The 56446-nt window shown below is 71.1% G+C and carries 46 protein-coding genes, 1 other RNA gene and 3 pseudogenes (2 of these 50 running past the window's edge); 23 read left to right on the top strand and 27 right to left on the bottom strand.

Annotated elements, in window-relative coordinates; translation table 11 throughout:
• Nucleotides 1-562, bottom strand: a pseudogene (locus tag ACIBAE_RS19615) (thioredoxin domain-containing protein); it reaches 1521 nt to the left of the window's first position.
• 339 nt (nucleotides 563-901) lie between these two features.
• On the opposite strand from ACIBAE_RS19615, the gene ACIBAE_RS19620 reads away from it, so the two are divergent.
• Both ACIBAE_RS19620 and ACIBAE_RS19625 read left to right on the top strand, forming a co-directional pair.
• Complete coding sequence (locus tag ACIBAE_RS19620) at nucleotides 902-1174, top strand: hypothetical protein (RefSeq protein WP_399286822.1); 273 nt, start codon at nucleotides 902-904, stop codon at nucleotides 1172-1174.
• A complete protein-coding gene (locus tag ACIBAE_RS19625) occupies nucleotides 1171-1578 on the top strand; it encodes a PIN domain-containing protein (RefSeq protein ID WP_399286824.1) in 408 nt (135 codons plus the stop codon). Before ACIBAE_RS19620 ends, ACIBAE_RS19625 begins: the two co-directional genes overlap by 4 nt.
• 33 nt (nucleotides 1579-1611) lie before the next feature.
• On the opposite strand, the pseudogene ACIBAE_RS19630 reads toward ACIBAE_RS19625, so the two are convergent.
• A pseudogene (locus ACIBAE_RS19630) lies at nucleotides 1612-1689 on the bottom strand (DUF255 domain-containing protein); the annotation flags it as partial.
• Between ACIBAE_RS19630 and ACIBAE_RS19635 the strand changes: the two are divergent.
• Together ACIBAE_RS19635 and ACIBAE_RS19640 are read left to right on the top strand one after the other, a co-directional pair.
• Nucleotides 1686-1808: pseudogene (locus ACIBAE_RS19635) on the top strand (Uma2 family endonuclease); the annotation flags it as partial. The pseudogenes ACIBAE_RS19630 and ACIBAE_RS19635 overlap by 4 nt on opposite strands.
• 284 nt (nucleotides 1809-2092) lie before the next feature.
• Nucleotides 2093-2596 (top strand): hypothetical protein, encoded by a 504-nt coding sequence (locus tag ACIBAE_RS19640; protein WP_399286827.1) that lies wholly within the window; start codon nucleotides 2093-2095, stop codon nucleotides 2594-2596.
• A 62-nt stretch (nucleotides 2597-2658) separates the two neighbouring features.
• Here the strand turns inward: ACIBAE_RS19640 and ACIBAE_RS19645 are convergent, their stop codons facing one another.
• From ACIBAE_RS19645 to mca, 3 genes are all read right to left on the bottom strand, one after another.
• Nucleotides 2659-4332 (bottom strand): phosphodiester glycosidase family protein, encoded by a 1674-nt coding sequence (locus ACIBAE_RS19645; protein WP_399286830.1) that lies wholly within the window; start codon nucleotides 4330-4332, stop codon nucleotides 2659-2661.
• A gap of 415 nt (nucleotides 4333-4747) precedes the next feature.
• A complete protein-coding gene (locus tag ACIBAE_RS19650; protein ID WP_399286833.1) occupies nucleotides 4748-4990 on the bottom strand; it encodes a hypothetical protein in 243 nt (80 codons plus the stop codon).
• Nucleotides 4983-5864: a mycothiol conjugate amidase Mca gene (gene mca, locus ACIBAE_RS19655; protein ID WP_399286836.1), complete on the bottom strand. Its 882-nt coding sequence runs from the start codon at nucleotides 5862-5864 to the stop codon at nucleotides 4983-4985. Before mca ends, ACIBAE_RS19650 begins: the two co-directional genes overlap by 8 nt.
• 97 nt (nucleotides 5865-5961) lie before the next feature.
• On the opposite strand from mca, the gene ACIBAE_RS19660 reads away from it, so the two are divergent.
• Both ACIBAE_RS19660 and greA read left to right on the top strand, forming a co-directional pair.
• Nucleotides 5962-6363: a DUF4307 domain-containing protein gene (locus ACIBAE_RS19660; RefSeq protein ID WP_399286839.1), complete on the top strand. Its 402-nt coding sequence runs from the start codon at nucleotides 5962-5964 to the stop codon at nucleotides 6361-6363.
• Between the two features lie 188 nt (nucleotides 6364-6551).
• Nucleotides 6552-7049: a transcription elongation factor GreA gene (greA, locus tag ACIBAE_RS19665; RefSeq protein ID WP_399286842.1), complete on the top strand. Its 498-nt coding sequence runs from the start codon at nucleotides 6552-6554 to the stop codon at nucleotides 7047-7049.
• A 126-nt stretch (nucleotides 7050-7175) separates the two neighbouring features.
• Here the strand turns inward: greA and ACIBAE_RS19670 are convergent, their stop codons facing one another.
• From ACIBAE_RS19670 to ilvA, 3 genes are all read right to left on the bottom strand, one after another.
• Entirely contained in the window at nucleotides 7176-8027 is an 852-nt protein-coding gene (locus ACIBAE_RS19670; RefSeq protein ID WP_399286845.1) for an ABC transporter permease, read from the bottom strand.
• The gene (locus ACIBAE_RS19675; protein WP_399286847.1) at nucleotides 8024-9145 is read right to left on the bottom strand and encodes an ATP-binding cassette domain-containing protein; all 1122 of its coding nucleotides are present in this window, start codon (nucleotides 9143-9145) and stop codon (nucleotides 8024-8026) included. The genes ACIBAE_RS19670 and ACIBAE_RS19675 overlap by 4 nt, the downstream gene beginning before the upstream one ends.
• A gap of 231 nt (nucleotides 9146-9376) precedes the next feature.
• Nucleotides 9377-10606: a threonine ammonia-lyase gene (gene ilvA, locus ACIBAE_RS19680; RefSeq protein WP_399286850.1), complete on the bottom strand. Its 1230-nt coding sequence runs from the start codon at nucleotides 10604-10606 to the stop codon at nucleotides 9377-9379.
• 161 nt (nucleotides 10607-10767) lie between these two features.
• On the opposite strand from ilvA, the gene ACIBAE_RS19685 reads away from it, so the two are divergent.
• The 3 genes from ACIBAE_RS19685 to ACIBAE_RS19695 all read left to right on the top strand — a co-directional run bounded on the left by ACIBAE_RS19685 (nucleotide 10768) and on the right by ACIBAE_RS19695 (nucleotide 12136).
• Nucleotides 10768-11376, top strand: coding sequence for a MarR family winged helix-turn-helix transcriptional regulator (locus ACIBAE_RS19685; RefSeq protein WP_399286853.1), 609 nt, complete (start codon nucleotides 10768-10770; stop codon nucleotides 11374-11376).
• An 86-nt stretch (nucleotides 11377-11462) separates the two neighbouring features.
• Nucleotides 11463-11888, top strand: coding sequence for an RNA polymerase subunit sigma-70 (locus tag ACIBAE_RS19690; RefSeq protein WP_399286856.1), 426 nt, complete (start codon nucleotides 11463-11465; stop codon nucleotides 11886-11888).
• The gene (locus ACIBAE_RS19695) at nucleotides 11885-12136 is read left to right on the top strand and encodes a hypothetical protein (protein ID WP_399286859.1); all 252 of its coding nucleotides are present in this window, start codon (nucleotides 11885-11887) and stop codon (nucleotides 12134-12136) included. The genes ACIBAE_RS19690 and ACIBAE_RS19695 overlap by 4 nt, the downstream gene beginning before the upstream one ends.
• A gap of 97 nt (nucleotides 12137-12233) precedes the next feature.
• Here the strand turns inward: ACIBAE_RS19695 and ACIBAE_RS19700 are convergent, their stop codons facing one another.
• Nucleotides 12234-13394: a cystathionine gamma-synthase gene (locus ACIBAE_RS19700; protein WP_399286861.1), complete on the bottom strand. Its 1161-nt coding sequence runs from the start codon at nucleotides 13392-13394 to the stop codon at nucleotides 12234-12236.
• A gap of 92 nt (nucleotides 13395-13486) precedes the next feature.
• On the opposite strand from ACIBAE_RS19700, the gene ACIBAE_RS19705 reads away from it, so the two are divergent.
• From ACIBAE_RS19705 to msrA, 3 genes are all read left to right on the top strand, one after another.
• Nucleotides 13487-14590 carry a hypothetical protein gene (locus ACIBAE_RS19705; RefSeq protein WP_399286864.1) on the top strand — a complete coding sequence of 368 codons (1104 nt, stop codon included), beginning with the start codon at nucleotides 13487-13489 and terminating at the stop codon, nucleotides 14588-14590.
• A 332-nt stretch (nucleotides 14591-14922) separates the two neighbouring features.
• Complete coding sequence (locus ACIBAE_RS19710) at nucleotides 14923-15969, top strand: hypothetical protein (RefSeq protein ID WP_399286867.1); 1047 nt, start codon at nucleotides 14923-14925, stop codon at nucleotides 15967-15969.
• Between the two features lie 76 nt (nucleotides 15970-16045).
• A complete protein-coding gene (gene msrA, locus ACIBAE_RS19715; protein ID WP_399286870.1) occupies nucleotides 16046-16711 on the top strand; it encodes a peptide-methionine (S)-S-oxide reductase MsrA in 666 nt (221 codons plus the stop codon).
• Between the two features lie 153 nt (nucleotides 16712-16864).
• Here msrA and ACIBAE_RS19720 read toward each other — a convergent pair whose 3' ends face one another.
• The 4 genes from ACIBAE_RS19720 to ACIBAE_RS19735 form a co-directional block, all read right to left on the bottom strand.
• Nucleotides 16865-18139, bottom strand: a complete 1275-nt coding sequence (locus ACIBAE_RS19720; RefSeq protein WP_399286873.1) for an acyltransferase — start codon at nucleotides 18137-18139, stop codon at nucleotides 16865-16867.
• Nucleotides 18140-18186: 47 nt separating this feature from the next.
• Nucleotides 18187-20310, bottom strand: a complete 2124-nt coding sequence (locus tag ACIBAE_RS19725; RefSeq protein ID WP_399286990.1) for a bifunctional polysaccharide deacetylase/glycosyltransferase family 2 protein — start codon at nucleotides 20308-20310, stop codon at nucleotides 18187-18189.
• Nucleotides 20311-20376: 66 nt separating this feature from the next.
• The gene (locus ACIBAE_RS19730; RefSeq protein WP_399286876.1) at nucleotides 20377-21090 is read right to left on the bottom strand and encodes a hypothetical protein; all 714 of its coding nucleotides are present in this window, start codon (nucleotides 21088-21090) and stop codon (nucleotides 20377-20379) included.
• A gap of 214 nt (nucleotides 21091-21304) precedes the next feature.
• Nucleotides 21305-22249 carry a LysR family transcriptional regulator gene (locus ACIBAE_RS19735; RefSeq protein WP_399286879.1) on the bottom strand — a complete coding sequence of 315 codons (945 nt, stop codon included), beginning with the start codon at nucleotides 22247-22249 and terminating at the stop codon, nucleotides 21305-21307.
• A gap of 83 nt (nucleotides 22250-22332) precedes the next feature.
• Between ACIBAE_RS19735 and ACIBAE_RS19740 the strand changes: the two genes are divergently transcribed.
• Entirely contained in the window at nucleotides 22333-22605 is a 273-nt protein-coding gene (locus ACIBAE_RS19740) for a hypothetical protein (RefSeq protein ID WP_399286881.1), read from the top strand.
• Nucleotides 22606-22632: 27 nt separating this feature from the next.
• Here ACIBAE_RS19740 and ssrA read toward each other — a convergent pair.
• The 5 genes from ssrA to ftsE form a co-directional block, all read right to left on the bottom strand.
• Nucleotides 22633-23019: a transfer-messenger RNA gene (ssrA, locus tag ACIBAE_RS19745) on the bottom strand.
• 136 nt (nucleotides 23020-23155) lie between these two features.
• Nucleotides 23156-23635 (bottom strand): SsrA-binding protein SmpB, encoded by a 480-nt coding sequence (gene smpB / locus ACIBAE_RS19750; RefSeq protein WP_399286884.1) that lies wholly within the window; start codon nucleotides 23633-23635, stop codon nucleotides 23156-23158.
• Between the two features lie 34 nt (nucleotides 23636-23669).
• The gene (locus ACIBAE_RS19755; protein WP_399286887.1) at nucleotides 23670-24893 is read right to left on the bottom strand and encodes a S41 family peptidase; all 1224 of its coding nucleotides are present in this window, start codon (nucleotides 24891-24893) and stop codon (nucleotides 23670-23672) included.
• Nucleotides 24894-24960: 67 nt separating this feature from the next.
• The gene (ftsX, locus tag ACIBAE_RS19760; RefSeq protein WP_399286889.1) at nucleotides 24961-25878 is read right to left on the bottom strand and encodes a permease-like cell division protein FtsX; all 918 of its coding nucleotides are present in this window, start codon (nucleotides 25876-25878) and stop codon (nucleotides 24961-24963) included.
• A 74-nt stretch (nucleotides 25879-25952) separates the two neighbouring features.
• The gene (gene ftsE, locus ACIBAE_RS19765) at nucleotides 25953-26642 is read right to left on the bottom strand and encodes a cell division ATP-binding protein FtsE (RefSeq protein WP_399286892.1); all 690 of its coding nucleotides are present in this window, start codon (nucleotides 26640-26642) and stop codon (nucleotides 25953-25955) included.
• Nucleotides 26643-26912: 270 nt separating this feature from the next.
• Here ftsE and ACIBAE_RS19770 point away from each other — a divergent pair, with 270 nt between their 5' ends.
• Nucleotides 26913-27104, top strand: a complete 192-nt coding sequence (locus ACIBAE_RS19770) for a hypothetical protein (protein WP_399286895.1) — start codon at nucleotides 26913-26915, stop codon at nucleotides 27102-27104.
• Nucleotides 27105-27263: 159 nt separating this feature from the next.
• On the opposite strand, the gene ACIBAE_RS19775 is transcribed toward ACIBAE_RS19770, so the two are convergent.
• The 4 genes from ACIBAE_RS19775 to ACIBAE_RS19790 all read right to left on the bottom strand — a co-directional run bounded on the left by ACIBAE_RS19775 (nucleotide 27264) and on the right by ACIBAE_RS19790 (nucleotide 32452).
• Nucleotides 27264-27833: a hypothetical protein gene (locus ACIBAE_RS19775; protein WP_399286898.1), complete on the bottom strand. Its 570-nt coding sequence runs from the start codon at nucleotides 27831-27833 to the stop codon at nucleotides 27264-27266.
• Nucleotides 27834-28103: 270 nt separating this feature from the next.
• Nucleotides 28104-29210, bottom strand: coding sequence for a peptide chain release factor 2 (gene prfB / locus ACIBAE_RS19780; protein ID WP_399286900.1), 1107 nt, complete (start codon nucleotides 29208-29210; stop codon nucleotides 28104-28106).
• A gap of 134 nt (nucleotides 29211-29344) precedes the next feature.
• A complete protein-coding gene (locus ACIBAE_RS19785; RefSeq protein WP_399286903.1) occupies nucleotides 29345-30583 on the bottom strand; it encodes a protein kinase in 1239 nt (412 codons plus the stop codon).
• A gap of 210 nt (nucleotides 30584-30793) precedes the next feature.
• Nucleotides 30794-32452 (bottom strand): serine/threonine-protein kinase, encoded by a 1659-nt coding sequence (locus tag ACIBAE_RS19790; protein ID WP_399286906.1) that lies wholly within the window; start codon nucleotides 32450-32452, stop codon nucleotides 30794-30796.
• Between the two features lie 560 nt (nucleotides 32453-33012).
• Here ACIBAE_RS19790 and ACIBAE_RS19795 point away from each other — a divergent pair.
• From ACIBAE_RS19795 to ACIBAE_RS19815, 5 genes are all read left to right on the top strand, one after another.
• Nucleotides 33013-36348, top strand: coding sequence for an FtsK/SpoIIIE domain-containing protein (locus ACIBAE_RS19795; protein ID WP_399286909.1), 3336 nt, complete (start codon nucleotides 33013-33015; stop codon nucleotides 36346-36348).
• Between the two features lie 194 nt (nucleotides 36349-36542).
• Entirely contained in the window at nucleotides 36543-37940 is a 1398-nt protein-coding gene (locus ACIBAE_RS19800; protein WP_399286912.1) for an ABC transporter substrate-binding protein, read from the top strand.
• A gap of 4 nt (nucleotides 37941-37944) precedes the next feature.
• Nucleotides 37945-39294, top strand: a complete 1350-nt coding sequence (locus ACIBAE_RS19805; RefSeq protein ID WP_399286914.1) for a carbohydrate ABC transporter permease — start codon at nucleotides 37945-37947, stop codon at nucleotides 39292-39294.
• Nucleotides 39291-40172 carry a carbohydrate ABC transporter permease gene (locus ACIBAE_RS19810; RefSeq protein WP_399286917.1) on the top strand — a complete coding sequence of 294 codons (882 nt, stop codon included), beginning with the start codon at nucleotides 39291-39293 and terminating at the stop codon, nucleotides 40170-40172. The genes ACIBAE_RS19805 and ACIBAE_RS19810 overlap by 4 nt, the downstream gene beginning before the upstream one ends.
• A gap of 185 nt (nucleotides 40173-40357) precedes the next feature.
• Entirely contained in the window at nucleotides 40358-42688 is a 2331-nt protein-coding gene (locus tag ACIBAE_RS19815; RefSeq protein WP_399286920.1) for a CDP-glycerol glycerophosphotransferase family protein, read from the top strand.
• Nucleotides 42689-42789: 101 nt separating this feature from the next.
• On the opposite strand, the gene ACIBAE_RS19820 is transcribed toward ACIBAE_RS19815, so the two are convergent.
• Nucleotides 42790-43401, bottom strand: coding sequence for a TetR/AcrR family transcriptional regulator (locus ACIBAE_RS19820; RefSeq protein WP_399286923.1), 612 nt, complete (start codon nucleotides 43399-43401; stop codon nucleotides 42790-42792).
• A 121-nt stretch (nucleotides 43402-43522) separates the two neighbouring features.
• Between ACIBAE_RS19820 and ACIBAE_RS19825 the strand changes: the two genes are divergently transcribed.
• Together ACIBAE_RS19825 and ACIBAE_RS19830 are read left to right on the top strand one after the other, a co-directional pair.
• Nucleotides 43523-44491 carry an ABC transporter permease gene (locus ACIBAE_RS19825; protein WP_399286926.1) on the top strand — a complete coding sequence of 323 codons (969 nt, stop codon included), beginning with the start codon at nucleotides 43523-43525 and terminating at the stop codon, nucleotides 44489-44491.
• A 115-nt stretch (nucleotides 44492-44606) separates the two neighbouring features.
• Complete coding sequence (locus ACIBAE_RS19830) at nucleotides 44607-45350, top strand: ABC transporter ATP-binding protein (RefSeq protein ID WP_399286993.1); 744 nt, start codon at nucleotides 44607-44609, stop codon at nucleotides 45348-45350.
• Nucleotides 45351-45449: 99 nt separating this feature from the next.
• Here the strand turns inward: ACIBAE_RS19830 and ACIBAE_RS19835 are convergent, their stop codons facing one another.
• On the bottom strand, nucleotides 45450-50441 hold the full coding sequence (locus ACIBAE_RS19835; protein ID WP_399286928.1) for an NAD-glutamate dehydrogenase: 4992 nt from the start codon (nucleotides 50439-50441) through the stop codon (nucleotides 45450-45452).
• 418 nt (nucleotides 50442-50859) lie between these two features.
• On the opposite strand from ACIBAE_RS19835, the gene ACIBAE_RS19840 reads away from it, so the two are divergent.
• Nucleotides 50860-51426, top strand: a complete 567-nt coding sequence (locus ACIBAE_RS19840; protein ID WP_399286931.1) for a DJ-1/PfpI family protein — start codon at nucleotides 50860-50862, stop codon at nucleotides 51424-51426.
• A gap of 238 nt (nucleotides 51427-51664) precedes the next feature.
• Here ACIBAE_RS19840 and ACIBAE_RS19845 read toward each other — a convergent pair whose 3' ends face one another.
• Both ACIBAE_RS19845 and ACIBAE_RS19850 read right to left on the bottom strand, forming a co-directional pair.
• Nucleotides 51665-52336: an HAD family hydrolase gene (locus tag ACIBAE_RS19845; protein ID WP_399286934.1), complete on the bottom strand. Its 672-nt coding sequence runs from the start codon at nucleotides 52334-52336 to the stop codon at nucleotides 51665-51667.
• Between the two features lie 94 nt (nucleotides 52337-52430).
• Nucleotides 52431-52937: a DUF6912 family protein gene (locus tag ACIBAE_RS19850; protein ID WP_399286937.1), complete on the bottom strand. Its 507-nt coding sequence runs from the start codon at nucleotides 52935-52937 to the stop codon at nucleotides 52431-52433.
• Nucleotides 52938-53440: 503 nt separating this feature from the next.
• Here ACIBAE_RS19850 and ACIBAE_RS19855 point away from each other — a divergent pair.
• Entirely contained in the window at nucleotides 53441-53851 is a 411-nt protein-coding gene (locus tag ACIBAE_RS19855) for an Rv3235 family protein (protein WP_399286995.1), read from the top strand.
• A 103-nt stretch (nucleotides 53852-53954) separates the two neighbouring features.
• On the opposite strand, the gene secA is transcribed toward ACIBAE_RS19855, so the two are convergent.
• Nucleotides 53955-56446: the 3' portion of a preprotein translocase subunit SecA gene (gene secA / locus ACIBAE_RS19860; protein WP_399286939.1), read on the bottom strand. Its footprint extends 337 nt past the window's final position; only the last 2492 of its 2829 coding nucleotides appear in the window; its start codon lies off the right edge, out of view; the stop codon is at nucleotides 53955-53957.

Here is a 56446-nt window from a genome sequence, read left to right on the forward strand (position 1 = left end):
CTGCGCCAGCTCCTCCTCGCCCGGCACCCCGTCCCCGCCGTGCGCGAGCGACCGCCCGGCCAGCTCCCGCACGATCCGCCCGGCCACCTCCGCGACCTCCTCGCGCCGCTCGGTCCAGGCGGAGCTGACACCCTCCAGGACCTGCGGGAAGGAAGCCATGCCGTGCCGGGGCGCGGGCGGGAAGTACGTCCCGAAGTAGAAGGGCTCCCCCTCGGCCGTCAGGAACACGGTCATGGGCCAGCCGCCCTGCCCGGTCGCGGCCTGCACGGCCTCCATGTAGACGGCGTCGACATCCGGCCGCTCCTCGCGGTCGACCTTGATGTTGACGAAGTGGCGATTCATGTACTTGGCGGTGGTGAGGTCCTCGAAGCTCTCATCGGCCATGACATGACACCAGTGATCAGCGGGCTAAGTGGCACGACGAATATCCCACCGAGAGAAGGATGGGTACGTCGCGCCGCTTGGCCTCTTGCATCGCCTCCTCTCCCCATGGCCACCAATCCACCGGATTGGAGGCGTGCTGGAGGAGATAGGGCGACTGGGAATCTGCCAGTCGGTTCATACCTGCATCGTCGCACGCTCTGGGTCGGCCGGCCCGGAGCGGCTGACCGCGACACCAGATGCGTCGGCAGAGGGGCAAGGGGCTCCTTCTCGATCTAGGCTCACCGGGGCGCCCAGCGCCCCAAGCGCTCCCGCACCTCCCGATGCCCACCGGCCGCATGCACGCTCCAGGGCAGAGCGTCCGACTCGCTCGCTCATGCTTGGCAGCCGCCTGGGAGCGATTCACTATCGTCCGCGGCCATCGCTCTCTCGCCTCCAAGCCTGGAGACGGCCGTCGACCAGCTCACGGGGAAGCGGCGAAGCCCTCTCCGCTTAATAGAGCTTGTCCTACACTCTGAGCATGAAGCCGCCCCGAGCCGGGACCACCGAGAACATCTCCGTGTCCATGCCCGCCGAGCTGGTCAGCGAGCTTCGCTCTCGAACCGGCCGCAGGGGACTGTCCAGCTACGTCACCGAGGCTGTCAGGCATCAGCTCGCCATGGACGGGCTCGCCGAGATCGTGACGGCCCACGAGGAAGTGCACGGCGCGCTCACTGAGCAGGAGATCGAAGCCGCCCGTCGTGAGCTGTTCGGAGAAGAGAACGCCCGCGATGTGGCACGAGGCGCTGCGTGAAGGAGCAGTCGGCCCGCTCGCTGGTGCTCGACTTCGAGGCGCTCTCCCTGCTGCTGCGCGACGACCGTACGATGTCGGCTCGCATCGAGGCATCCCGGCAGGCTGGAGTCCCTGTCCTCGTGTCTGCGCTGACCATTGTCGAAGCTGTGCACGGGAAGACCGATCTCGCGCGCTTGAAGTGGGTGCTCTCGCGGCTACGGGTAGAACCGGTCAGCCAGGAGGATTCCTCGACCGCAGTAGCGCTGCTTCAGGACGCCGGCGGGCTGCACGGGCACAAGTACGCGATCGACGCCCTCGTTGCAGCGCTCGCGCTCCGCGTCCCGGCCCCCGTAATCGTGCTGACCTCCGACCGCGACGACTGGTCGAAGCTCTGCGGGAGCCGCGTGATCATCAGAGAGGTATGAACACCGCCGACTCATCGGTTTGCGAGTTCACTGACACCAGTGGCACGCCGAGTATCCGACCGACAGCAGGACGGGTACGTCGCGCCGCCGCGCCTCCTCGAAAGCCTCCGGTCATCTACACCTACGTTCTCGACCCCGCCACCAAGGCCTACCGGGACGGCGAGATGTTCACCGGCGTGATCAGGGCTACCGCGCCCTTCTCCGTCACCGTGGACCTGGGAGCCACCTGACGACCGACCTGCGCTTGGGCAGCATCATCAACAGCCGGCACAGACCGGCGGAGATCGGTCGCGCACACACGGCAAGCGAGGCCGACGACGCCTCGCCGCGGAACTCGACGTGCGGCACACGAACACGTCGGCGTCGGGAATCGGCGAAATCCCCACGAACGCGGTGGGTTGGCGCTACCGGGAGACCGCTTCCTGACCGTGCGCGGCGACTTCCGGCGGCCGGACCGGAAAGCCGGCCGCTCCACCCGCACAGCAGAGCACAGCACAGCACAGAAGGAACCGACATGCGCTACACCCCTTTTCCCGGCTCGCGGGTCAGGAGATCGATCGCCGTCGCGGCGATATCCCTGACCGCGCTGGTCGGCTGCGCCACGTCCGGGCCCCCACGGGACAACCATCCGACCGGCGGTGCGGCGGCCACCTCACGCGGCACATCGAGCGCGGCCGCCCCGTCGGGCGAGCCCGTTGCTGTGCCGACCACCGTGCCGGTGCCGCCGAAGGAATCGGCGCGGCAGAAGGATCTGCTCGTCGTCAAGGACCGGACGGGATCGGCGGTCGCGGGACGGGCGGCGGTTCACCGTGGCACCGTCCGGATCGATGTGAACTGCGTGCAGTCCGGTCAGGACGACCTCGCGATCTCCTTCGGGCCGCTGGGGGAGATGACGGTCCCGTGCGACGCGGCGACCCCGGTCAGGAACGAGATGCGCTTCGACGGCGACCACGAGCTGACCCTTACCGTCACCGCCGCGTCCGACGCGCTGTGGAGCATGCGGGTCCACGAGGAGTAGGACGGGCCCGCGCCGAGGTGGACCGGATCCACGCGGATCCGGTCCACCCCCGGCGGGCCGGGTCACCCCCGGCGGGCCGGGAGGATCTGGAGCGTGTCGCCCACCGCGCGCTCGCCCGTGGCGTCCGAGGTGATGTTGACGAGCTTGCCGCCCACCACCATCGCGCTGGAGCCGCCACCGTCGAGGTTGAGGGCCTGCTTCGCCCCCAGGGAGCGCATGAAGCGGGCGCCCTCGACCAGGGTGAAGCCCTCGCTGACGCCCGGCTGCCGGCCGTCGACGGTGACCAGGATCAGCCGTCCCCGGTTGTCGATGCCGGCCATGGTGCGGGGCTGGCGCACGTTGGACCAGGCGTAGCCGAAGGACAGGTCCTGCGGGTCGAGCGTGCCCTCGGCCTTGGCGTCGACGTGGACGCGGCCGTCCTTCACCAGCGTCGGCGCGGCGCTGACGATGCTGTCGTGGGCGCCGAGCCTGACCTGCCGGCCGGCGCTGTCGCGGATGACTTCCCGCACGGCGATCCGCTCGCCCTTGCGGCTGTGGCCCGCGAGCCAGTCGGCCGCGGCACCGGTGCCCTGGAGCACCGAGCCGCCGGCCGGGACCGTACCGCCCCGGGGACCGGCGGAGACCACGCGGTCCCCGGAGTCCAGCACCACCTGGGTGCCGGCCCCTTCGGGCAGCCCGGCGCGGAACTTCGGGGTGAACTTCACCAGGTCGTGGGGCACGGCGCAGGTGAGGTCGTGGCGGGGCAGTTCGGTGGGGGTGGCGCCGGGGCGGCCGCAGTTGCGCACCTTGCCGGGCAGCCGGTTGATGCCCTGCACCGCGTACGTGGACGATCCCGCCCGCGCGGTGACCGTGGTGGACAGGTCGGCGATACGGGGGTGCTTTCCGCCGTCCGCGAGGATCAGCGCGGCGCGCGTACCGACGGCCATCGACTCCAGCTTGCCGTCGTAGGCGGCGATCCCGGCGACCGTGCCCTGCACCCCGTCCGCGTCGGAGGTGATGAAGAAGCCGCCGTTCACGGCGACCAGGGACCCTGTTCCGGCCGCGACCGACGAGGTCGTCTCGCGGTCCGCGACGTCGGCGCCGTGGGTGCTCTCGACCGTTCCCCGGAACGCCGCCGGGTCGATGACCGCCACATGGACGCTCTGCCGGTCGGCGGCCTGCTGACCGTCGTAGCCGGTCCACTCCACCACCGGGCGCAGCCCGGCCGCCGTGACCGCCTGGCTGGTGCCCTGCGCGTCGGCCTGTGCGGCGTACGAACCCACCCGGACCCGCCATCCCATGGTGCCCTGCGGCGTGTCCGCGTACTTCTCCCAGCGGACCTGCTCCACACGCGGCAGGAGCCCGGCCGCGCGCAGCTGCCGCGCGGTGTCGTCGGCCCATCTCCGGTCGCCCAGCGGGGCCCAGGTCGCGGCGCCGGTCAGCCGGTTGACGGCGGGTGCCTGGACGGTGATCGTCCAGAAGGGCGTGGCGCTCGCGTTCCGGATGACACCGGTACGCACCTGCACGCCGGGGGCCACACGGTCCGTCGTCCACCGCACCTGCTCGGCAGCGGAACCGACGGCAGGAGCGGCGGCAGCGGCGGTGGTCGTGGCCGGTGCGGCGGCCTGCGCCACGCCGGCGACCGTCCAGGGGTTGACGACCGCGAGCGCGACGGCGGTGCCCAGCGCCACCCGCATCCGGATGCCGCGGCGAGTCCGGCCGGCTTCGCGGCGCTGTGTGCCGCCTTCGTTGTGCATGGTGTCCCCCACTGGGTCGGCGATGTGCGGACCTCAGTCCAGCCGCGCCCCGGAGCCGGGACGGTAACTGCGGGGAACGGCGCGTGGAAGGCGCGGTGAAGGGGATGTCCGGGAGACGGCGGGCGGCGGACGCCCCAGCGCTCACGCGCCCCGGGCATGACGATGTCCCCGCATCCGAAATCTCGGAGGGGGATACCTGCGGGAAGACCGGCGGCCGGCCTCATCTCGTACGGTCCGGTGGATCCGCCGCGCACCGGGCGACGAGGGCGGGGCTCTCACACCGCGCCCGCACCGGACGGAGGGGGCGGGACTCTCCCACCATGCCCCAGGGCCCCATGAAGCCCTGGGGGGCGTCATGGGGCCCTGTGACCGGTGTGCCGGGCGCGGGAGTGCTACGCGCCGCTCGGGCGGAGCGCTACTCGCCGCTCGGGGTGCCCGTCGGCGTCGGGATCGTGGCCGCCCGCTTCCCGTCAGGGGCGGCTTCGAAGTCGACCTTGCCCATGTGGCGGTTCATGGACTTCATCAGCAGCCACACCGCGACCGCCATCACCGCGAACACGACGAACCCGAGAACACCGGGCGTCACCTTGTTCTCGTCCAGTTCCTTGGCGAGGGGAACCAAGTGCGTCATTGCCTGAGTCGCATACATATCAGGCATTGTCGCGGATGCCCGCGAAGAGGTCGCTCTCGGGGATGGACGTATCGACGAGGGACTTCGCCAGCTCGTACTCCTCCGTCGGCCAGACCTCCCGCTGGAGGTCCAGCGGCACCCGGAACCAGCCGCCGTCCGGGTCGATCTGCGTGGCGTGCGCGAGTAGCGCCTTGTCGCGGATCTCGAAGAAGTCCGCGCACGGTACGTGCGTGGTCAGGGTCCGTTCGGCGCGGACGAACTCCTTCCAGCGCTCCAGCCAGTCGCCGTACGGGGACTCCAGGCCGCGCGCGAGCAGCGCCTCGTGGAGGGCGACCGTACGCGGCCGGTTGAAGCCCTGGTTGTAGTAGAGCTTCTCCGGCTGCCAGACCGGGCCGAACTCCTCCTCCGGGTACTTCTCCTTGTCCGTCGCACCCTCGAACGCCACGACGGAGATCTTGTGCGTCATGATGTGGTCGGGGTGCGGGTACCCGCCGTTCTCGTCGTACGTGGTGATGACCTGGGGCCGGAACGAGCGGATCGACCGGACCAGCCGGCCCGCCGCGTCGTCGACATCCTCCAGCGCGAAGCAGCCCTCGGGCAGCGGCGGCAGCGGGTCCCCCTCGGGGAGCCCGGAGTCGACGTAACCGAGCCACTCCTGCTTGATGCCGAGGATCTCGCGGGCCTCGTCCATCTCCTTCTTGCGGACCTCGTGGATGTACTCCTCGATGTAGGCGTCACCCTGGAGCCTGGGGTTGAGGATGGAGCCGCGCTCGCCTCCTGTGCAGGTCACGACCAGCACGTCCACCCCCTCGGACACGTACTTGGCCATGGTGGCCGCACCCTTGCTCGACTCGTCGTCGGGGTGGGCGTGCACGGCCATCAGTCGCAGCTGCTCAGTCAAGACTCGGTCCTCAGTGATTCGGCGCATCCGGCGGCTTCTATAGTGACGGATATCGGGGGGCGGAAATTCCGGCTGTCCGACCCCGAGAGGAACGATCATGGCCGTGGTGCGCGAGGAGCTTCCCCCGGGCCGCTACGGCCGCTCGGCGGATCAGCGTGCGGACCACAAGCTGAAGATCATGGGGGCGGTGCTCGGTCTCGCGGCGGTCGCGCTGATCGGCTGGTTCGGCTACCACTACGTGGCGGGCCAGGGCGTCTCCGGCGAGATCATCAAGTTCAAGCGGATCTCCGCCACCGAGGTCGAGGTGCATCTTGAGGTCCGCAAGGACCGGGACGCCACCGGCACCTGCACGCTCCGTTCCCTCGCGGAGAGCGGCAACGAGGTCGGCCGCAAGGACGTCCGCTTCACGCCGGGCGAGACGCGGATCGACCAGATCGTCACGGTGCGTACGACGGAGAGCGCGACGAGCACCGAGCTGCTGGGCTGCGCATCGGACTGATCGCCCGTCCCACCAGCTGTTCGGCTCACCCGAGCTATCGGCCCTGACCTGCGTTGATGTAATTCTGACGGCATTCGTCCTCCCCCTTGGGCCGCGAAATTGTTAGGCTCGTGGTTTCGCCCACCCGAGAAGGCACAATGCTCTGGGTAGGGCGATGCTTTGTCATCCGGTACCTACGAGGAGCACCTGTGACCCAGACCAGCGAGAACGTCACCTGGCTCACCCAGGAGGCGTACAACCAGCTGAAGGCCGAGCTGGAATACCTGTCTGGTCCCGCCCGCACGGAGATCTCCATGAAGATCGCGGCGGCCCGTGAGGAGGGCGACCTGCGGGAGAACGGCGGCTATCACGCGGCCAAGGAGGAGCAGGGCAAGCAGGAGCTCCGGGTGCGCCAGCTCACCCAGCTGCTGCAGAACGCCAAGGTGGGCGAGGCCCCGGCGGACGATGGTGTCGTCGAGCCGGGCATGGTCGTGACGATCGCCTTCGACGGCGACCCGGACGACACGCTCGACTTCCTGCTGGGCTCCCGCGAGTACGCCAGCTCGGACATCGAGACGTACTCCCCGCAGTCCCCGCTCGGCTCGGGCGTGAACGGCAAGAAGGTCGGCGAGGACGCGGAGTACGAGCTGCCGAACGGCAAGAAGGCCGCGGTGAAGATCCTCGCGGCCAAGCCGTACTCGGGCTGACCCGGCCCCGGCACCGACGGAGAACACGAGCGGGGCCGTACCGCGCCGGGGTTGGCGCGGTACGGCCCCGCTTCTGTCGGCCGGCAGGCGCCGGGCGCGAGTGGCCGGGTGCGAGTGGCCGGGTGCTCAGGCCGTCGCCGAGCGGTACTTGCGGACCGCGAGGGTCCGGAAGACCACCACGATCACGAGCGACCAGATCAACGACGCCCACACCGGGTGCTGCATGGGCCAGGCGTCGGACTGCGAGACGCCCGGGTTGCCGAACAGCACGCGGCATGCCTGCACGGTGGCGCTGAACGGATTCCAGTTCGCGATGTCCCGCAGCCACGGCGTCATCCCGCTGGTGTCCACGAAGGCGTTGGAGATGAACGTCACCGGGAAGAGCCAGATCAGGCCGCCCGAGGTGGCGGCCTCCGGGGTGCGGACGGTGAGACCGATCAGCGCGCCGATCCAGGAGAAGGCGTAGCCGAGCAGGAGCAGCAGCCCGAACGCCCCGATCGCCTTGGGCACGCCCTCGTGGATACGCCAGCCGACGAGTACGGCGACGATCGCGAGCACCACGACGGTGAGCGCGGTCTGGACGAGGTCCGCGAGCGTACGGCCGGTGAGGACGGCCCCGCGCGCCATGGGCAGCGAGCGGAACCGGTCGATGAGGCCCTTGTGCATGTCGTCGGCGATTCCGGCGCCCGCGCCCGCCGTGGCGAAGGTGACGGTCTGGGCGAAGATGCCGGCCATCAGGAAGTTGCGGTAGACGTCGGCGCTGGTGCTGTTGCCGACCTTCAGGGAACCGCCGAAGACATAGCTGAACAGCACCACGAACATGATCGGCTGGATGAGCCCGAAGAGCACCACCTCGGGGATCCGGGTCATGCGGATGAGGTTGCGCCTGGCGACGACCAGGGAGTCGCCGATCGACTGGAGGACGCCGCCGCGCGGGCGCGGGGCCGTACTCCGTGCGGTATCCGTGGTGATGGTCACTCCCCGGCCTCCTTCACGTGCTGCCCGGCCTCGTCGGCGCCGCTCGCCTGGTTCGCTCCGCCCGCCTTGTCCGTACTGTCCGACCCGGCCGTATCCGCCTTGCCCGCCTTGTCGGCCTTGTCGGCCCTGGTGGCTCCGGCGCCCCGCCCGTTCCCGTCGGCCGGCTCGTCCTCGTCGTCGGCGGCATGGCCGGTGAGGGAGATGAACACGTCGTCGAGGGTCGGCCGGCGCAGCCCGATGTCGTCGATCTCGACCCCCCGGGTGTCCAGTTCCCTGATGACCTCGGCGAGCAGTTTCGCGCCGCCGGTGACCGGGACGGTCAGCTTGCGGGTGTGCTCGGCGACGGTCACCTCGGCACCCCTGCCGAACCCGGCCAGCACCGCGCGGGTGGGGAGGATCTGGTCGCGTTCGTGGACGACGACCTCGACGCGTTCCCCGCCGATCTGCGCCTTGAGCTGGTCGGCGGTGCCCCGGGCGATGACCTTGCCGTGGTCCACCACGGCGATGTCGTGTGCCAGGTGGTCGGCCTCCTCCAGGTACTGGGTGGTGAGCAGCAGGGTCGTGCCGCCGGCCACCAGTTCCTGGATGATCCCCCACAGCTGCTGGCGGTTGCGCGGGTCGAGGCCCGTCGTCGGTTCGTCCATGAACATCACCGGCGGGGAGACGACGAGCGCGGCGGCCAGGTCGAGCCGGCGGCGCATACCGCCCGAGTAGGTCTTGGCGGTACGGTCCGCGGCGTCGGAGAGGTGGAAGCGCTCCAGCAGTTCCCCGGCCCGCTTCTTCGCGTCGCGCCCGCTCATCTGGTAGAGCTGTCCGACCATACGGAGGTTCTCGCGGCCGGTCAGGTACTCGTCGACGGCGGCGAACTGGCCGGACAGGCCGATGGAGCGGCGGACCTCGTTGGGGTGCTTGACGACGTCGAGGCCCGCGACGACCGCTCGTCCGCTGTCGGGCTGGAGCAGGGTGGTCAGCACCCGTACGGCCGTGGTCTTGCCGGCGCCGTTCGGCCCGAGGAGCCCGAGGACCGTGCCTTCGGGGACATCGAGGTCGACGCCGTCCAGTGCCCGTACATCACCGAAGGTCTTCACCAGACCTTCCGCGTAGATGGCGCCCGGCATGTGGGTTCTCCCAGCGTGGCGGTTGAGGCGTGCGCACTGCTTACGCAGAGCCTAGGTTTGCCTGTCCGCCCGCGCCCGGCGACACGAAAGCCCGGTCGTGGCGGGTGGCCAGGACCGGAAAGATATCGCGATACATCGCGACTCACAAGAGGGTGTGCGGGGGCGTGCGGGGGCACGTACGGGTGAGGAAGCGCGACCGCGAGCCGCCTCGGCCGGGAAGCGCGAGCCGCCTCAGCCGAGAATCCGGTACCCCGCCTCCCGCAGCGCCGCCTCCACCTCCGCGCAGTGCTCCGGGCCCTTCGTCTCCAGATGCACTTCCACATCCACCTCGGTCAGCCCGAGCCGTGGATCGGTCCGTACGTGGCTCACGTCGAGCACGTTCGCGTCGGCCACCGACAGCACCCCGAGCATCTCCGCGAGCGCCCCCGGCCGGTCCGTCACCAGCAGCCGCAGACTCAGGAAGCGCCCGGCCGCCGCCATGCCGTGGGTCAGTACGCGCTGCATCAGCACCGGGTCCACATTGCCGCCGGACAGCACCGCGACGACCGGTCCCCGGAACGCCCCGGGATCGCTCAGCAGCGCGGCCACCGGGCTCGCCCCCGCCGGCTCCACCACCAGCTTCGCCCGCTCCAGGCAGAGCAGCAGCGCGCTGGACAGCTCGTCCTCGGAGACCGTCCGCACCTCGTCGACCAGCTCCTGGATCAGCTGGAACGGTATGTCGCCGGGGCGGCCCACCTTGATCCCGTCGGCCATCGTCTGCGGCGCACCGACCACCACCGGCCGGCCCGCCCTGAGCGAGGGCGGATACGCGGCGGCCCCCTCCGCCTGCACCCCGATCACCTTGACGTCGGGCCGTACCGCCTTCACCGCGAGGGCGATGCCCGCGATCAGCCCGCCGCCGCCCACACCGACGAGGATCGTCCGTACCTCCGGGCACTGCTCCAGGATCTCCAGCCCGACCGTGCCCTGCCCGGCGATGACGTCCGGGTGGTCGAAGGGGTGGATGAAGACCGCGCCCGTGTCCCGCGCGTACTCCTGCGCGGCGGCCAGCGTCTCGTCCACGACCTGTCCGTGCAGCCGCACCTCGGCGCCGTACTCACGGGTCGCCGCGACCTTCGGCAGCGGCGCTCCGATCGGCATGAACACCGTCGACCGGACACCGAGCAGGGCGGAGGCGAGCGCGACCCCCTGCGCGTGGTTGCCGGCGCTCGCCGCGACGACGCCCGCGGCACGCTCCTCCGGGGAGAGACCGGCGATCCGTACATACGCGCCACGCAGCTTGAACGAACCGGTCCGCTGGAGGTTCTCGCACTTGAACAGCACCGGGGCACCGATCAACCGCGTCAGATATCTGCTGCCCTCCATCGCGGTCGTCCTGGCCACCCCGGACAGCATCTTCTGCGCCCCGAGGACGTCGTCGAGGATCAGGGAACGCGCGTGGCCCGCCGTACCGAAGCTCATACCTGCCAGTCTCGCAGCTCACCGGCCGGGTGCTCAGGGCGGTCCCCGCCGCCGGGAACCGCCCTGAGCACGGCGGGTTCGCGCAGCGCAGGTACGGTCCGGGGCCCGGCCGCGTACTCTGTCCCCCACCAACCGACCACCGCACGAGAGAGCCCCCAGCCATGCCCCCCATTCAGGACATGACTTCCGCCGCGTCGGCCCCGGCGGAGAAGGCCTCCGATCTTTCGGACGAAGCCGCCCGCCTCGATGCCCTCCAGCACCAGGTGGCCGTTTTCGCCCGGCGGGCCGAGCAGACGCGGCTCGGCGGTCTCGGCAAGGTCCGCAACTCCATGGACCGTGCCGCCTATCTGCTGCTCAACCGGCTCCACCAGGAAGGCCCGATGGGCGTCAAGGCCCTGGCCGCCGGAATGGGTATCGACTCCTCCACCGTCACCCGGCAGGTCGCGCCGCTCGTCGACAGCGGCCTGGTCAGGCGCGCCTCGCACCCGGAGGACGGCCGCGCGGTGGTGCTCCAGCTGTCGGCGCGCGGGCAGAGCCGGCTCGAAGAGGTCCGGTCGTCACGGCGCGAGCTGATGGCGCAGGTCACGGACGGCTGGACGGAACAGGAGCGGGACGCCTTCGCCACCCTGCTGACGCGGTTCAACGGTGCCCTCTCGGCGCGGCAGGCCGGCCAGCTGTCCGCCGAGGCGGACGGCGAGACGGACGCGGGCGCGGCAGACGCGGGCGGGTCCGCGAGCGGGACGGACGCGGGCGGGCGGACGCACTCCTGACCGGCGGGCGGGCGGACACGGACACCCTCTTGACCCGGGCCCCCTGACGGGCCTCATATGAGGTCGTGCGACAGCGACGGAGGGTCATGGACCTCCGGCGTGCCCGGGAATTCGAGGCATTCGTGGCGGGCGCGGCCGGCCGGCTTCTGCATACGGCCGCACTGCTCACGGGCGAACCGGCCGGCGCCGCCCCCCGCGCCCGGCGCCTGCTGACCGCCGCGCTGGCCCGTACGTACGCGGACTGGGACAGCCTGCGCGACGACGATCCGTACGACCACACCCGCCGGGAACTGGCCCAGCGCTGCGCCCGGGGTGCCTGGCACCGCCGCCACCCGGCGGGCGGCGTACTCTCCCGGCTCGGCCCCCGCGAGCGGGTCGTGCTGGTGCTGCGGCTGCACGAGGGCGTCTCCGAGGAACAGCTGGCGGCGCTGACCGGCCTCACGGTCGAACGCGTCGGCGCGGTCTGCGCGCGGGCGGTCCTGACCCTGACCGTCCGGGAGGCCGGCCGGTGAGCGGCGCCGAACGCAGGGAGGCCGAGGTCCGGCGGATGCTGGACCTGCCGCATCCCGCCGTACCCGCCGACCTCGTGCTGCGGGCCGCCGAACGCGGCGGCCGGCTGCTGCGCCGCCGCCGTCTCGCACGCGCCCTGCTCTGGACCCTGCTGGCCGCCGCCGTGATCGCGTTCGCCGTCTGGGCGTCGGTCGCGCACCCGTGGGCGATCCCGCCGAGGGAGACGACACCGCCGCCGGAGATCTGGTAGCCCGGGGCACCGGTTCTCCAGCGGCGGGGCGGCTTCACCTGAGCGCCCGGGCCTGATCCAGGGCGTTCCGGGCCCGCGAAGATCCGCCGGACAGGGCCTAACCCAGCGCCTGCTTCAGGTCCGCCAGCAGGTCGTCCACCGACTCGATGCCGACGGAGAGCCTGACCAGGTCGGACGGCACCTCCAGCTCAGAGCCCGCCACCGAGGCGTGGGTCATCCGGCCGGGGTGCTCGATCAGGGACTCGACACCGCCCAGGGACTCGCCGAGCGTGAACACCTTCGCGCGGTCGCAGACCGCGACCGCCGCCTCCTCGCCGTCCGCGACCTGGAAGGAGATCATCCCGCCGAACGACTTCATCTGCTTGGCGGCGACCTCGTGGCCCGGGTGCTCGGGCAGGCCCGGGTAGAGGACCTTGGAGACCCGGGGGTGCCTGGTCAGCATCTCCACGATCCGGGTCGCGTTCTCGCTGTGCCGGTCCATGCGGACGGCGAGGGTCTTGATGCCGCGCAGCACCAGCCACGCGTCGAACGGCCCGGCGACCGCGCCCATCGCGTTCTGGTGATAGGCCAGTTGTTCCGCCAGCTCGGCGTCGTCGACGATCAGCGCACCACCGACGACGTCCGAATGCCCGCCCATGTACTTCGTCATCGAATGGACGACGACGTCCGCGCCCAACGCCAGCGGCTGCTGCAGATAGGGGCTGGCGAACGTGTTGTCGACGACGAGCTTCACGCCGGCCGCGCGGGCGATCCCGGCGAGGGCCGCGATGTCGGTGATGTTGAGGAGCGGGTTCGACGGGGTCTCGACCCAGATCGCCTTCGTACGGGGCGTGAGCGCGGCCCGCACCGCCGCCGGGTCCGAGGTGTCCGCGACGGACCACTCCACACCCCAGCGGGAGACGACCTTCGCGAAGAGCCGGAAGGTGCCGCCGTACGCGTCGTTGGGGATGACGACATGGTCGCCCGGCGCCAGCAGCGTACGCAGCAGGCAGTCCTCGGCCGCGAGCCCGGAGGCGAAGGCCAGGCCGCGCCGGCCGCCTTCCAGGGCCGCGAGATTCTCCTCCAGCGCGGTACGGGTGGGGTTGGCACTGCGGCTGTACTCGTAGCCGCCGCGCAGTCCGCCCACGCCGTCCTGCTTGTAGGTGGAGACCTGATAGATCGGGGGTACGACCGCGCCGGTGAGGGGATCCGCGGTGTTTCCCGCGTGAATGGCGACGGTCTCGAAGCGGTGCTGCTCGCTCGTGTGCTGGTGGCTCATGACGCCGAGGGTAGCGCCGGACGGGCGGCGCACGCCCGGACAGGCCCGGTGCCGGCGGGAACGGGGCTCCGCGCGTCCTGGACAATGGGGCCATGCAGATTCTCTGGTTCCTGATCACGGCGGCCATGCCGGCCGCGGTCATCAGCCTGTACGTCCTGCGCCGCCGTGGTGCGCTGCGCCTGGTCGCGCCCGGCTCGCCGGACGCCGCCGACCCCGCCGCGTACGGCTTCGTACGGCAGGAGCAGCTGGACATCCGGCTGCCGGGACCCGACGAGGATCTGCTCGACGTGCTTGATGTCGTCCGGCGGACCCAGGACTGGCGGGCCGCCTCGCAGCTGCTCGCCGGCACCGCCAAGGAGGGCGAGGTGCGCTGGCAGCGGGTACAGGCGTTCGCCGGGGCGGCCGCGCTGGAGCTCCAGCAGCGGCCCGGCGCCGGCGGGGCCTGGCTGCGGACGTGGCGGTCCCAGGCGCCGAAGGACGCGGGCGGCGCGGCGGTGCACGCGGAGTTCCTGGTGCAGCAGGCGTGGCGGTCCTCGGCCGTGGGGAACGACGACTTCCGGATCATCCTGGAGGAGGCCCGGACGGTGGGCGGCGAGGCGGCCCTGCTGGCGCCCGGTGACCCGGTGCCGTACATCACCGAGCTGGCCGTGGCGCGCGGTCTCGGCTACTCCCCCGAGCGGTTCGACCAGCTGTGGGCGAAGGTGATCGACCGCGCCCCCGCGCACATGGGAGCGCATCTGGCCGCGCTGCACTACTGGTGCGAGAAGTGGCACGGCTCCCGCGAGGAGGCCGACCGTTTCGCGACGACGGCGGCCGCGCGCGCCCCGCAGGGGTCACTGCTGGCGGCGCTGCCGCTGTTCGCGGTGTACGAGCATCTGCCCGAGGTCAATCTGGTGCAGAGCTTCTACCGGGGCGCGGTGGTCACCAAGGCGGTGCAGGGCGCGCTCTTCGCGGTGCACGCCGCCCGCCCGGACGACCCGATGCTCTCCCACGTACGGCATCTGCTGATCCTCTTCCTCGTACGGTCGGAGCGGTGGGCGGAGGCGGTGCGTCAGCTGCTGCTGGTGGACGGTCATGTCGGCGCCCTGCCCTGGACGTTGAACGGGGATCCGGCGGCGGAGTACGCGGTGTACCGGGCGCTGGCGGTGGCCGGGTACGAGGCGAACGGCGGCAGCCCGGCGACGCTCTCGCACTGAGGACCGCGCGGACACAGCCCACCGGTGTCTCAGCGCCCGGAACCGGCGTTGCCGCACTGACGTGCGGTAAGGCATACTCCGCATCCCCCCACACCACTTCGGCACCGCTTCGCCATGCCCATTCCCGTGGGGGGAATCTGCCTGATGAGCGCACCTCCGCGAGCGCCACGCGCCGTCGTCCCGCCGCGAGGAGCAGGCGACGGCCCGAGGCGACATGCCGCACGCCGGCCGCGCCGCACAAGGCCGCGCCCCGGAACGCCGCGCCACGCGAGGACACCGCTCCGCGCCGTCACCCCCCGCTGCCGCCGCCGCACGACCCCGAGGGGAACACCATGGCCACCTACCTCCCGCTGATCGCCGTCGGGATGTTCGCCTACTACTGGTACGACCGCCGCCGCGCCGACCCGTCCGGCGGCGAGCTGTCCGCCCGCTCCACCGAACTGGGCTTCCTCCCGCTGAGCCAGCTCAACACCCAGCGCGCGGCGCCACCCGCACCCGAGCTGATGCGCGCCCTCCTGGCGGTCAGGTCCGGCGACTGGGGGCCCGCCGCCGTCCTCCTCTCCACCACCGGCGAGAACTGGGAACTGCGGACCTTCTACGTCTTCAACCTCGGCGTCGAGGCGGCCGGGGACGACAGCTGGCTCCTCGCCTGGGAGACGGCCCGCCCGGACGACCCGGACGCGGCGGTCGTCCGGGCCCGGAGCACCGTGCTCCGCGCCGGGGAAGTGCCGGGCGCGGCGCGCGGAACGCACCCGGCCGGCGACCGTTCCGGCCCCTCCCACCAGCTGCTGTCCCGCTCGCGCACGGAGATCACCTACGCCGCCGGGCTCAATCCGGCCGACCCCACCCCGTACATCACCGAGCTGGCGACGGCCCGCGGGCTGCGCTACCCGCACGACGAGATGCAACGGCTGTGGGCGGAGGTGACGGCGCGCGCCCCGCACCACTACGAGGCCCATTTCCTGGCCGTCCAGTACTGGTGCGCCAAGGGGCAGGGGTCCGACGGACTGGCCCGCGACTTCGCGGCCCGCGCGGCGGCGGACGGACCGCCCGGCAGCCTGCTGTCCGCGTTCCCGCTGATCGCCTGGTACGAGGCGCACTCCGGCGGGTCCCCGCGGGCGTCGGCGTTCCGCGGCCATGAACTGATCGCGCGGGTCGACGCCGCGCTCGTGGACGCGGCGGCGGCCCCCTGCGACCACCCGCGCCTCGCGGAGCTGCGCCACCTGCTCGCGTACTTCCTGTTCAAACAGGGCAGGTACGAAGCGGCGCTGGAGCAGTTCCGGCTGGTGGACGGATATGTGGACGCGCTGCCGTGGCGCTACCACGACAAGGGGTTCTACGTGGCGGCGCGCGAGGCGACGGTGCGCAGGACGGGCTGAGCCGGAGGCCGCGGCGGAATGCCTCATGCCGTGGACGCGTTCTTGTTGCAGGACGTCACAGCCGAGGAGACCTGAAATGTTCCTGACCCGCCGCACCCCCGAGCTCCCCACCCCCGAGCAGGCCCTGCGCGGCCGCGCCGAACCCGAATTCTCGGTGCCGTCCCACCACACGGTCCTCGGCAACCCCCTGCTCGGCCCGTACCCGGAGGGCCTGGAGGTCGCCGACTTCGCCCTGGGCTGTTTCTGGGGCGCCGAACGCAACTTCTGGCAGACGGAGGGCGTCTGGACGACGCTCGTCGGCTACGAGGGCGGCAGCACGCGGAATCCGTCGTACGAGGAGGTCTGCTCGGGTCTCACCGGCCACACGGAAGCGGTCCGCGTGGTCTACGACCCCAGCATCATCTCGTACGCCGAGCTGCTGAAGCTCTTCTGGGAGTCCCACAACCCGACCCAGGGCTTCCGCCAGGGCAACGACGTGGGCACCCAGTACCGCTCGGCGGTCTACACCCACACCCAGGCCCAGGCCGAGGCGGCGCAGTCCTCCCGCGAGTCCTACCAGCAGGTCCTGACGGAGGCCGGCCACGGGAAGATCACCACGGAGATCCTCCCGGCCGCCGACCACGACTTCTACCCGGCCGAGGGGTACCACCAGCAGTACCTCGAAAAGAACCCGGGCGGGTACTGCGGGATCGGCGGGACGGGTGTCTCCTGCCCGATCGGTGTGGCCAAGGCCCAGGGCTGACAGCGGCCGAGGCACAGGGCTGAACGGGCTGGACGGGCTGGACGGGCTGGGACAGCTGAGAACACGGACGGGCCCCGGTCGGCCGCGCGTCATGGCGCGGTCGGCCGGGGCCCGTCTCTGTGCACGTTCAGTGCCCGTTCCCGGTCACTCGGGTCAGGTCGCACCCGTCGTTGCCGGGGGGCGGTCCTTGCCGGAGCCGGACGTGGAGCCGTTCGGCCACAGGCGTGGTCTGCGTCGGGCCGCCACGTCCTCGACCCAGCCCATGGCCAGGATCATCAGGCCGAGCAGCGGCCAGACCAGGATCAGCGACAGGGTGGAGTACGCCGCGTCGAGCTCGGTGGAGTAGGCGTCGATGCCCGGCACCTTCCAGAGCTGGTCGATGATCGGGAACGTCGACATGAGCAGCAGGTTGTGCCAGAGGTAGATCGTCACCGCGCGGTTGTTGGCGAGGGTGATCACCGAGTCGAACTGCGCCAGTTTGCCGGGGAGCTTGCGCCAGGACGGGGAGTACTGGAGCAGCAGCGCGACGTATCCGAGCGACCAGGTCGCCTCGGCGAGCGGGATCTCGTCGAAGTTCCACCCCTCCGAGCTGAGGTGGCCGGAGGCCCACCAGAGCCCGAAGGCCATGACGAAGACGGCCAGCGAGACGGTGACGTAGCGGGGGACCTTCTGGAACAGCCCGTCGTTGTGGGCGAATCCCAGCATCCAGCAGCTGGCGTAGATGGCGAAGTCGGTGACGGTCACTCCGGCCTCGCCGGGGATGTTCACCAGGCCGGTGCCGACGATCGCGGTGAGGGCGACCGGCAGGGCCAGGCTCAGCCACGGCACCTTGCGGAACGCGCGCAGCAGGAGCGGCGAGGCGAGGACGAACCAGAGGTACGCACGGATGTACCAGAGCGGTCCGGCGGCCTGGTCGGCCCAGGTGCTGTCGAGCCAGGCCGGGTGCCGGGTCTCTTCCGGGTACGGCGGGGCGCCGAACGGGACGATGTAGTTGGCCAGCTTGAGGAACCACCAGAGGCCCTCCTCCTTGACCGGCTTCCAGCCCAGCACGAACATCGTCGGCACGATGACGACCGCGAACGCCCACATGGGCGGCAGCAGACGGCGGAGCCTGCCGCGGATCACCTTCCCGAAGGAGCGCTTCGAGAGCGACCGGGCCATCAGCGATCCGGCCAGCGCGAACATCACGCCCATGGACGGGAAGAGGACCGTCAGCCACGCCCAGCCGAAGAGGTGGAAGATCACGACGCGGACGAGCGCGACGGCGCGCAGCAGGTCGAAATAACGGTCACGGCCGGACCTGGCGGGCGCGTCGGCCCCGGTCCCCGTTTCTCCCCCGGTCCCTGTCCCGGATCCGGTTCCCGTCCCGGATCCGGGACGGGCCTCCTTCCAGGTTCCGGTATCCGGTTCCGCGGCCTGCGTCGTCATCGTGTGTCTCTCCCGGGGTGTTCCCCCGGTGTCGACGGAGTGAGTGGTCACGCGACGGGCCTCCGATCGTCACTGCGCCCTCGCTGGCTCGGGATCGAGCCGGGCGCCTCCACCACACCGGTGCGGCGCAGCTTCTGCCAGCGCAGCCGGCCGCCGGTGAGTGCGGTGATCCAGGACTGGAGCAGCACGACGTACATGAGCTGCCGGTAGAGGATCTGCTGAAGGGGCAGCGAGATCAGATGCGTCATGCGTTCGCGGTCGAGCCGGAACGCGTAGGCGGCGCAGACGGCCTGGATGACGAGGACGCCGAGCCAGGCCACGACGGTCTTCTGCGTGGGGCCGAAGACCAGGCCGTACAGGAGGAACACGTCGATCAGCGGGGCCAGCAGGGGTGCGAGCACCATGAAGAGCGAGACCAGCGGCAGACCGACGCGGCCGAAGCGCCCCGACGGGCCGCGTTCGATGAGCGCGCGACGGTGCTTCCAGATCGCCTGCATCGTGCCGTAGCTCCAGCGGTAGCGCTGGGACCACAGCTGCTGCACGGACTCCGGTGCCTCGGTCCAGGCGCGGGCGCGCTCGGCGTACACGACCTGCCAGCCGTCCCGGTGCATGGCCATGGTGATGTCGGTGTCCTCGGCGAGGGTGTCCTCGCTCATCCCGCCGACGCGTTCCAGGGCCGTCCGCCGGAAGGCACCGACCGCGCCCGGGATGGTGGGCATGCAGCGCAGCATGTCGTACATGCGGCGGTCGAGGTTGAAGCCCATCACGTACTCGATGTGCTGCCAGGCCCCGATGAGGGTGTCGCGGTTGCCGACCTTGGCGTTGCCCGCCACGGCGCCGACGCGCGGATTGCCGAAGGGCTGCACCAGTTCGCGGACGGTGGACGGCTCGAAGACGGTGTCGCCGTCCATCATCACGACGAGGTCGTGACCGGCGTGCGCGATGCCGTTGTTGAGGGCGGCGGGCTTGCCGGAATTGAGCTGACGTACGACCCGGACGTTCGGCAGGTTCATCGCCTCGACGATGTCCGCGGTCCCGTCGCTCGAGCCGTCGTCGATGACGATGACCTCGACGGGGTGGTCGCTCTCCATCAGCGACCGCACCGTGTTGGCGATGCATTCGCGCTCGTTGTACGCGGGGACGAGCACGGTCACCGGTTCGGTGACGGCCGGGCCCCAGCTGAAGTCGCGGCGGCGGACCTTGCGGGCGTGCGCGAAGGAGAGCAGCAGCATCAGGCCGAACCGGCCGAAGACCAGGACGCCGATCACGGAGAGCCCGCCGACCAGGACGCCGGTGATGTTGTCGGAGAGGGCGACGGCGGCGATCCAGGCCTTGCCCTTCCACAGGTTCGGTCCGGTGACCCGGGTGTGGGCGCTGGGGGCGCCGAGGGCCTCGGTGAGGTTGTCGAACTCGTACCCCTTCTGCTGCATCTTCGGCAGGAAGTGGCCGAGCGCGGCGACGGTCTGCGAGCGGTCGCCACCGGAGTCGTGCATCAGCACGATCGCGCCCTTGCCGTTTTTCGGGGTGGCGTTGCGGCTGATCGCGCCGACGCCGGGGCGTTTCCAGTCCTCACTGTCGGTGTTGTCGAGCACCGTGATGTAGCCGCGGCTGCCGATGTACTCGGTGACCGGCCAGGACTTGTTGTCCATGGCGTCCGCGAACGAGGAGTACGGCGGCCGGAAGAGCGAGGTCCGGATACCGGCGGCGCCCGCGAGCGCCAGCTGGTTCTGGGAGAGCTCCCAGTCGATCCGGGACCGCGTCTGGTACGAGAGGTCGGGGTGGTTGAAGGTGTGCAGGCCGACCTCGTGGCCCTCGTCCACCATGCGCTTCACCAGCGCCGGGTAGCGGGAGGCCATGGTGCCGGTGACGAAGAAGACGGCGTGGGCGTCGTACTCCTTGAGCTCGTCGAGGACCTTGGGGGTCCACTCCGGGTCCGGGCCGTCGTCGAAGGTGAGGACGAGTTTGCGGTCCGGGATGCTCAGTGATCTGGCGGGGGTCGAGCCCCGCGCGTCGATGACGGGGCCGCCGTTGAGTATCCGGTCGGGCACCTGGTCGGTGGCGGCCGGAGGGCGTACCCGGTGGTCGGCGAGGATCTCACTGTGTACGTAGCCGCGCAGCATCAGCATCGCGAGCAGCGCGACGAGTATGAGCGACGGCAGGAGGTAACGCATGGGCATTCTGCGCCGTCTGACGGGTCCGCGATTGCGACGGCGGGCCCGCCTGCCGGAGGAGGTCATCTAATGTGCGCCTTCCGCGGCCAGCTGCTGGCCGCCTACTTGTGCCGGTGGGGGTTCGGCGGGCGGCGGCGTGCTGGGATCGACAGGGGCCGTGGTCGGCTCGCTGGGCGGCGGCTGCTGCGGCGGAGGACCGCCGGTGCCGCCACCGGGTTTGCCGCCGGGAGCCGACGACATGCCCGGGTCGGGCAGGGTGCCGCCCGACCCGCCGGTCGGGGTCTTGGGCGGTTCCGCGGAATTCGAGGATCCGGGGTCGGGCGAGCCCGAGAGGCCGGGGGCGGGGCTGCCCGGCGACTGCGGGATGACCGCGCCGTTGGAGTCGGTCGGCGTGGGTGCGGCATCCGTCGCACCGGGGGCCACACCGACGGCCTGGCTGGTTGTCGGGGCCGGCTGGATCTCGACGGTGTCCGGGTTCTTCTTGTCCGCGAGGCCGGGTATCTGGAGCCAGGGCGCGCTGGAGTTGCCGCCGATGATGGAGACCACCACCGTCGCGGCGAAGCAGGCACAGGCGAGAGAGACGGCCCAGCCGGCCCGGCGGAACTTCTTGCTCCGGCGGCCGCTGGCATCGACGAACACGGGACGGTCGGAGCTCTCGGGCCCGGCGTTCCGCGCGGGATCTGACTCCTCGGCGGGACGGGCCCCGGGCTCCACGGGCAGCTCGGAGAGCTGCCGGCCCAGTCCGTCGAGTTCTACGGTGACGTCACTCGGCTCATGCATACGCCCTTTTCGGGCATCTTCTTGCCAATTGTCCACTGCGGTACGCACATCCCCCACCACTGACTGGATTGGGTGCACACTGCGCTGTCGGTTCCATCGTCGGCCAGGTCCCCACCCGGACCGAATGCCCCCCTACCACGCCGCACCCGAACCAAGAATGTAGCGCACGCCGGCGACGCCCGAGTTCCTCTTCACGGGTTGATATGCGTCGATGTCATGAACAGTGCCCTGGCAGCCAGTTGCCGGGCGGGCGCTCCAGCCACCCCTCCTCGCGACTCAGTTCGGCCGCCGCGTCCCGCAACGCCCGCACACCGGGGTGGTCCGCCCCCGTGCGCCACACCAGCGAGAGCGGCGACAGGGGTACGGGATCGACGAGCGGGCGCAGCACGGTGTCCGGCATCTCCGGAAAATTCACCACGGCAAGCACTGGCGTTCGATGCTTCGCCATCACCCGCCCGAACTCGCCGGCGCCCGCCGCCATCGGCGCGGGCGGGGCGATGTCGACGGAGCGGCCCGCGAAGAGCCGCCGGGCCAGCTCCGTCCATTCCGCGGTGTCCGGATTGCCCGCCCCCGCGTACACGGTCTCGCCGGCGAGCGCGGCGAGCGGCACCTCGGCACGCGCGGCCAGGGGATGGTCCTCCGGCAGCACCACGGCCATCGGCTCGTACCGTACGAGCTGGTGGGACAGGCCGGAGCGCGACTCGGGCCGCAGGCCGCCGACGTAACCGAAGGAGGCATCGAGCCGCCCGGCGCGGATCCCGGCCGCCGCGCCGGTGAGTCCGCTCCCGAAGCGGGCCATCAGCTCACAGAGCGGGGCGAGTTGACGCGCCCGCGCCAGCACCCGACCGGACACCAGGCCCTCGGTGTTGAGATCGATGAGGAGTGGCCGTGCCCCGGCGGCGCAGGCGGCCAGCAGGTCGTCCTGGGCGGCCAGTACCCGCTGGGCGTACGGGAGCAGCCGCTCGCCGTCCGCCGTCAGCGCCACCTGCCGGGTGGTGCGTACGAACAGCTCGGTGCCCAACTCCCCTTCCAGCCGTCGGATATCGCGGCTGAGTGCCTGCTGTGCCGTGTACAGCCGGGCGGCGGCCCGGGTGAAGTGCAGTTCCTCGGCGGCGGCGGTGAAGGCACGGAGCAGTCGGGGCTCGATGTCGCGGGGCACGCCCGCATTCAACAACACAGGTGCGTGAATGGCGAGGGATCAGGTGTTGGACCGGGGGCGGCGCCGGGCCTGAAGCTGACGCCATGCCGCTTTCACCGAACACCCCTCTCCTGACCGTCACGGGCACCACCCTGGTCCTGGCGCCGCGTCCCGACATCGGCTTCGGCCCGTCCTCCGGCCCTTTTCGCGCGGCCGACGCCGGTCCCGACGCCGCTGATACCCCTGATACCGCTGATACCGCTGATACCGCTGAAGCCAACGCCGCGCGCCGGGGCGTGCGCCGGGTCGCGGACGCGCTCCGCACCTGGAGCGCGCGCCGGACCGGCCCGCCATACGACGAAGGCCCCGCTGCCTGAGCAGCGGGGCCTTCGCCTCACATGGGGTGGTGGAGATGGCGGGAATCGAACCCGCGTCCAACGGTGCAGGAACAGGGCTTCTCCGAGCGCAGTCCGCTGCGATTTTCTCGGCCCCGGAGATCACACGGACAAGTCTCCGACGGGCTCAGTCACTGTTTGATTTCCTTCTGGGCCCCGTGACCGGGCTCAGAAGTTTAGTTCCCTAGTTGATGCCAGGATCCGGGTCGGGAACAGCCCCGGGCTGACACTCCGCAGAGTCTTCGCTAGCTGCTAATTAGGCAGCGAGAGCGAAGGCGGAGGAATCGCGCTTAGAAGTGGCGATTATTGTTTGCGACATATGGTTTACGAGATCATTGCCGCTTCCTCGGCTCGCTTCCCCTGCTTCGACATCCGCTGTCGAAACCGATCATCCCCATGTTGATTTTTCAAAAGCGCACCCGCTGTGAGGTGCACGACCCATCGTACGTGACCAACGCGTACGGGGGCCAGCCCATTCCTTCCGGGTCGGGCACGCCCTCCGGGCCGCGCACGCCCTCCGGGCCGGGCGGGATCAGGAGCGCTGGCGCCGCTTCACCGCCGAGACCGCGCGGTCCGTCTCACGCCGGTCCTGCTTCTCGCGCAGCGTCTGGCGCTTGTCGTACTCCTTCTTGCCCTTCGCGAGCGCGATCTCGACCTTCGCCCGGCCGTCCTTGAAGTACAGGGACAGGGGCACGATCGTGTGACCCGTCTCCTGCGACTTGGACTCCAGCTTGTCGATCTCGATCCGGTGCATGAGCAGCTTCCGCTTGCGCCGGGCGGAGTGGTTGGTCCAGGTCCCCTGCGTGTACTCGGGCACGTGCACGTTGTGCAGCCAGGCCTCGTTCCCGTCGATCTGGACGAAGCCGTCCACCAGCGAGGCCCGTCCCTGGCGCAGGGACTTCACCTCGGTGCCCGTCAGCACGAGACCGCACTCATACGTGTCGAGAATGAGGTAGTCGTGCCGCGCCTTCTTGTTCTGCGCGATCAGTTTGCGCCCAGTTTCCTTAGCCATAGTCCCGCCATTTTCGCACCTCGGCGCAACTTCTTTACGGTCTGGCCCCGAGGCCGCTCAGCACCGTCCGCGCCCGCTCCTGGGCGCGCTCGCCCACCTGGAGATCCGGTGTTATACCCAGGCCGTCCACGCCGTGCCCGGCGGGCGTGCGGTAGTGGCCGACGGTCAGCTCGGCGACGGATCCGTCGGGCAGCCGGCTCGGCATCTGCACCGAGCCCTTGCCGAAGGTGCGCGAGCCCACGGTGATGGACCGGCCACGGTCCTGGAGCGCCCCGGTGACCAGCTCGGCGGCGCTCATCGTGCCGCCGTCGACCAGCACCACGACGGGCCGCTCCGTGTCACCGCCCGGATCCGCGTACAGCGCGCGCTGCTCGCCCCGTATGTCGTACGTGGCGACCAGGCCGCCGTCGAGGAAGGCCGAGGCGGCGGTGACGGCCTCAGTCACCAGCCCTCCCGCGTTGCCCCGCAGGTCGAGCAGGACGCCGGCGCCGCGCGGGGCGTCCAGGACCGCGTCCCGCACCCGCTTGCCCGACCCCTTGGTGAACGCGTCGACCTTGATCCGCAGCGCGCCGCCCCCGATCGGCTCGACCGTGACGGACTCGGTGGCGAGCCGGGCGCGGCGCAGGCTCTCGGTCCAGCGGCGCCCGTCCCGCTCCAGCCCCAGGACGACGGTGGTGCCGGGCTCGGCGCTGGGGGACTTCGCCTCCCGGGCTCCCCCGGTCCGCGCGTCGCCGCGCAGGAGCGCCATGACCTCGGTGACGGGCCGCCTGGCGACGCCGCTCCCGTCGATGTCCCTGACGATGTCACCGGGCCCGATACCGGCCTGCTGCGCGGGACCACCGGGCTGCACCCGGGTGACCTCGATCCGGCCCCCGGCCGTACGCCTGGCCCAGAGTCCGACGCCGGTGTACTCGCCGTCGAGGGCCTGCTCGAACTCCTCGTACTCCCGCTTGTCGTAGACCGCGCCCCAGCGGTCGCCGCTGCGGCTGACGACCTCCTCGGCCGCTTCCGTACCGGACTTGCCGTCGGCCATCGCCTCGGCGGCCGCCCGGGCGACTTCGGCGCTGTCGACCGTCAAGGGCACGGGACGCGCGGAGGGGCCGGCCGATTTCCCGTCGGAGCCCGACAGGGAGCCGGGCAGGGCGCCGGGCAGGGAGTTGGTCGCGGCGGCCGTGGCGAGCACGCTCGCGAAGACCAGTGTCAGGACAGCCCCGCGGCGGATACCGCGGGGCCTGTGGTGCGACGGGGAACCTGACATGACGTTGAGTCTAGGACAACCCCTGGCGACCGAGAGGTGCTTGGCCACAGGTCGCCAGGGGCGCTTGTCACACCCGGAGGTACTTGCGCAGCGCGATGAAAGCGGCCAGCGCGGGCATCAGCAGACCGATGGCGATCACCAGCGGAAGCTTCGCGAGGACCGCGTCCCAGCCGATGAAATTGACCAACTGCATCTTCTGCGACAGCGCGAGACCGTGATCGATCAGGAAGTAGCGGCCGAAGAGCAGCATCGCGGAGGCCAGTCCGCCACCGATCAGCCCGGCGAACGCGGCCTCCATGATGAACGGCATCTGGATGTAGAAGCTGGAGGCACCGACCAGCCGCATGATGCCGGTCTCGCGGCGGCGGCTGAACGCCGATACGCGCACGGTGTTCACGATCAGCATCAGCGCGATGACCAGCATCAGCGCCATCACCCCGAGCGCGGCGACGTTCATGCCGTTCATGAGGTCGAAGAGGTTCTGCAGGATGTTGCGCTGGTCCTGGACGGACTCGACGCCGTCCCGGCCGGAGAAGGCGGTCGCGACCACCTGATACTTCTCCGGGTCCTTCAACTTGACCCGGAACGACTCCTGCATCTGGTCCGGGGTGACCATGGCGGCGATGGGAGAGTCGCCGTACTGCTCCTTGTAGTGCTTGTACGCCTGGTCGGACGTCTCGTGGTGCACGGTCTGGACGCTGTCCATCTTGTGCAGATCCGCCTCGATCTGCTTCTTCTGCTCCCCCGTGACCGCGCCCTTGGCGCACGCGGCCGAGGTCGTCGCGTCGTTCTTGCTGCAGAGGAAGATGGAGACGTTGACCTTGTCGTACCAGTAGTCCTTCATCGTGCTGACCTGCTCGCGCATGAGCAGCGCGCCGCCGAACAGGGCGAGCGAGAGGGCTACGGAGACGATGACCGCGAAGGTCATCGTGAGATTTCGGCGAAGACCGACGCCGATCTCCGACAGGACGAACTGGGCGCGCATGGCGTCCTTTCAGCTTTCGGTGCTCAGTGCTCGGTGCTCGGTGCTCGACACCCGGGGGCTCAGGGGCACAGGGCTCAGTGCTGGTAGCCGTAGACGCCGCGCGCCTGGTCGCGCACCAGCCGGCCCTTTTCGAGCTCGATCACGCGCTTGCGCATCTGGTCGACGATGTTCTGGTCGTGGGTGGCCATCACGACCGTCGTGCCGGTCCGGTTGATGCGGTCCAGCAGCTTCATGATGCCCACGGAGGTCTGCGGGTCGAGGTTGCCGGTCGGCTCGTCCGCGATCAGCAGCATGGGGCGGTTGACGAAGGCCCGCGCGATCGCGACGCGCTGCTGCTCACCACCGGAGAGCTCGCCGGGCATCCGGTCCTCCTTGCCGCCGAGACCGACGAGATCGAGGACCTGCGGGACGGACTTGCGGATCTCGCCCCGGGACTTTCCGATGACCTCCTGCGCGAACGCCACGTTCTGCGCGACGGTCTTGTTCGGCAGCAGCCGGAAGTCCTGGAACACGGTGCCCAGCTGGCGGCGCATCTGCGGCACCTTCCAGTTGGACAGGCGCGCGAGGTCCTTGCCGAGGACGTGCACCATGCCGTGGCTGGTGCGCTCTTCACGCAGAAGGAGTCTCAGAAAGGTCGACTTGCCGGAACCGGACGAGCCGACCAGGAAGACGAACTCCCCCTTCTCGATTTCGAGGGAGACATCGCGCAGGGCGGGGCGGTTCTGCTTCGGGTAGGTCTTGGAGACGTTGTCGAATCGGATCACGGGATGCACCACGGTCGTCCGGGAGTAGGTGAGCGTGACCTTACGCGAACCGGACTGGCGCGCGCAGTCCGCGCAGGAGAAGGGTCCCGGCTTGGGCGATTTATCACGGATGCGCGGTGGTCGCCGGTGATGCCGGACCGTCGTGATCCGCCCGGTCGCGCCGAAAAGGCAGGGAACTGGCACAGTGGAGGGGGGAACGGTCACGGTTCCCGGAGCGTTGAGCGGAGAGACGCCGATCGCGGCCGGGCCGCGCGGTGAGGAGGAAAGCGCATGACCTACGACCGACTGGTGTGCGCCAACTGCGCGGGGCCGGTCAGCGAGGGCCGCTGCCCCGTCTGCCGCGCCAACAGGGAGCGTCTGCAGCAGCGCGGGCCGCTGGGGGGATCGCACCCGGTGGTTCTGCTGACGCTGCTGATACTGCTGATGGCGGCGGTGGCACTGGTGGCGGCGCACCCCCTGTAACCCGGCGCGTACGCACGGGTACACACACGCACAGGGAAGGGCCCGGATGCTCGGCGGAGCACCCGGGCCCTTCCGCATGTGCCGATAGGTGTGCTGATACGCGTGCTCCACGTGTCGTACAACACGCGCCTGGGCCCTTGAGCCCCTCAGCCCCTGGGACTAGACAGCGGTGCGGCCGCCGGCCAGGCGCGGCAGCATCCGGAAGCCGATGCCACCGGCGATCATGGTCGCGGCGCCGATGATCAGGAACGAGGTCTCGGCGGCGCCGGTCTCCGCCAGCTCCTCCTTGACCTCGCCCTGCTGCACCGGCTGCGAGCCGCCGCTGTCGGTGTCGGTGTTGTCGGTGCCGCCGGTCGTGCCGGTGCCACCCTCATGGCCCGGCTCGGTGGGCTCACCGGTCGGCTGAGTGGGCTCCTCCGAGGGCTGAGTGGGCTCCTCCGTCGGCTGAGTGGGCTCCTCGGTGGGCTGAGTCGGCTCCTCCGTCGGCTGAGTGGGCTCCTCGGTGGGCTGAGTCGGCTCCTCCGTCGGCTGAGTCGGCTCGCCCGTCGGAATCTCGGTCGGCTCCTCCGTCGGCTCGGTCGGGCCGTCGGTGATACCGAGGCCGATGTCGCCGACCTGGACACTGATGCCGGCGGCCTGAGCCCCGCCCGCGATCGTCAGGGAGGCGCCCGCGGCGATCACGGCGCCGGCCGCGATACGCGCCACGCGCATACGCGTCTTCTTGGTCATCTGGTTACTACCCCCATGTAGATCATTCGTCATGGTGCAGCGTCCGGGACAGCGGCGCCGGGGGTCCGCGTACTTCGCCCCCGTGTCTCACGCGCCCCAGAAAGCGCATGCCACGTGTCAGCCTTACGAGTTTTCATATACGCGTCAAGGACGTTGCGCGTGCGATGACCGGAATGCCGCCAGTTGTCCGGCGGGCAGGGATAGAACTGTGACGTAAAAGGGAACTGCCGCCCTGTGGGCGGCAGTTCCCTGAGTCGACCTGGCGCGAATCTACTTGTCCGACTGCTTGCGCCAGCGAATGCCGGCCTCCAGGAAGCCGTCGATCTCGCCGTCGAGAACACCCTGCGGGTTGCCCACTTCGAACTCCGTCCGCAGGTCCTTGACCATCTGGTACGGGTGCAGGACGTACGAACGCATCTGGTTGCCCCAGGAGTTGCCGCCGTCGCCCTTGAGGGCGTCCATCCTGGCCCGCTCCTCCTGGCGGCGCCGCTCCAGCAGCTTCGCCTGGAGGACGTTCATGGCGGTCGCCTTGTTCTGGATCTGCGAGCGCTCGTTCTGGCAGGACACCACGATGCCGGTCGGGATGTGCGTGATCCGGACCGCGGAGTCGGTGGTGTTGACGCCCTGGCCGCCGGGGCCCGAGGCGCGGTAGACGTCCACGCGCAGCTCGGACTCGTCGATCTCGACGTGGTCGCTGGACTCGACGACGGGGAGCACCTCGACGCCCGCGAAGGACGTCTGGCGGCGGCCCTGGTTGTCGAAGGGCGAGATGCGGACGAGACGGTGGGTGCCCTGCTCGACGGAGAGCGTGCCGTAGGCGTACGGCGCCTTGATCACGAAGGTGGTCGACTTGATGCCGGCCTCTTCCGCGTACGACGTGTCGTACACCTCGGTGCCGTAGTTGTGCCGCTCGGCCCAGCGCAGGTACATGCGCTGGAGCTGCTCGGCGAAGTCGGCCGCGTCGACGCCGCCGGCCTCGGCGCGGATGTTGACGAGCGCCTCTCGCTCGTCGTACTCGCCGGAGAGGAGGGTACGGACCTCCATCTCGTCCAGCGCCTTCCGCACGGAGACCAGCTCGGTCTCGGCCTCGGCGCGGGTGTCGGCGTCATCCTCGGCCTCGGCCAGCTCGAAGAGGACTTCCAGGTCGTCGATGCGCCCGCGCAGCGCTTCGGTCTTGCGGACCTCGGCCTGGATGTGCGAAAGCTTGCTGGTGATCTTCTGCGCGGCCTCGGGGTCGTCCCAGAGGGACGGGGCCGCGGCCTGCTCCTCCAGCACGGCGATGTCTGCCCTCAGTTTGTCGAGGTCCAGGACGGCCTCGATCGACCCCATGGTCGAGGAGAGGGACTTCAGCTCTTCGGATACATCGACGACTGCCACGGGTCCAGCGTAACGGCTGAGCGGGGGAACCCATCCCCCGCTCACCGGACCGTTGCGGGACCGCCGCCTCAGAGCCTGCCGGGGGACCGCTGATCAGGCCGATCGAAGGCCACCCGACAGGCCCTTACGGGGGCCTACGGCGCCGGGGACGTCGTGTGCCGGGAGTCGTCCCGAGGAGGCTCGTCCGGACCGTCGCCGCTCATGGCCAGCCAGCCGCCCGCGCCCAGTCCGGCGATCAGCAGGACCGCCGCCGCGCCGAGGGTGATCCGGCGCTTGCGGACCGCCCCGGCCTTGTGGCGGGCTGATCCGGGGCGGCGCTGGCCCGGGGAACGGGGCGCGCGGGCCGTGCCGCGCGCGCCGCCCGCCAGTTCGTCCGGGGCCGGGACACGCATGCTCGTGTGGGTGTCCCGGTTGGAGTCGGGAGCCGAGCCCGGGACGAGCGGGACCGCGCCACGGCGGCGCGGCTCCTCGGGAGCCTCGGGACGCCGCTCCTCGTACGGCCGCTCGGCGGGCTCCGCGTCGGGCTCGTCGACGTCCAGGGGCGGGATGCCGGCGAGCAGCGGCAGCTGCTCGCGCAGCCGGGCCGCCAGCTCCGAGGCGCGCAGCCGCGAGGCCGGGGCCTTCGCCAGGCACTGGACGAGCAGCTGCCACAGCTCCTCGGGGATGCCGGGCAGCGGGACGACGGTCTCGGTGACATGGCGGCGCAGTACGGCCCCGGGGTGGCCGCCGCCGAAGGGGGTGAAGCCGGCGAGGAGTTCGTACAGGACGGTGGCCAGCGCGTAGATGTCGACGGCGGCGCGCGGCGGCAGGCCCTCGACGATCTCGGGCGCCAGATAATCCGGGGTGCCGATGATCCGGGTGGCCTTGGTGCGGCGCGGGGTGTCGATCAGCTTGGCGACACCGAAGTCGGTGAGGAGGGCGGGATGCGCGCCGCCGGGGCCGAGCGGGCCCTCCATGTCGAGCAGGATGTTCTCGGGCTTGACGTCGCGGTGGACGACCCCGGCGGCGTGCGCGGCCGCGAGGGCGTCGGCGACGTCGGCGATGATCGCGACGGCGGCCTCGGGGGCGAGCCGGCGCTCGCGGTCGAGGCGGGTGCGCAGATCCGTGCCGCGGACCAGCTCCATGACGAGCGCCAGGTCATTGCCGTCGACGACGAGATCGCGGACGCCGACCACCCGGGGGTGGTCGAGCCCGAGCAGGGCGGTGCGCTCCTGGACGAAGCGTCCGACCAGCTCCTGGTCGGACGCGAGATCCTCACGCAGGAGCTTGATCGCGACGGGGCCGTCGGGCCCCTCGCCGAGCCACACCGTGCCGGCGCTGCCCCGTCCGAGAATCTGGTGGGCGGTGTACCGGCTGCCGATATTCCGTGCCAAGACTGCTCCCTCAGCGGCTGGCGTTGCCCACAACGTACGCGGGCGCCGGGGTGCTGCGTGCCCCGGTCGGCGCCGGCCCTCACTTCTGTGGGGGAAATAGGGGGTGAACAGGGGTAAAGAGGAGTTTCGGGGGTCGTCCCCCAGGGTTCGTTCAGGGGTCTTCGCTCAGGCGGCCTTCGTTCTGGCCGCCTTTGCTCAGGCGGCCTTCGCTCAGCCGGAGTTCGAGCCGCCGCCACCCAGATCCGAGATCCAGCCGGCGACCTTCGAGATCGCGTCGCCGATGGTGGTCCAGTAGCCCTGGCCCTGGTGCACCCAGCCCTGGAGCGGGGTCAGCTCCCAGACCAGCCAGCCGGCGACGAAGAGCAGTATGACGGTGAACAGGCAGCCCTTGAGACAGCCCAGGCCCGGGATCCGCATGGGATTCGCGGTCCGCTGCCGGGGCGCGCGCGGCTCGCGGGACGCCGGTTGCGGGGGCGGCGGCTGCGGGGGCGCGTACTGCCGCTGCTGGGGCTGCGGCTCGTACCGCTGCCGCTGGGGCGGCTGCGGCTGCTGCTGGGCCGGCGGGGCGTACTGCTGCCGTGGCGGCTGGGGCTGCTGGTGCTGGCGGGCGGGCTGCTGCGACTGCTGGGCCGGGGGCTGCCGGCGCTGCGGGCGGCGGCGCAGCGGGTCCTGGCTCGGGTCGAGGTACTGGACCTGCGTCTGCTCGTTACGGTCGCGGGCCGCCTGCAGCTGGCTCTGCCAGGGGTGCGGCCCCTCCGGCTCGGCCTCCTCGGTACGCGGCGGTACGGGCGGCATGACCGAGGTCGGATCGGCGCCGAAGCCCGGCCCGCCGGGACCGGCCGAGGAGATGAAGCTGGTCGCGGCGTTCGGGTCGTACATCCCCATGCCCGCACCCGCGTTGCCCGGCAGCACCTGCGTCGGGTCGGCGGCGCCCGGTGTCCCGGGCACCGGCGCGGGCGCCGGGTCGGGGGCGAGCAGCGCGCCGACGCCGAGCGCCGCGTCGACCTGGGCGGGCGTGGAGTGCACGCCGATGCCGGAGGCGACGGCCCGCAGGGCGCGGGCGAGGTTCTCGGCGCTGGGCCGCTGGTCCGGGTCCTTGCGCAGGCAGCGCTCGATCACCGTCCACAGCGGCTCGGGCACGGTGGTCGGACGCCGGGGCTCCTCGCTGAGATGGCGGTGGAGCACTTCGAGGGCGGTCGCGCCGGCGAACGGCGGGCGCCCCGTGACCAGTTCGTACAGCAGGATGCCCGCGCCGTAGATGTCGACGGCGGAGGTCTGCGGGCGGCCCTCGGCGGACTCCGGCGCGACATAGGCGGGGGTGCCGACGAACTCGTGCGTACGGGTCAGGCCCGGGGAGTCCGCGAGGCGCGCGATGCCGAAGTCGGTGAGCATCGGGTGCAGGCTCTCGCCGTCGTTCCTCAGGAGGACGTTGGCGGGCTTGAGGTCGCGGTGGACGACGCCGTCGGCGTGGCTGGCGGCGAGCGCGTCCGCGATCTGGGAGGTCAGCAGGGCCGCGCCGACCGGGCTGAAGGGGCCGTTCTCCCGGAGGTAGCGGTGCAGGTCAGGGCCTTCGACCAGGTCCATCACGAGCGCGAGGAGATCGCCCTCGACGACCAGGTCGCGGGTGCGCACGATGTTGGGGTGCGTGAGGCGCAGCAGGACGGAGCGCTCGCGCAGGAAGCGCATCACCACATCCGCGTCGTTCGCCAGCTCCTCCTTGAGGACCTTGATCGCGACGGTCTCGCCGGGCTGGCCCGCCACGGCCGCCTCGGCACCCGCGGTCTCGCGCTGGCGGGCTCGCCAGACGGTGCCCGTGGCGCCGCGTCCGAGCGGCTCCTCGAGCAGGTACTTGCTGCCTACCGGCCGCACGTCATGCGCTCCCTGCTGATCGTGGTCGCCCCGTGGCCCCCGGCCACGGGTTTCCGACCCACTGTAGACGGGCCGGTGATCCGGGGGCGGCGTCGCGAACCGGTGACGGCCGCCCGGCCCCGGTCACCGGCCGGTCCCGGTCCTGGTCCGGCCGACGAGCCACCGGCCGGCCGTCTTCCACCGCCACCAGGTCGCGTGCGGAGGCAAAGACGCGCGCCCGGCGCGGTTGGTTGCCGCACCACCGCCGGACGGCCGCCCCCCAGGACATCAACAGGACACCAGACATGACATCAACAGGACATCAACGACGAGAAGACGGGACGAAGCAGCACCCAAGCAGGCACTTTTGCACCCACAGCCGACCATTCAAGATCACTTGTCCGTGGCCCCCGGGCGTGTTGTCGGTGGCAGGTGCGAGGATGCCCCCAGCACGGACGTGTGGAGCGGGGGCGACACCGGCTGTGCCGACCTGTACCGGACCACGCGTCCGTGTGTGGTGGGGGGAATCACAGGGCAGTTCCCCTGCCGGGCACCCCGCGCAGAAGGGACCGCTGACGGCGATGCAGATCCGGCTGACCGTCCTCGCGCCGCGCGGCGGCCATGCCGCCAGGCGCGCGTGCGACGTGCTCGTCACCGCCCCGGCGGGGACGGCGCTGGCCGCCGTCGCCTCCGGCCTCGCGACCGCCGCCGCGGGACCCGACGCCTCCGGCACCGTCGTCCTGTACTCGGGACGGGAGCGGCTCGACGCACAGCGCTGCGCCCTGGGTGAGCCGCCGCTGATCGACGGCGCGGTGCTCTCCCTCCAGGTCCCGGGACCGGACGACATCCCCACCGAGGACGCCCCGGCCCAGCTCCACGTGGTGGCGGGCCCGGACGCGGGCGGGGTCCATCTGCTGCACGGCGGGAAGATCCGGATCGGCCGCTCCGCCGAGGCGGACGTGCCCCTGGACGACCCGGACGTCTCCCGGCTCCACTGCGCGGTGACGGTCGGGGAGGACGGCCGGGTCTCGGTCGCGGATCTCTCGTCGACGAACGGCACGACGCTGGAGGGCGTCGCCGTGGGTGACCGGCCGGTCCGGCTGGCCCCGGGCGCGCTTCTGCGGCTCGGCGAGTCCGCGCTCCGGCTCACCACCGGCGCGCGGCCGGCCGTGCTGGCCACCACCCCGGACGGCGAGGGACACCTGCGGATCGGCCGTCCGGGGGCGGATCGTCCGGGGGCGCTCCCGCACGCCGGGGAAAGCGGCGACGGAGCACCCGGGACCGCCTTCGGCGCCCTCGGCGCGCGTCCGGGCCCGGTCGCGGCCGGCGAGGCGCCGGATCGCGGGGAGAGCCGCCAGGGCCGGCCGTACGGCGCCGGGAGCCCGGACCTCGCCCCTCGCGCACCGGCCACACCGGCCACACCGAGCAGACCAAGCAGACCAAGCAGACCGAACACACCGACCACCCGGTACGACGCCGCCCCGGACTCCCCCCGCGTGCCCGGCGCGCGCGGCACGGACGAAACGCGCCCCGGCTTGCGCGCCCCCGTGCCCGCTACCCCGGACACGACGCACAGCCGAACCGCCGCGCTGGACCCGGCGGACGGCGCGGACGGTGCCCAGCCGCACAGCAGGACGCTGCGGACGGCAGCGCGCGCGCCGGAGCCCCCCGAGGACGACAGCGCGCCCCGGCGCGGTGGCATAGGCGCCTGGGCCCGGCGGCTCACCGGCGGCCGCGAGGACGAGATCCCGGAGGCCGTCCCCGGCGGCTCCCCGGCCGACGCCGCCGCGACCGAGGGACGGGCAGCCCGCCCGGACATCTGGCCGGACCCGGCGGCGGTGCTGCTGACCGCTCTCTGTCCCGGCCCCCGGCTGTGGGAGCGGGACAGCCGCCATGCCGAGGCGCTCGTCATCCGGCTGGGCACGGCGGACGGCCCGGCCTCCGGAGGACCGGGGCCGCTGCGCTCCGCGCCGGTGACCGTCGGGCTGCGCGAAGCGGGTTCGCTCGGTCTGGCGGGGCCCAGGGAGCGGCTGACCGGTCTGACCAGAGCCGCCGTGGCCCAGCTGGCCGCGCTGCACTCCCCCGCCGACCTGGAGATCGTGCTGATCAGCACGGACCGGGCGAGGAGCCCGGAGCAGCGCGGACAGGAGTGGAAGTGGCTCGGCTGGCTGCCGCACGTGCGGCCCGCCCACGGCCAGGACTGCCGGCTGCTGCTCGCCTACGACCGCGACCAGGCAGGCGCCAGGACCGCCGAGCTGACCCGCCGCCTCGACGAAGGACCGCTGGGACCCGGCTGGGCCTCGGCCGACGCCGGAGCCGTGGCGGCCGCCGCCGCCCACCACGACGGGCCGTACACCGTGGTGATCGTCGACGGTGACCCGGGTTCGGCGGCGCTGCGCGAGACGACGGCGCGGCTGGCGGGCGCGGGCGCCGCCGCCGGCATCCATCTGATCTGTCTGGCCGAGACCCCGGCCGCCTCGCCGCTCTCTCCGGTCGCCGCGACGTACGAGGCGGCGTGCGCGGCCTCGCTCCCGTTCCGCGAGTGCGGGGCCGTGGCCCTGCTCAGCGGCGATGTGGCGACCGCGCTGCGGCTGCTGCGTACGACGGTGGGGCAGTCGGCGGGACACGGCACGGTCGCCGTCGTGGACGCGGTCTCCCCGGCCTGGGCGGAGCGGTTCGCCCGGGCGCTGGCACCCCTGCGTACCTCCGCCGGCGGCGGCCAGGGACGGCCGGCCGCCGCGCTTCCGCGATCGTCGAGGCTGCTGGACGAGTTGGGGCTGGCCCGCGCCACCCCGGCTTCCCTGCTGGCCCGTTGGGCCTCGGCCGCCGACCGCAGCGGAACCGGAAGCTGCACGGTGGTGCTCGGCGCCGGGCCGCGCGGCCCGCTGAGCGTCGATCTGACGCAGGAGGGCCCGCATCTGCTGATCGAGGGTCCCGCCGGCAGTGGCCGTACGGAGCTGCTCCGCTCGGTCGCCGCCTCCCTGGCCGCCGCGGACCGCCCGGACCGGCTGGGACTGCTGCTGGTCGACGGCGCCGGGGGCGAGCGCGGCGACGGGCTGGCCGCCTGCACGGAGCTGCCGCACGTCACCGAGCATCTGATCGCGTCCGACCCGGTCAGGATGCGGCAGTTCGCCCAGGCGCTGGGGGCCGAGCTGAAACGCCGCTCCGAGCTGCTGGGACGGCTGGACTTCGCCGAGTGGCACATCCGGCAGGAGGTGTCGGAGCGGATGATCGGCCAGCGCCCGCCGAGCGTCACCGAGCAGCGGACCGGCCGCCACCGCGCGGATCAGCCCCGCCCGGACCAGCCCCGCCCGGACCGGCCGGCCGACAGCCTGCCCGGGCTCCGGTCCGCCGGAGGCCGTGCGGGACGGGAGCAGGACCATGTCCACCTGCCCCGGCTCGTCGTGCTGGTGGACGACTTCGACGCCCTGACCGCCCCGGCGCTCGGCAGCCCCGGGCGTCCCGCCGCCGGTTCCGTCGTCAGGGCCCTGGAGGCCGTGGCTCGCGAGGGCGAGCGCCTCGGTGTCCATCTCGTCGCGACCTCGGGCCGCCCCGACCGCACGGTGGACACGGAGCTGGCGCAGGGCGCGCGGCTGCGGATCGTGCTGGACGCGCCGCCGGCCGCGCCCGCCCCGGACGATCCGGCTCCGGGCCGTGGCCGGCTCGGCCACCCGGACAACCGGGTGACCCCCTTCCAGGCAGGCCGGGTGACGGGCCGCATCCCCCGTACGGCGACCCAGCGGCCGACGGTGGTGCCGCTGGAGTGGGAGCGGATGGGTGATCCGCCGGCCCGCCGCCCGGTCCGGGAACTCGGCAACGGCCCGACGGATCTCGCGCTTCTCGCCAGCGCGCTGGAGCGGGCCGCCCGGTCCGTCGACGCCGTACCGCTGGCACCGCTGACACCGGCTCACCCCTGAAGATCCCTTTACGTCCGTCATGGCACGTCACGAGCCCATTACGATCAATGAGTTGACGGCCTGAACGGTCTTGCGGGCCGGGAGTCCCGGGCATAGGACTGTCCCGACGGGACGACAGCGACGCCGCCACGTCTTGGCCGCGTCGCCGTTCCGCATGCGTAGATCCGTACGCACACGGGAGAGACGGGGCAGTGATGGGCACAACTCGCACAAAAAGTAAGGCTCTTGGCGCACGCCGGACGGGGCTCGGCACGCGCAGGGCGGCCGTGGCGATCGTCGCCGTCGGCGCCGTGGTCCTCACGGGCTGCGGTGGCGACTCGAAGGACGACAAGGGCACGGACGCCGCTCCGGCCAAGACGCCGGCGGCAAGCGTCGAACTGCCCAAGCTGACCGGCGAGAAGATCGAGGTCGCGGCCGTCTGGACCGGCCCCGAGCAGGAGAACTTCACGAAGGTCCTGAAGGAGTTCGAGAAGCGCACGGGGGCGACCGTCACCTTCGTGCCCGCGCAGGACCCGATCGTCAACTTCCTCGGCACGAAGATAGCCGGTGGCAGCCCGCCGGATGTGGCGATGCTCCCGCAGGTCGGCGCGATCCAGCAGGCCGTGGCGAAGAAGTGGGCCAAGCCGGCCGGCGCCGAGGCGAAGGCGCAGCTGGAGAAGAACTACGGCAAGGGCTGGCAGGACCTCGGCGCGGTGGACGGCACGCAGTACGGCGTGTACTTCAAGGCCGCCAACAAGTCGCTGGTCTGGTACAACAACGCGGCGTTCGAGAACGCGGGCGCGTCCGCCCCCAAGACCTGGAAGGACTTCCTGTCGACCGCCGAGACGATCTCGGCCTCGGGCGTCACCCCGGTCTCGGTCGGCGGCGCGGACGGCTGGACCCTCACCGACTGGTTCGAGAACGTCTATCTCTCCCAGGCGGGCCCGGAGAAGTACGACGAGCTGGCCCAGCACAAGATCAAGTGGACCGACGGTTCCGTCAAGGACGCGCTGACCACCCTCGGCCAGCTCTTCGGCAAGCCGAACCTGATCTCGGGCGGCGCGGACGGCGCGCTCCAGACGGAGTTCCCGGCGTCCGTGACCCAGACCTTCACCGGCGGCGACCAGCCCAAGGGCGCGATGGTCTTCGAGGGTGACTTCGTCGGCGTCAACATCGCGCAGACCGAGGCCAAGATCGGCACGGATGCCAAGGTCTTCCCGTTCCCGGCGGTCGGCCCGGACGCCCCGGTGGTGACCGGCGGCGACGCGGCCGTGGCGCTCAAGGACACCAAGGGCGCGCAGGCGCTGCTGACCTTCCTGGCGTCCACGGACGCCGCGAAGATCTGGGCGGAGGCGGGCGGCTTCGTCTCGCCGAACAAGGCCCTGGACTTCGGCGCGTACCCGAACGACGTGCAGCGTGACATCGCCAAGGCGCTGATCTCCGCGGGTGACGACTTCCGCTTCGACATGTCGGACCAGATGCCGCAGTCGTTCGGCGGTACGCCCGGCAAGGGCGAGTGGAAGGCTCTCCAGGACTTCCTGAAGAACCCGAAGGACGTCGCGAAGGCCCAGCAGCAGCTGGAGTCGGACGCGGCCAAGGCGTACCAGAGCTGACGGGATGACGTCAGCGGTCACGGGGGGCACCACCACGACGGTGCCCCCCGTCGATGAGAAGCGCAAGAGCGTGACCGGCAGTCGCAAGCTCGTCGCGGTCGGCTTTCTGCTGCCCGCGCTGGTGCTGCTGGGCGCGCTCGTGGTCTACCCGATCGGGTTCTCCGTCTACCGGTCCTTCTTCGACAAGTCGGGCGACAGCTTCGCCGGGCTCGGGAACTATGTCGAGATCTTCACGGACGACACCATCCTCACGGCGGTCAAGAACAACCTGATCTGGGTGGTGGTGGCGCCGACCGTCGCCACGGCCCTCGGGCTGATGTTCGCCGTACTCACCGAACGGGTGCGCTGGGGAACAGCGTTCAAGCTGGTCGTCTTCATGCCGATGGCGATCTCGATGCTCGCCTCGGGGATCATCTTCCGGCTGGTGTACGAGCAGGACCCGGAGCGCGGGATCGCCAACGCGGTCTGGGTGGGTGTGCACGACACGTTCAACGAGTCGGCCGGCTTCCCCAAGGCGCATCCGCTGCCGGTGCATCCGCTGACGGCCGGGGGCGGCGGCTCGTTCGTCACCAAGGAGCCTGTACACGCGGGCACCGAGGTCCTGCTGCCGCTGGTGGGTGTGGCACCGGCCAAGATGCCGTCCGACGCGCGGCCGGCCAAGGCCGCGGAGCCGGCGGACGGCCGGGTCACCGGCACCGCCTGGCTGGACTTCACCAAGGGCGGCGGCGGCAAGCCGAACGTCATCGACGCCGAGGAGCTGGGGCTCAAGGGCATCAAGGTGGAGGCGGTCAAGGGCGGCAAGGTCGTCGCCTCCGCGACCGCGGGCGCCGACGGTACGTTCAGCCTGCCGGCCGTGGCCGACGGCGCCCAGCTGCGGCTGGGCCCGGACAACTTCCGGGAGCCCTACAACGGCGTCGACTGGCTCGGCCCCTCGCTGGTCACCCCCGCCATCATCGGCAGCTATCTGTGGATGTGGGCCGGGTTCGCGATGGTCCTCATCGCGGCGGGGCTGGCGAGCGTGCCACGTGAACTCATGGAAGCCGCCCGGGTGGACGGCGCCAACGAGTGGCAGGTCTTCCGCAAGATCACCGTGCCGCTGCTGGCGCCGGTCCTCGCGGTCGTCATGGTCACCCTGATGATCAATGTCCTGAAGATCTTCGACCTGGTCTTCATCATCGCGCCGGGCTCGTCCCAGGACGACGCGAACGTGCTGGCGCTCCAGCTCTACCGCTCGTCCTTCGGCACGGACGCGGACCTCGGCGTCGGCAGCGCCATCGCCGTGCTGCTGCTCCTGCTGGTCATCCCGGTGATGCTGTTCAACGTACGGCGCATGCGGAAGGAGACCCGCCGATGACCACGAACGACACCGCGGTCAAGGCGGAGCAGTCCCTCGCTGGCCGCGTCGCGGCCCGGGCGGGCGGCGGGGTGATGCGGGTCTTCCTGATCCTGGTCGGCCTGTTCTGGCTGATGCCGACGATCGGGCTGCTCATCTCCTCGCTGCGCGACGCGAAGGACATCGCCGCGACGGGCTGGTGGAAGGTGTTCACCGCCCCCGCCCAGCTGACCACCGAGAACTACTCGCGGCTCCTCGACAACGACACCATCACCAACTCGCTGTTCTCCACCATCATGATCACCGTCCCGGCGACCCTGCTGGTCGTGGTGATCGGCTCGCTCGCCGGATACGCCTTCGCCTGGATGGACTTCCCCGGTCGCGACTGGTGGTTCCTGGTGGTCGTCGGGCTGCTGGTGGTCCCGGTGCAGGTCGCGCTGGTGCCGGTCTCGAAGCTGTTCGGTTTCCTCGGCATCTTCGAGACCACCTTCGGCGTGATCATCTTCCATGTCGCCTTCGGTCTGCCCTTCGCGATCTTCCTGCTGCGGAACTTCTTCGCGGAGATCCCGAGGGAGCTGCTGGAGGCGGCGCGGCTCGACGGCGCTGGCGAGATACGGCTGTTCACGCGGGTGGTGATGCCGCTCGGCGGTCCCGCGATCGCCTCGCTCGGCATCTTCCAGTTCCTCTGGGTCTGGAACGACATGCTGGTCGCGCTGATCTTCGCGGACTCCAAGAACCCGCCGATCACCGTCGCACTCCAGCAGCAGGTACGGCAGTTCGGCAACAACATCGATGTGCTGGCGCCCGGCGCCTTCGTCTCGATGGTGATCCCGCTGGTCGTGTTCTTCGCGTTCCAGCGGCAGTTCGTCTCCGGCGTGATGGCGGGAGCCGTCAAGTAGCCCACCACGATGGGCGTACGGGGTCGTACGGGGTCGTACGGGGGGACGCGCGGCGGATCAGGCCGCGTGTCCCCCCGCCCGCGTCCCCCGGCTCATGTGCGCCCCTCCGCGTCCCCCCCGCCCGCCGCGTCCCCCGTATGCCACGTCCGGCGTAACCAGGTCACTCCACCGGCCGTTCCCGGGCCATGCCCCGGTTCAGCGTCATCGTCCCCGCGTACAAGGTCCAGGCGTACCTGGCGGACTGCCTGCGGTCGGTCCTGACCCAGACCTTCGACGACCTGGAACTCATCGCGGTGGACGACTGCTCGCCCGACGCCTGTGGCGCTCTCGTCGACGAGTTCGCCGCCCGCGACCACCGGATCACCGCGCTCCATCTCCCCGGGAAGAGCGGCCTCGGTCCGGCGCGCAACGCCGGGCTGGCCCGCGCCACCGGTGACTACGTGCTCTTCCTCGACGGCGACGACACGCTCGCGCCGGGCGCGCTGCGCTGCCTCGCGGACCGGATCGAGGAGTCGGGCGGCCCCGATGTGCTGGTCTACGACTACGCGCGTACGGACTGGTCGGGCGAGACCGTACGGAACACCTTCGCCGCCCCGCTCACCGAGGACGCGTCGTCTTTCCGCCAACTGATCGAGCGGCCGGACCTGTTGATGTTCCTGGTCGCCGCCTCGAACAAGGCGTACCGCCGCGCGTTCGTCGAGGGCGCCGGCTTCGCCTTCCCGCCCGGGCACCACACGGACACCGGCTGGGCCTATCCGGTGCTGATGACGGCCGGGTCGATCGCCACGGTGGACCGGGTGTGCGTGCACGACCGGCAGCGCCGTCTCGTACTGTCCGCCGCCGATCCCGGCCATCTCGCCACCGGGCGCGGCCACTTCGACCTCTTCGAGCAGTACGACCGGGTCTTCGCGTTCGTCGCGGGACAGCCGGCCCTGGCCCACTGGCGTCCGGTACTGCACCGGCGGATGCTCGACCACTTCGCGGCCCTGGCCGGCACGGACGGACTCCTGCCGCGCGGCAGCCACGGCGCGTTCTTCCGCCGCGCCCGCGCCCGGCACCGCCGCTACCGCGCCCCGGGCATCCTGCCCCCGGCCCGTAACAAGGCCCGCGTGAGTCTCCGAGCGGTCCTCCAGGCGGGGCTCCGGGCCGGGCCCCGGCACGCACTGCTGCGGCTCGGCGCCCACCGGACGTACCGCGTGCTGCGGAGCGCGGGACGCCTGCGGGACGCCGCCGCACGTCCGGCGACCGCACTGCTCAGGGCCGTACGCCAGGCGGCGCTGCTGCTCCACTACGGCCTCCAGCGACGCCTGCCGGTCCAGGCGGGCCTGGCGGTCTTCGCGGCGTACGGGAACAGCGGCTACACCTGCGACCCGGCGGCCATCGAGGCGAAAGTGCGCGAACTGGTGCCGCACCTGCGGACCGCCTGGATCGCCGGCGCCGCGCACGAACACACCGTCCCGGCCGCCACCCGCCGGCTGCGCCCGGGCACCTTCGCCTACTGGACGGCGCTGGCCCGCGCCAAGTACCTCGTCAACAACGCGGACTTCGACCAGCGGCTGATCAAGCGCCCCCGGCAGATCCTGCTCCGCACGCACCACGGGACCCCGCTCACGTCGGTGGGGCTCGATCTGCTGGACCGCCCGGCGGCGGCGCGCGACACGGATTTCGGCCGGCTGCTCGCCGACGCCGACCGGTGGGACTACTCCCTCTCGGCCAACCGTCACTCCACCCTGGTCCGCGAGAGGGCCTATCCCACGTCCTGTACGACGCTCGAATACGGCCATCCGCGCAACGACGTCTTCCAGCGCGCGACGGCGGACGACGTGGCGCGGCTGCGGGCCTCGCTGGCCATCCCGGAGGACAGCACCGCCGTCCTCTACGCCCCGGCGTACCGCGACTACCGCCGCACCCAGCGCCTCCCGCTGGATCCGGAGCGGCTGGCGGAGGCGCTGGGGCCGCGCTTCGTGCTGCTGACCCTCGCCCACCACGTGTACGGCGCCCCGGTGCCCTACACCCCCCGACCCACCTCGCACGCCCGGCTCCTCGATGTGTCGGGGCACCCGTCGGTGGAGGCCCTCTGCCTGGCCTCGGACGCGCTGCTCACGGACTATTCGTCGCTGATGTTCGACTACGCCAACCTCGACCGGCCGATCGTCCTGCACTGCGCCGACCGGGAGGCGTACGAGGCGGCCCGGGGCACCTACTTCGACCTGCGGGACTGCCCGCCGGGAGCGGCCGCGCGCACCGAGGACGAACTGATCGACATCTTCGCCTCGGGCCACTGGCGCGGCTCACGCTCCACCCAGCTGCGCACCGCGTTCCGGGCGCGATTCTGCCCGTACGACGACGGTCAGGCGGCGGAGCGCGTCGTACGGCATGTGTTCCTGGGCGAGACGGCGGGGCTGCCCGTGCCGCTCCCGCAGCAGGAGCGCACCCCGGCGCCGGTGCCGCTCCTCGTGCCACGGCAGTCGGAGGACGGCAGGAGCCTGTCGGGAGCCGAGCGGATGAGCGGCTGAGCGGCTGAGTGCCTGAGCGGCAGGGTCTGAGGGGCTGAGCTGAACGGCTGACCGGGATGAGGGCCCGGCCGGGGGCCCGACCGCCTGAGGAGCGGCAGGCGTCAGTCCCGGCGGACGAGCGCGGCGACCGCCGAGGCGGCGAGGTCGTCGAGGTACCCCGCGGGCAGTTCGCTGCGGACGACCACCAGCCGCCAGTAGAGCGGTCCGACGATCAGATCGAGGGCCCGGTCGGGATCCGCTCCCTCGGGAAGCTCGCCGCGTTCGACCGCTTCCCGGACGATCACGGCCGCGATGCCCCGCTGCTCGTCCAGCAGCGCCGCCTTGATCGCCTCGGAGATCTCCGGGTGCCGGGCGGCCTCCACCAGCAGATCCGGGATGACCTGCGAGGCGACGGGGTGGCGCAGGGTGTGGGACGCCACTTCGAGCAGGGCGCGCACGTCGCCGTGGAGCGAGCCGGTCGCGGGCGCGGGCAGCCCCTGCACCGCCAGCGCGGAGACCAGGTCCACGACGAGCGCGAGCTTGGACTTCCAGCGGCGGTAGACGGCGGTCTTGCCGACGCCGGCCCGGCGCGCGATGCCCTCGATGGACATCCTGGCGAATCCGACGGCGGCCAGTTCCTCGAAGACGGCGGCACGGATGGCGTCGGTCACGTCCTCCCGGAGCACGGCGGCTCCGGCGGGGACACGTCGTGAGGTGCGCGGATCCGTGGTCATGGGCACCGAGCATAGCGTCACGACGCCCCGACGGCATCGTGACGACGGAACGGTTGCGTTGCGACGTGGAAGCGCCCTAACCTCTACGTAGCGACGACACGGACCCGTTCCGTCGTCAGCGATGTCGCAGCCACCGTCGAAAGCGACGACACCCGTGAGCCAGACAATCGCATCCACCCAGCGCGGCGCGGCCGCCCCGAAGCCCGTGCTCGAACCGTCCGGGACGGACCTCAGGGCCCTCGCCCTGCGGCACGGGCTGACCGTGAGCGGGGCCAGGCCCACCCTCCGCGCGTACGTCCGGCAGCTCTGGTCGCGGCGGCATTTCGTCACCGCCTTCGCCACCGCCCGGCTGACCTCCCAGTACAGCCAGGCGAAGCTCGGCCAGATCTGGCAGATCATGACCCCGCTGCTCAACGCGACGGTCTACTACTTCATCTTCGGTGTGCTGCTCAACACCAAGCGCGGCGTGCCCGACTTCATCCCCTTCCTCGTGACGGGGGTCTTCATCTGGACCTTCACCTCCAGCTCGGTCATGGCGGGCACCCGCGCGATCTCCGGCAATCTCGGCCTCGTCCGCGCGCTGCACTTCCCGCGCGCCGCCCTGCCGATCGCGCTCGCTCTGCAGCAGCTCCAGCAGTTGCTGTTCTCCATGGGCGCGCTGGCCGTGATCCTGGTCTGCTTCGGGCAGTACCCGGGGCTCAGCTGGCTGCTGGCGCTGCCCGTCCTGGCGCTCCAGTCGCTGTTCAACGCCGGGCTCTCGATGATCGTGGCGAGGCTGGCCGCCAGGACCCCGGACATCGCCCAGCTGACACCGTTCATCCTGCGCACCTGGATGTACATGTCGGGGGTGATGTGGAGCGTCGAGAAGGTGACCAGCGGCGGCCGGCTGCCGCATGTCGTCGGGGCGGCCCTGGAGTACAACCCGGCCGCCGTCTTCATCGATCTGATGCGCTTCGCGCTCATCGACAGCTTCACCGCCCAGCAGCTTCCGGCGCACATCTGGGCGGTCGCGCTCGGCTGGGCCCTGCTCGTCGGGGCGGGCGGATTCCTGTTCTTCTGGAAGGCCGAAGAGGAGTACGGACGTGCCTGACCGCATCCCCACCACCGAACCCGCCACAGGGCCCGTCAACGGCCCGGCCACCGAACCCGCCACCGAACCCGGCACCGAGCCCGCCCTCACCGGCGAACGCGTCCCCACCGTCGTCGTGGACGGGGTCCACATCACCTACCGGATCCACGGCACCCGGGGCGGCCGGGGCAGCGCCACCTCCGCCCTGAGCCGGATCGTCTCGCGGCGCGCGGCCCCCGGCGTGCGCGAGGTGCACGCCGTGAAGGGCGTCAGCTTCGCCGCGTACAAGGGCGAGGCGATCGGCCTGATCGGCTCGAACGGCTCCGGCAAATCGACCCTGCTCAAGGCTGTCGCGGGCCTGCTGCCACCGACGCGGGGCAAGATCTTCACCCGGGGCCAGCCCTCGCTCCTCGGGGTCAACGCGGCGCTGATGAGCGATCTGACCGGCGAGCGCAACGTGATCCTCGGCGGGCTCGCGATGGGCATGTCACGCGAGCAGGTCCGTGAACGGTACGCCGACATCGTGGAGTTCTCCGGGATCAACGAGAAGGGCGACTTCATCTCGCTGCCGATGCGGACGTACTCGTCGGGCATGGGCGCCCGGCTCCGCTTCTCGATCGCCGCCGCCAAGAGCCACGACGTACTGCTGATCGACGAGGCGCTGTCCACCGGCGACGCCCGCTTCCAGCGCCGCAGCCAGGAACGCATCGCGGAACTGCGCACCGAGGCCGGCACGGTCTTCCTGGTCAGCCACAGCAACAAAACGATCACCGAGACCTGTGACCGGGCACTGTGGCTGGAGTCGGGGACGCTGCGGATGGACGGCCCGGCGGCGGAGGTCGTCGCGGCGTACGAGGAGTTCACGGGGAAGAAGAACTGACCGGCGGCCCCACGAGGGGCACGCGAAGGGGCGCCCGGCGGTGAGCCGGGCGCCCCTTCGCTGTGTCCTGCTTCCGACGCTGTGTCCTGCTCGCGACCGTCAGCTGTGCGTACGCAGCAGCGTCCGCATCGTCCGCATCGCGACCGACAGATTCGCCAGGTCGAACGCGTCCGAGCCCTGGATCTCCTCCAGCGTGGCCCGCGAACGGCCGAGGATCGCGGCGTTCTTCTGCTCCCAGGCCTTGTAGCGCTCCTCGGGCGTCGAACTGTTGTCGCCCCCGGACAGCACATCGGCGGTCAGGCCGGCGTGCGCCGCGTACAGGTCCTCGCGGATGGAGGCGCGGGCCATGGACTGCCAGCGGTCGGCCCGCGGCAGTTCGATGATCCGGTCCATCAGCTGGGTGATCCGCAGCCGGTCGCCGAGGTCGTAGTACACCTCGGCGACGGCCAGCGGGTCCTGGCCCGTGCGGTCCGCGATCGCCACGATGTCGAGCGTCGGGAAGGCGGACGAGAAGCCGGCGACCCGCAGGGCGAGTTCCTCGGGAACACCCGAGCCGGTCAGCTCCTTGAGGAGGGCCTGGTACCACTCCAGCTCCGCGCCGCGCAGCATGGTGGGCAGCTGCGCCCAGACCTGCTCCACGCCGGCCGCGAAGAACTCGATGGTCGCGGCGATCTCCAGCGGCTGCGGCCGGTTGCCGAGCAGCCAGCGCGTACCGCGCTCGACCAGCCGGCGCGAGTGCAGCCGGATCCGGGTCTGCACGGCGGCCGGGACCTGGTTGTCCAGCGCCTCGACGGCGTCCCAGACGCCGCCGAGTCCGAAGATCTCGCGGGCCGCGGTGTGCGCCCGTACGATCTCCTCGATCGACGCCCCAGTCTCCTCCCGCAGCCGGTGCAGGAAGGTCGAACCACCGGAGTTGACGGTGTCGTTGACGAGCACCGTCGTGATGATCTCGCGGCGCAGCGCGTGGGTGTCGATCTGCTCGGCGAACTGCTCGCGCAGCTGCGCCGGGAAGTACGCGTACAGCAGCTTGCGCAGGTACGGGTCGTCCGGCAGCCCGGTGTGGATCAGCTCGTCGGCCACCGTGATCTTGGTGTAGGCGAGCAGCACCGCGACCTCGGGCTGGGAGAGTCCCTTGCCCGCGTTGAGCAGCTCGCGGATCTGCCGATCGGTCGGCAGGAACTCCAGCGCCCTGTTCAGGTGCCCGTCCCGCACCAGGCGGCGCATGAACCGCTGGTGGGCGTGGAGCAGTGACGGTGACTGCGCGCCGGCGTTGGCGAGTGCGGTGTTCTGCGCGTAGTTGTTGCGCAGCACCAGCTCACCGACCTCGTCGGTCATCGCGGCGAGCAGCTTGTTGCGCTGCTTGACGGTCATGTCGCCGTCCGTGACCAGGCCGTTGAGCAGGATCTTGATGTTCACCTCGTGGTCGGAGGTGTCCACGCCCGCGCTGTTGTCGATGGCGTCGGTGTTGGCCTTGCCGCCACCGCCGCCCGCGCCGCGCCGGGCGAATTCGATCCGGCCGAGCTGGGTCAGGCCCAGATTGCCGCCCTCGCCGACGACCTTGACCCGCAGGGCCTCGCCGTTGACGCGGATCGCGTCGTTCGCCTTGTCGCCGACATCGGCGTTCGACTCGGTGGAGGCCTTGACGTACGTCCCGATGCCGCCGTTCCACAGCAGGTCCACCGGGGCCTGGAGGATCGCCTTCATCAGTTCGGCGGGCGTCAGCTTGGTGATGCCGGGCTCGATACCGAGAGCCTCGCGGACATGCGTGTTGACGGGGATCGACTTGGCGGTACGGGGGTGGATGCCACCCCCCTGCGACAGCAGCCGCTTGTCGTAGTCCGCCCACGAGGAGCGCGGCAGGTCGAAGAGGCGGCGGCGCTCGGCGTACGAGGTGGCCGCGTCCGGGTGCGGGTCGATGAAGATGTGCCGGTGGTCGAAGGCCGCGACGAGCCGGATGTGCTCGGAGAGCAGCATGCCGTTGCCGAAGACGTCACCGGACATGTCGCCGACGCCGACGACGGTGAAGTCCTGGGTCTGGGTGTTGTGGCCGTACTCGCGGAAGTGCCGCTCGACGGATTCCCAGGCGCCACGGGCCGTGATGCCCATGCCCTTGTGGTCGTAGCCGGCGCTGCCGCCGGAGGCGAAGGCGTCCCCGAGCCAGAAGTCGTACGAGACCGCGACCTCGTTGGCGATGTCGGAGAAGCTCGCCGTGCCCTTGTCGGCGGCGACGACCAGATAGGTGTCGTCCCCGTCGTGCCGGACCACGTCGGACGGCGGAACGACCTCGCCCGCCACCATGTTGTCCGTGATGTCGAGCAGCGCCGAGATGAAGACCTTGTACGCGCCGATGCCCTCGGCGAGCCAGGCGTCGCGGTCCACGGCCGGGTCGGGCAGCTGCTTGGCGACGAAGCCGCCCTTGGCGCCGACCGGCACGATCACGGTGTTCTTGACCATCTGCGCCTTGACCAGGCCGAGGATCTCCGTACGGAAGTCCTCGCGCCGGTCGGACCAGCGCAGGCCACCTCGGGCGACCTTGCCGAAGCGGAGATGGACGCCCTCGACGCGCGGCGAGTACACCCAGATCTCGTACGCCGGGCGGGGCGCCGGCAGGTCCGGGATGGCCTGCGGGTCGAACTTCATCGAGACGTAGCTGTGCTGCCCGCCGTCCGAGGTCTTCTGGAAGAAGTTCGTCCGCAGCGTGGCCTTGATCAGCGTGAGGAAGGACCGGAGGATCCGGTCCTCGTCGAGGCTGGCGACCTGGTCGAGGGCGCCGTCCAGCTCCTCCAGCAGCGCCGCCGTCAGCTCCGTACCGGCCCGCTGGCGGCCCGGCGACATCCGGGCCTCGAAGAGGGAGACCAGCAGCCGGGTGGTGTGGACGTTGGTGCGGAGGGTGTCCTCCATGTAGTCCTGGCTGAAGGTCGAGCCGGACTGGCGCAGGTACTTGGCGTACGCGCGGAGCACCATCGCCTGCCGCCAGCTGAGCCCGGCCAGCAGGACGAGGGAGTTGAAGCCGTCGTTCTCGGCGGCCCCGGTCCAGACGGCGGCGAAGGCGTCCTGGAAGCGGTCGCGGGCGTCGTCGGCGAGGTAGTCGCCGTCCGCGCCGCCGAGCGGCATCCGCAGGCCGAAGTCGTAGATCCAGGCGTGCGTGCGGTCGGCGCAGCGCAGCTCGTACGGCCGCTCGTCGACGACCTCGACACCGAGCCGCTGGAGCACCGGGAGGACGGCGGACAGGGAGACCTGCTCGCCCGAACGGTAGATCTTGAAGCGGCGCTCGCCGGCGCTCGCGCCGACCGGCTCGTACAGGGAGAGGGAGAAGTCCTTCTCCGTGGCGCTGAGCGCTTCCAGGTGGACCAGGTCGGCCACGGCGGACCGGGGGCTGTGGTCGGCCTTGTAGCCCTCGGGGAAGGCGTTGCCGTAGTGGCGCAGCAGCTCGGCCGCGCGCTCCTCACCGCATTCGGCGTTCAGCGCCTCGCCGAAGGCGTCGGCCCAGGAGCGGGCGGCCTCGACGAGCCGGGCCTCGATGCGGTCGGCGTCGGCGTCGGTCAGCTCGGCCAGCTCGGTGCCCTGGGGGACCCGGACGACGAAGTGAATGCGGGAGAGAATCGATTCTGTGTTCCAGGCGGTGAAGTCGACGCTGGACCCGCCGAGCTCCTCCTTGAGGATGTCGATCAGCCGCAGCCGGACCCCGGTGGTGTACCGGTCGCGCGGCAGGTAGACGAGGGCGGAGTAGTAGCGCCCGTACTCGTCCTGGCGCAGGTAGAGCCGCAGCCGCCTGCGCTCCTGGAGGTACAGCACGCTGGTGACGATCGAGCGGAGCTGGTCGACGGGCGTCTGGAACAGCTCGTCGCGCGGGTACGTCTCCAGGATCTGCATCAGATCGCGGCCGTCGTGGCTGTTGGGCGAGAAGCCCGCGCCCTCCAGGACCTCGGCGACCTTGCGGCGGACGACCGGGACCCGGCGTACGGACTCGGTGTACGCGGCCGACGAGAAGAGCCCCAGGAAACGCCGCTCGCCGACGACATTGCCCTTGTCGTCGAACTTCTTCACGCCGACGTAGTCGAGATAGCCGGACCGGTGGACGGTGGCGCGGCTGTTGGCCTTGGTGATGACGAGCAGCTTGTGCTCGCGGGCCTTGGCGCGGGCGTCGGCGGGGAGCCGGATGAAGGAGGGGCTGACCGGGTGGTCGTCCTCCTCGCTCTGGATCGGGTCGGAGCGCAGAATGCCGAGCCCGGTGCCGGGGACGGCGGACAGGGAGTCGGCGTCCGTCAGCCGATACTCGCGGTAACCGAGGAAGGTGAAGTGATCGGCGGCGAGCCAGCGCAGCAGCTCACGGGCCTCTTCGAGCTCGTGGGCGGGCAGATCGTCGGCGGTCGGCTCGCCGGACAGCCCCTCGGCGACGCGCAGCGCGGACTCGCGCATCTTGTCCCAGTCCTCGACGGTCTCGCGGACGTCGGACAGGATGGCGCGCAGGTCGGAGGTGATCTGCTTGAGGTCGTCCCGGTCGGTCTCCCGGTCGATCTCCACGTGGATCCAGGACTCGGTGACCGCGTCGAGCGGACGCTCCGCGACGGCGCTGCCCTCGGGAAGGACCTCGATCAGCTTGCCGGCGACGTCACGGCGCACGACGACCTGCGGGTGGATCACGGCGTGGATGCCACGGCCCTGGCGCGTCAGCTCGTTGGTGACGGAGTCGACCAGGAAGGGCATGTCGTCGGTGACGACCTCGATCACGGAGTGGCTGCACGTCCAGCCGTTCTCCTCGACCGTCGGGGTGGCGACCCGGACGTTGGCCTTCCCCTGCGGGCGGTTCGCGGCCAGCCGGTAGTGCGAGAGCGCGGCACCGAAAACGTCGACCGGGTCACGGCCGGCCAGGTCCTCGGGAGCGGTGTGCAGGTAGTAGCGCTGGAGATACGCGAGAAGGGTGTCCTGGTCAGGACCCTCCTCGCGGTCCGCGAGGGCGGGCCCCGCCGCCGCCTCGTCCTTCCGGGGGCCTCCGCCCAGCCCGCCGGTTCCCCCCGCCGGGCTGTTCTCAGCGACCCGGGCCGCCTGTTCGAGCAGCTCGGCCTTGGCTTCGTCCAGCTTGGTCTGCATGTCCTCTGGCTCCTGTCGCGCGCCGTTGCGTGACGTAGGTGAAGGAAGCGACACAACGCCACGACGCGGGGTTTCCGGTCGAGGTCGACGTTATGCCGCGATGGGAGATGTCCGGGACGTTATTGGCCAATGTTGACTGTCGGCCCGGATTGCGAGGTTCAGCGATGGCCCGGGGGCGGTGCCGCTCCGGGCGCAGGCCGGAGGCTTCGCTGCCCCCACGGCATATCGCGCTGATCACGGGCACAAGGCTATCGCCCTCGACCGGGGAACCGTCATGAGCCGTATGTGTACAAAACCAGGGGTCGAAGTTTGACACTCTGGACAGAGACACGCCGCTGCCTGATGGGCCGTCGCATGCCGGCCGGGACGACACTGGGCGACAGGTGGACAGACCGACCCATCTTCCCCGGGAGCAGCCATGGCAGCCAAGGTCCTGATCGTCACCGGCGACGCAGCCGAGTCCCTCGAAGTGCTGTATCCGTACCAGCGCCTGCGCGAGGAGGGGTACGAGGTCCACATCGCCGCCCCGGCCCGCAAGAAGCTGCGGTTCGTGGTCCACGACTTCGAGCCCGGCTTCGACACCTACACCGAGAAGCCCGGGTACACCTTCCCCGCCGACCTCGCCTTCTCCGAGGTCGAGCCTACGCGGTACGCCGCCCTGGTCATCCCCGGCGGCCGCGCTCCCGAGTACCTCCGGGGCGACCTGGAACTCCGCAAGATCATCAAGTCCTTCTTCGACGCCGACAAGCCCGTCGCCCAGATCTGCCACGGTCCTCTCCTCACAGCCGCCATCGGCGAACTCGCCGGCCGCCGGGTCACCGCGTACCCCGCCCTCGAAATCGACATGCAGACGGCGGGCGCCACTTTCCAGGACGCGGAGGTGGTGGTCGACGGCACCATGATCTCCGCCCGCGCCTGGCCGGACCACTCGGCGTGGATGCGCGAGTTCCTGAAGGTCCTCCGGACGCAGGCCCCCCTGGCCTGATCCCTGGCCTGCATCCCCGGGCGGAGCCCGGAGCGGTCAGCCGCACCGTGCCCTGGGGCCGCCCGAGGGCACACTCTCCCGATCGGCGACCGTGCGGGCATGAAGGGCAAGGGACCGTGACAGCCGGCCTGGGCCGGTGTACGCGGCGTACACCCAGGCGGCCGGGGCGTAAGCCGCGCACACCGGGCCTGGGAGCCTGCGGGGAGACCGGTCCTCCGACCGGTCCCTCCCCGGCCGATCAGGCCGTCAGGTGCCGCGCCGTGGCGACGGCTTCCGCGAGGGTGTCCACCACCGGGACGCCCACCGCCTCCAGGCTGGCCCGGCTGTGCGAACCGCCGGTGTACAGGACGGCGTGCGCACCCACGTGCGCCGCCGCCACCGCGTCGTCGACCGCGTCGCCGATGACCACCGTGCGCTCGGCGGATATGGCGCCCGCCGCGGCCAAGGCGGTCAGATGGCGCTCCATGTGCAGCGCCTTGCTCCCGCCGGACGGGCCCGTGCGCCCGTCGACGCGGACGAAGTGGCTCTCGATCCCGTACCCCCGCACGACCGGAACCAGCTCCTCGTGCCCGTACATGCTCAGCAGCGACTGGCTGCTGCCCGCCAGCCGCCACTGCGCCAGCAGCTCCTCGACACCCTCCGTCAGCCCGCAGGAGACGCGCCGCTCCGTGTAGTGCCGGTGGAAGGACGCGTCCATCACGTCCCACTCGGCAGCGGTCGGCAGCCGGCCCATCAGCCGCTCGTAGAAGACGGGGATCGGCACGCAGTACAGCTCGCGGTAGCGGTCGAGCGTGATCGACTCGATGCCGATCTCCGCGAAGGCCGCGTTCGTCGCCCCGATGACCGCGTGGATGTCATCGAGGAGTGTGCCGTTCCAGTCCCAGACCAGATGCGCGTTCTGTTTCCCCATACCGAAAACCGTACCCGCGGGGTCCGACAGCGGGACCTCGCCCGGCCACCTCGGAGCCTGTCGGGTGTCCGATCGAAGGTCACGCGGCAGGCTCTCAGCCGATGAGGTTCGGAATCTCCTGGACGCCGTACCAGAGCAGTTCGTGGTCCTCGGCGCCGTCCACCGTGAACTGTGCGTCGTCGTCCCCGTGGTCCGCGGCGCCGAGGGCGGCCGCCGCGGCCGACACATCGCCGAGCGCGTCGTCGGAGTCGGCGTGCACCGCCGCCGCCCTCGCCAGCGCGATCGCCGAGGCGATCCGCACCTCGCCCACCGCGCCCGCGTCCATGCCCCGGTCGGGGTCGGAGACCGCCTCGCGGTCCGGTACGTCGGCGGCGACGACCACCCGGCGCCGGGCCGCGCCCGGGTCGGCGGCGAGCAGCCGGAGCGAGGCGGCCGCGGCCCGGCTGAGGGCCGCGTACTCCAGTTCCTCGATGTCGTCGGAGACGTACCACTCGCGCAGCCCGGGCGTCACGGCGTACGCGGTCAGCGGCCCTGGCCCCAGCTCGCCCGCCTTGTGCGCCTCCGCGAGACCGGGCAGGGTGAGGGGGACATAGACGCGCATGAGTGGCCGCTTTCGTAGTCGGGAGACTGCCCCAGGATACGTGCGGGAGTCCCTCTTCGGGGTGACGCTCCTGGACCCCTCGGGCGTCCACCGGGAAGCACCCGCCATCCCTCCGCCGGGCCCGGTACGGCGAGCCCATCACCCTGATAGGTGATTTCAGGGTCCCGTGCTCCCACGCCGTCCCCGCCTTGCGACGGCCGCGCGGGACCCGTAGAAGATCCCCAACACAAGTTACCGCCCGGTATCCGATCCGGACGGGCAGAACGGGGGCGATCTGCGTGTACGCGACCACATCCACCACCACCTCCCGCACGAGCGGCGTCACGAGCGGCGTCACGGCCGACAGCAGGGCCGACAGCACAGCCGGCGTCACGACCGGCGTCACGACCGGCGTCACGACCGGCAGCAGGGATGACGTCACGACCCGCGTCACGGCCGACAGCACGGCCACCGGGCCCGGCCTCAGGGCGGCGAGGGACCGGGCGGCGGCCAGGACGGTCGCCGTGGCCAGGCCCCCCGGCCGCCGCGACCAGCGCAGGCCCGGCACCGGCCGCCCGCAGCGGCGCCCGCACGTTCCCCCGCACGAGCTCTTCGCGGAGCGCCTGCTCGCCGTCCTCAGCGGCCACCGCCCCGTGCACTGGATGCTCGGCCAGACCATCGGAGTGGCGTACGAGCAGCTCGTACGCCTCGCACCGGGCACCCCGCTCAGGGCGCGGGGCGCGCGCCCCGTCATCCGCGCCTGCCGTGGCTTCCAGCCGCGCTCCGGCGTGGTCGAGGCGTCCGCCAGCATCGCCGCCGGCGAGCAGGTGCGTGCCATGGCCTTCCGCCTGGAGCGCGGCGCCGACCTGCGGTGGCGCTGCGCCGCCGTCGAGCTGGGGGGCGAGCGGATCCCGGCCGGAGCGTCCGGAGCATGAGGGCATGAGGACGGGCCGGGGAGCGCACAGCGAGTGCGCTCCCCGGCCCGGGGCCCATGGTCCTGCCGCTGTTACTTCTCGCGGCGGTTACTTCTCGCGGCGGTTACTTCTTGCGGCGGCGCCCGCCGGTGGTGCCGCCCTTCTGCGCCTTGCGGCGCTCGGCGCGCGTCAGACCGTCGGACGTGGACCGCGTCGGCCCGTCCGCGTTCTGGAAGTCGCCCTCGACGATCCCGCCCTCACCGTCCACCGTGGGGGCGGAGAAGTGCAGCCGGTCGGGCCGCTGCGGAGCGTCGAGCCCCTTGGCGCGGATCTCGGGACGCGCGGCACCCACCGGCACCCCGTCCTCCTTGGTGAGCGACGTACGCTCCGCCTCGTCCTGCACCAGGACCTCCTCGACCTGCTGCTCGACCTGGACCTCCAGGTTGAACAGGTAGCCGACGGATTCTTCCTTGATGCCGTCCATCATGGCGTTGAACATGTCGAAGCCCTCGCGCTGGTACTCGACCAGCGGGTCCTTCTGCGCCATGGCACGGAGGCCGATGCCCTCCTGGAGATAGTCCATCTCGTAGAGGTGCTCACGCCACTTGCGGTCCAGGACGGACAGCACGACGCGCCGCTCCAGCTCGCGCATGATGTCCGAGCCGAGCTGCTTCTCACGGTCCTCGTACTGCTCGTGGATGTCGTCCTTGATGGACTCCGCGATGAACTCGGACGTGATCCCGGCCCGGTCGCCGGCCGCGTCCTCCAGCTCCTCCACGGTGGCCTTCACCGGGTAGAGCTGCTTGAAGGCGCCCCACAGCCGGTCGAGGTCCCACTCCTCGGCGAAGCCCTCGACGGTCTCCGCCTGGATGTACGCGTCGATCGTGTCGTCCATGAAGTGGCGCACCTGCTCGTGCAGGTCCTCGCCCTCCAGGACGCGGCGGCGCTCACCGTAGATGACCTCACGCTGCCGGTTGAGGACCTCGTCGTACTTCAGGACGTTCTTACGCGTCTCGAAGTTCTGCGTCTCGACCTGCGACTGCGCGGAGGCGATGGCGCGGGTCACCATCTTGTTCTCGATCGGGACGTCGTCCGGCACGTTGGCCATGGACATCACGCGCTCGACCATCTGGGCCTTGAACAGGCGCATCAGGTCGTCGCCGAGGGACAGGTAGAAGCGGGACTCGCCCGGGTCGCCCTGACGTCCCGAACGACCGCGCAGCTGGTTGTCGATACGGCGCGACTCGTGCCGCTCGGTGCCCAGGACGTAGAGCCCGCCGAGCTCCTTGACCTCCTCGAACTCCGCCTTGACCGCCTGCTCCGCCTTCTCCAGCGCGGCCGGCAGGGCCGCCGCCCACTCCTCGACGTGCTCGACGGGGTCCAGGCCGCGCTGACGCAGCTCGGCCTCCGCGAGGTCGTCGGGGTTGCCGCCGAGCTTGATGTCGGTGCCACGGCCGGCCATGTTCGTCGCGACCGTGACGGCGCCCTTGCGGCCGGCCTGGGCGACGATGGTCGCCTCCCGGTCGTGCTGCTTGGCGTTGAGCACCTCGTGCTGCACCCCGCGCTTGCTGAGCTGCTGCGAGAGGTATTCGGACTTCTCGACCGAGGTGGTGCCGACCAGGATCGGCTGACCCTTCTCGTGCTTCTCCGCGATGTCGTCGACGACGGCGGCGAACTTGGCGACCTCGGTCCGGTAGATCAGGTCGGACTGGTCGATGCGGACCATCGCCCGGTTCGTCGGGATCGGTACGACGCCCAGCTTGTAGATCTGGTGGAACTCGGCGGCCTCGGTCATGGCCGTACCGGTCATGCCGGAGAGCTTGCCGTAGAGGCGGAAGAAGTTCTGCAGGGTGATCGTGGCGAGAGTCTGGTTCTCGTCCTTGATGTCCACCCCTTCCTTCGCCTCGATCGCCTGGTGCATGCCCTCGTTGTAGCGTCGGCCGGCGAGGATACGGCCGGTGTGCTCGTCGACGATCATGACTTCGCCGTCGATGACGACGTAGTCCTTGTCGTTCTTGAACAGTTCCTTGGCCTTGATGGCGTTGTTCAGATAACCGACGAGCGGGGTGTTGACCGACTCGTACAGGTTGTCGATGCCGAGCCAGTCCTCGACCTTCGCGACACCGGACTCGTGGATGGCCACGGTCCGCTTCTTCTCGTCGACCTCGTAGTCGCCGGTCTCCTCGATGCCCTTGAGCGGGTTGCCGGCCTCACCCCTGGTGAGCCGGTTGACCAGCTTGGCGAAGTCGCCGTACCACTTGGTGGCCTGGTCCGCGGGGCCGGAGATGATCAGCGGCGTACGGGCCTCGTCGACGAGGATCGAGTCGACCTCGTCGACGACCGCGTAGTTGTGGCCGCGCTGCACGAGCTCGTCCTGCGACCACGCCATGTTGTCGCGCAGGTAGTCGAAGCCGAACTCGTTGTTCGTGCCGTACGTGATGTCGCAGGCGTACTGCTCGCGGCGCTGCGCGGGCGTCATGTTGGCCAGGATGCAGCCGACCTCAAGGCCCAGGAACTTGTGGACGCGGCCCATCATCTCGGAGTCGCGCTCGGCCAGGTAGTCGTTCACCGTGATCAGGTGAACGCCCTTGCCGGACAGCGCGTTGAGATACGCGG

Source organism: Streptomyces sp. NPDC051569 (assembly GCF_044454085.1).
GTDB lineage: Bacteria > Actinomycetota > Actinomycetes > Streptomycetales > Streptomycetaceae > Streptomyces.

Excerpts from the sequence above, each read along its gene's own strand:
- ACIBAE_RS19620 (WP_399286822.1), top strand. The coding sequence starts at position 902 with ATGAAGCCGCCCCGAGCCGGGACCACCGAGAACATCTCCGTGTCCATG.
- ACIBAE_RS19640 (WP_399286827.1), top strand. The coding sequence starts at position 2,093 with ATGCGCTACACCCCTTTTCCCGGCTCGCGGGTCAGGAGATCGATCGCC.
- ACIBAE_RS19645 (WP_399286830.1), bottom strand. The coding sequence starts at position 4,332 with ATGCACAACGAAGGCGGCACACAGCGCCGCGAAGCCGGCCGGACTCGC.
- ACIBAE_RS19650 (WP_399286833.1), bottom strand. The coding sequence starts at position 4,990 with ATGCCTGATATGTATGCGACTCAGGCAATGACGCACTTGGTTCCCCTC.
- ACIBAE_RS19660 (WP_399286839.1), top strand. The coding sequence starts at position 5,962 with ATGGCCGTGGTGCGCGAGGAGCTTCCCCCGGGCCGCTACGGCCGCTCG.
- ACIBAE_RS19675 (WP_399286847.1), bottom strand. The coding sequence starts at position 9,145 with ATGCCGGGCGCCATCTACGCGGAAGGTCTGGTGAAGACCTTCGGTGAT.
- ilvA (WP_399286850.1), bottom strand. The coding sequence starts at position 10,606 with ATGAGCTTCGGTACGGCGGGCCACGCGCGTTCCCTGATCCTCGACGAC.
- ACIBAE_RS19685 (WP_399286853.1), top strand. The coding sequence starts at position 10,768 with ATGCCCCCCATTCAGGACATGACTTCCGCCGCGTCGGCCCCGGCGGAG.
- ACIBAE_RS19690 (WP_399286856.1), top strand. The coding sequence starts at position 11,463 with ATGGACCTCCGGCGTGCCCGGGAATTCGAGGCATTCGTGGCGGGCGCG.
- ACIBAE_RS19700 (WP_399286861.1), bottom strand. The coding sequence starts at position 13,394 with ATGAGCCACCAGCACACGAGCGAGCAGCACCGCTTCGAGACCGTCGCC.
- ACIBAE_RS19705 (WP_399286864.1), top strand. The coding sequence starts at position 13,487 with ATGCAGATTCTCTGGTTCCTGATCACGGCGGCCATGCCGGCCGCGGTC.
- ACIBAE_RS19710 (WP_399286867.1), top strand. The coding sequence starts at position 14,923 with ATGGCCACCTACCTCCCGCTGATCGCCGTCGGGATGTTCGCCTACTAC.
- msrA (WP_399286870.1), top strand. The coding sequence starts at position 16,046 with ATGTTCCTGACCCGCCGCACCCCCGAGCTCCCCACCCCCGAGCAGGCC.
- ACIBAE_RS19720 (WP_399286873.1), bottom strand. The coding sequence starts at position 18,139 with ATGACGACGCAGGCCGCGGAACCGGATACCGGAACCTGGAAGGAGGCC.
- ACIBAE_RS19725 (WP_399286990.1), bottom strand. The coding sequence starts at position 20,310 with ATGCGTTACCTCCTGCCGTCGCTCATACTCGTCGCGCTGCTCGCGATG.
- ACIBAE_RS19730 (WP_399286876.1), bottom strand. The coding sequence starts at position 21,090 with ATGCATGAGCCGAGTGACGTCACCGTAGAACTCGACGGACTGGGCCGG.
- ACIBAE_RS19740 (WP_399286881.1), top strand. The coding sequence starts at position 22,333 with ATGCCGCTTTCACCGAACACCCCTCTCCTGACCGTCACGGGCACCACC.
- smpB (WP_399286884.1), bottom strand. The coding sequence starts at position 23,635 with ATGGCTAAGGAAACTGGGCGCAAACTGATCGCGCAGAACAAGAAGGCG.
- ACIBAE_RS19755 (WP_399286887.1), bottom strand. The coding sequence starts at position 24,893 with ATGTCAGGTTCCCCGTCGCACCACAGGCCCCGCGGTATCCGCCGCGGG.
- ftsX (WP_399286889.1), bottom strand. The coding sequence starts at position 25,878 with ATGCGCGCCCAGTTCGTCCTGTCGGAGATCGGCGTCGGTCTTCGCCGA.
- ACIBAE_RS19770 (WP_399286895.1), top strand. The coding sequence starts at position 26,913 with ATGACCTACGACCGACTGGTGTGCGCCAACTGCGCGGGGCCGGTCAGC.
- ACIBAE_RS19775 (WP_399286898.1), bottom strand. The coding sequence starts at position 27,833 with ATGACCAAGAAGACGCGTATGCGCGTGGCGCGTATCGCGGCCGGCGCC.
- ACIBAE_RS19795 (WP_399286909.1), top strand. The coding sequence starts at position 33,013 with ATGCAGATCCGGCTGACCGTCCTCGCGCCGCGCGGCGGCCATGCCGCC.
- ACIBAE_RS19800 (WP_399286912.1), top strand. The coding sequence starts at position 36,543 with ATGGGCACAACTCGCACAAAAAGTAAGGCTCTTGGCGCACGCCGGACG.
- ACIBAE_RS19805 (WP_399286914.1), top strand. The coding sequence starts at position 37,945 with ATGACGTCAGCGGTCACGGGGGGCACCACCACGACGGTGCCCCCCGTC.
- ACIBAE_RS19810 (WP_399286917.1), top strand. The coding sequence starts at position 39,291 with ATGACCACGAACGACACCGCGGTCAAGGCGGAGCAGTCCCTCGCTGGC.
- ACIBAE_RS19815 (WP_399286920.1), top strand. The coding sequence starts at position 40,358 with ATGCCCCGGTTCAGCGTCATCGTCCCCGCGTACAAGGTCCAGGCGTAC.
- ACIBAE_RS19820 (WP_399286923.1), bottom strand. The coding sequence starts at position 43,401 with ATGACCACGGATCCGCGCACCTCACGACGTGTCCCCGCCGGAGCCGCC.
- ACIBAE_RS19825 (WP_399286926.1), top strand. The coding sequence starts at position 43,523 with ATGTCGCAGCCACCGTCGAAAGCGACGACACCCGTGAGCCAGACAATC.
- ACIBAE_RS19835 (WP_399286928.1), bottom strand. The coding sequence starts at position 50,441 with ATGCAGACCAAGCTGGACGAAGCCAAGGCCGAGCTGCTCGAACAGGCG.
- ACIBAE_RS19840 (WP_399286931.1), top strand. The coding sequence starts at position 50,860 with ATGGCAGCCAAGGTCCTGATCGTCACCGGCGACGCAGCCGAGTCCCTC.
- ACIBAE_RS19845 (WP_399286934.1), bottom strand. The coding sequence starts at position 52,336 with ATGGGGAAACAGAACGCGCATCTGGTCTGGGACTGGAACGGCACACTC.
- ACIBAE_RS19850 (WP_399286937.1), bottom strand. The coding sequence starts at position 52,937 with ATGCGCGTCTATGTCCCCCTCACCCTGCCCGGTCTCGCGGAGGCGCAC.